The following is a 42,060-nucleotide window of genomic DNA, read 5'->3' on the forward strand; positions in this document are numbered from 1 at the left end:
GCATGGAGGACACTGGCTCCATGGCCTCCCGTCGTAGAACCTGCCCGGTGTGCCGTCGTGACATCGCCGTCGTCGCGGGACGCTTCGCGCGGCACGACCCGCCCGGCGCGCGCGAGAGCGGCGAACTCGTCTCGTGCGCCGGCTCCCGGCGACAGGCACAACTGGACGCGAGCCAGCCGGCGTTGGACGGGTACGCCGTACCGGACTTCCCCGGGCAGTTGCCCCTCTTCTGATGGATTCCGCTGGAGGACACCGACCGGTCCCCGCGAGGTCTGCGGGTCCTGCCGGTCAAAGGGTCCAACGGGCCGCGGGCGGCCTCAGTTCCCCGCCACCGACTTCACCGCGACCGACACCGGCGTCGACCCGCCGATCAGCTCCAGCGTCAGACCGGCCGTCGCCGGGCTCTCCACCAGCTCCGCGAGTACGGCGGCCACGTCGGCGCGCGGGACAGAGCCGCGCCCGGTGTGCGCCTCCAGACGTACCAGGCCGGTGCCCCGGTCGTCCGTCAGTCTGCCGGGGCGCAGGATCGTCCAGTCCAGTGCGTCCAGGCCGGCCACGTACGCGTCGGCCGCGCCCTTGGCGCGCAGGTACGCGTCGAAGACCTCGTCCCCCTCGTGCGCCGGGTCCGCGCCCATCGAGGAGACGATCAGGAAGCGACGCACGCCCGCCTGGACGGCCGCGCTCGCGAACAGCACCGCCGCGCCCTTGTCCACCGTCTCCTTGCGGGCCGCCCCGCTGCCCGGTCCTGCGCCCGCCGCGAAAACGGCGGCGTCCGCACCCCGCAACCGCTCCGCGACCTCCTCGACCGAGGCCGACTCCAGGTCGAGGACGACCGGTTCGGCACCGGCTTCTCGCAGATCGCCTTCCTGCTCGGCCTTGCGGATGATCCCCGCGACCTCGTCCCCGCGGGCCGAGAGGAGCCGCTCCAGCCGCAGCGCGATCTGACCATGACCACCTGCAATGACAATGCGCATGTTTCCGACCGTACGCCCGAAGGGCCGCATCCGCCGCATGAGTTCGGCCCCGTTCCCGCGCCGAGCACACAGCTCACTCCCGGCCCGGCGCGCACCCCCTGTCGGCCGCCGGTCTCCTCGCGGCGAGCGCCCCGCGCGCGAGCCCGTATCGCGCGCTCCCCTGCACCTCACTCCACCCCGTTTTCCGGCTCGCGCCCCCTCATGACACCTCGCCCCGGCCCTGGCGCGGCAGCCCCAGTTCCGCGGCGACCGCCGAGTCGCCGTACTCGCGAACCGCGCTGGTGCGGGCCACGACGCGCCCCCGGTGCACCACGATCCGGCTGTACCCGAGGGAGAGCGCGCCGGCCAGATGCTGACCGCGTACGGCGAGCAGTTCGGCGGGGAAGCCGGCCTCCACACGGACCTCGGGAAGGCCGAGGACGGCGCGGGCCGTGACGCTCACGGCGCCGTACGCCTCCTCCGGGCGCAGCCCATGGCCCGAGGCCAGCAGATAGGCGGCCTCCAGGGGGTCGCCGCGGCCGACCGGGTTGGACACGTCCCGCAGGGCACCGCTCCCGGCCGCCACCCGCACCCCGGCGGCACGCAGCAGCCGTACCGGAGCCGTACCCCGCCGCTCGACGCCGCCGCAGCCGCCCTGCGGCAGGCACACCACGGCCACCCCGGCCGCCGCCAGCCGGTCCGCGACGCGGGCGGCCGACTCGGCCGGCAGCCGGGACAGGCCACCGCACGGACCGAGGGTCACGCCCGGCCGCAACCCGCCCGCCATCGCCGCGAGCCGGGCGAGCCGGGCCGGGTCGGCGGCGTCCGTGTGCAGGTCGACGGGGCAGCCGTGCTCGGAGGCGACCTCCAGGACCGCTTCGACATAGCCCGTCGGATCGGGGTCCAGGTCGGGGCAGCCGCCCACCACACAAGCGCCCATCTTCAGCGCGTCGCGCAGGATCGCCAGCCCGTCGGCGCCGGCCGCCCCGGTCAGCAGCCGCGGCACGGCCACCGTGGTCAGTTCCGCGAGCCCGCGCAGTGAACGCCGCGCCTGAAGGACGGCGTCGAGAGGGCCGAGCCCCCGGACGTCGCCCACGCGCACGTGCGCGCGCATGGCCGTCGCCCCGTGTGCGAGGTGCAGCAGGGCGGCCTCCGTCGTGCGGCGCTGGACGTCCTCCGCGTCGTACGGGACGGGGCCGCCGCGGTCGGCGGAGAGCGCGGTGTCGGCGTGGGCGTGCGCCTCCGCAGGGGCCGGAAGGAGCAGATAGCCGCTGAGGTCGACGCGGGAACCGGAGCGGGCCGGCCCCGGTGCCAGGCTGCCGGCCGTGCCGACCGCCTCGATGCGCCCGCCGCCGAGCCGCACGTCCACGGTGCGGCCGTCGGTGAGCCGCGCCCCGCACAGCACGAGGGTCCCGTCGGACCGGCCCGGGGAGCCTTGGGGGTTCGACGACGGTGGGGGTGGCTGCGGCCGGCTGTCGGGCATCGGGGTCCAAGAGATGGGGGCTTGCGGCTCTTCGGGGCGTGGGGCTTGCGGGCGGGGCGCGCGGACCGAGGGGAACTCATGATCACGCAGAGTGAGTCGAGCCTAGGGTGGCGGGCCGCATAGGGCGGGGAGGAGCGCAATAGTCGTACCGGCGTGGCCCGTCCGGAGCGCTACGCGCGCGTGGTCCCGAGCGCCCCTGCTCGCCGCGCTGATCACCGCCGCCGTGGTGGTCCCGCTCTCCGCCGCCGCCCGACCGGCGGTCCCCGCACCGGTCCCTGCCTCGCGGCTGCCGTCCCTGCCTCGCGCCCGCCGTCCCCGCCTCGCTCGCCCCGCCGAAGGCGCGGACGCTGTCCGAGGCGTACGCGGCGAACCGGGCCGCCGCCGCGCAGGCCGCCCGCATGGCCGCCGCCCACGGCGACCACCGCCGCGCCGCCGCGGACCGCGCGATAGCCGCTCCCACCCGCCGGTTCCTCGCTTTCGACGGCCGCGGCTCCGGCCGGGCCACTGAGGTCTTCGGGGATCTCGCCCACGCCGACCGCGTGGCATGGAGGGGCGTCACCGCAACCGTCACGCGCGCGTGCACAGACCTTCAAACGCGCGTGCACAGACCTTCAAAGGGGCTCGCGAGGCCGCCGGGACACGGGGCGTCGACGCCTGGGCATGGGGTACGAAACGGATTTGGGTGAACGGCTGCCGAGCGTGTAATGTCTTCATCGCTCGCCCCAATAGCTCAGTCGGCAGAGCGTCTCCATGGTAAGGAGAAGGTCAACGGTTCGATTCCGTTTTGGGGCTCTGGTGTGAGAGGTTCCCGTCGTAAGGCGGGTCCCGATCTCATCAAAGCGGTGTAGCTCAGTCGGTAGAGCAAGCGGCTCATAATCGCTGTGTCACCGGTTCAAGTCCGGTCACCGCTACTGACAGTAGCCGATTGCGGGGTCGGTCCTTCGATCGGCTACTCTTTCTTGCGTTGAAACCAGTCCACCCGTTCGTCATAGGAGCACTCACGTGGCTGCCACCGACGTCCGCCCGAAGATCACGCTGGCCTGCGTGGAGTGCAAGGAGCGGAACTACATCACCAAGAAGAACCGGCGTAACAACCCGGACCGACTTGAGATGAAGAAGCACTGCCCGCGTTGCAACGCGCACACCGCGCACCGCGAGACGCGCTGATCATCAAGGCTCGTACGCGAGGCCGCCCCCGCAGTCAGGGGGCGGCCTCGCGTCGTTTCCACCGGCTGGAATCCAGCTACCTTGTGGACCATCACAGCTGACATCAGGAGGTGCCGGGCCATGCCGCTCGACCAGTCCTTCGTGGGGCGGAGCTACCCGCCCACCGAGCCCTACGAGGTGGGCCGGGAGAAGATCCGCGAGTTCGCCGAGGCGGTCGGGGACACCCATCCGGCGTACCGGGACCAGGAGGCCGCCAAGGCGCTCGGTCACCCCGATGTGATCGCGCCCCCGACCTTCGTCTTCTCGATCACCTTCCGGGCCGCGGGGCAGGTCATCGAGGACCCGCAGCTCGGCCTCGACTACAGCAGGGTGGTGCACGGCGACCAGAGGTTCGCGTACACGCGCCCGGTGCGCGCGGGCGACCGGCTCCAGGTCACCTCGACCATCGAGGCCGTCAAGTCGCTGGCCGGAAACGACATCCTGGACATCCGGGGTGAGGTCCACGACGAGGCGGGCGAGCACGTTGTGACGGCCTGGACCAAGCTGGTGGCGCGCGCGGCCGGGGAGGGCTGAGAGATGACGGCGAAGATCACTTACGACGACGTGGAGGTCGGCACCGAGCTGCCGGCGCAGACCTTTCCGGTGACCCGCGCCACGCTCGTGCGCTATGCGGGCGCCTCCGGGGACTTCAACCCGATCCACTGGAACGAGAAGTTCGCCAAGGAGGTGGGGCTGCCGGACGTCATCGCGCACGGCATGTTCACCATGGCCGAGGCGATCCGGGTGGTCACCGACTGGACCGGGGACCCGGGCGCGGTCGTCGAGTACGGCGTCCGCTTCACCAAGCCCGTCGTCGTCCCGAACGACGACGAGGGCGCCGTGATCGAGGTCGGCGGCAAGGTCGCGGCCAAGCTCGACGACAACACGGTGCGGGTGGACCTGACGGCCACGAGCGGCGGCCAGAAGGTGCTGGGCATGTCCCGGGCCCTCGTACGGCTGGCCTGAGCCCCGCACGGCCGGCCTCGGCGCGGTCGCACGGCCGGTCTCGACGGCCGACATCGGCGCGGCCGCACGGCCGGGCTCGGCGCGGCGGCGAGGCAAGGGGTGTCCTGCCGGGTCCTGACGGATCCCGACGGGGAGGGCGCCCCTCGGCTGCACCCTCGCCGAACACGGCGTCCAACCGCGGCACGACGCGCGCCGGCTTCGGTGCGCGCCTGTCCATGGCGCACGGGACCGCTTGACGTAGTTAGTGATTGAGTACTAACTTATCCGCATGGTCAGGATGAGCGCGGACGAGCGGCGTGAGGTCATCATTCGTGCGGCGATCGCGGAGTTTTCACAGAGGGGCTACTACGGCACCTCGACCGAGGCGATCGCCAAGCGGGTGGGGGTCTCGCAGCCGTATCTCTTCCGGCTCTTCCCGGGCAAGAAGGCCATCTTCGTCGCCGCATCGCTGCGCTGCGTCGACGACGTGCGCCGGGTCCTGGGGGAGGCGGGTGAGGGCTTCGAGGGCGAAGAGGCCGTCCACGCCATGGCCCGGGCGTATACGCGGCTGATCCAGGAGCAGCCCGAGCGGCTTCTGATGCAGATGCAGACCTACATCGCGGTCGCCGCCGCCGAGGCGGAGGGTGACCATGAGTTCGGCGAGGCCGTGCGGGCCGGCTGGATGCGGCTGTGGGAGACCGTGCATCTGCCGCTCGGGGCCGACGACGGCGAGACGATGGTCTTCCTGGCCTACGGAATGCTCATCAACACCCTTGCGGCCATGGGCTTTCCGCCCGGTCACCGGGTCTGGCAGGGGATGTATCCGTCCGCCCGGATCGGGGAGCCGTCGGACGAACAGGGAGGCTGAGGCGGGCCCGCACCGCCGCCTTCTCATGCCCGTGAAAGTTAGTAATCCATAACTAATCATCGATCATGCTCTGGGGGAGCGATGCCACAGCAGACCGCGCCGGGCACGGCACAGCGCGGGGGAGTCATATGGGCCCTCGTCATCACCAGCGTCGCCGGATTCATGGCGTCCCTGGACAACCTCGTAGTGACCACCGCCCTGCCCTCCATCCGCGAGGACCTGGGAGGGGCACTGGACGACCTGGAATGGACCGTCAGCGCCTACACGCTCACCTTCGCCGTCCTGCTGATGTTCGGCGCCGCGCTCGGCGACCGCTTCGGCCGGCGCCGGCTCTTCCTCGCCGGGCTCACGGTCTTCACCGGCGCCTCCGCCGCCGCGGCCATGGCGCCCGGCATCGATTCGCTGATCGCGGCCCGCGCGGTGCAGGGCCTCGGCGCGGCGGTGATGATGCCCCTGACGCTCACCTTGCTGACGGCGGCCGTGCCCGCCGCCAAGCGCGGCATGGCGTACGGGATCTGGGGCGCCGTCAACGGACTCGCGGTGGCCTCCGGGCCGCTCATCGGCGGCAGCCTCACCGAACACGTCTCCTGGCACTGGATCTTCTGGTTGAACGTCCCGCTCGGCCTCGTCCTGCTGCCGCTCGCCCGGCTCCGCCTCGCCGAGTCCCACGGCACCGGCGCCCCGCTGGACATCCCCGGCACCCTGCTCGCCAGCGGCGGACTCTTCGGGATCGTCTACGGGCTGGTCCGCGGCCCCGCCGACGGCTGGACCGACTCCGTCGTCCTCACCGGCCTGCTCGCGGGCGGCGCGCTGCTGATCGCCTTCGTCGTCCACGGCTCCCGCGCCCGCAACCCCATGCTCCCGATGCGGCTCTTCCGCTCCCGCGCCTTCGCCGGGATCAACGCGGCCAGCCTTCTCATGTTCCTCGGGATGTTCGGCTCGATCTTCCTGCTCAGCCAGTACATGCAGGGCGTGCTCGGCTACTCGCCGACCGAGGCGGGCGTCAGGATGCTGCCGTGGACCGGCATGCCGATGCTGGTCGCGCCGGTCGCCGGGATGCTCTCCGACCGCATCGGCGGCCGTCCGGTCGTCGCGGCCGGCCTGTTCCTCCAGGCCGCCGGGCTCGGCTATCTGGCCTCCGTGGTCACTGCCGACGTCTCGTACGCAGCGCAACTGCCCGGCCTGATCGTCAGCGGTATCGGCATGGCCCTGTACTTCGCCCCGGCCGCCAACCTGGTGATGTCCAGCGTCCGGGTGTCCGAGCAGGGCATCGCGTCCGGCGCCAACAACGCCCTGCGCGAGGTGGGCGGCGCGCTCGGCATCGCGGTCATGTCGTCGATCTTCGCGGCGCAGGGCGGCTACGAGTCCGCGCAGTCCTTCGTCGACGGCCTGCGGCCCGCCCTGGTGACCGGCGCCGCGACGGTGGCGCTCGCCGGGATCGCCGCCCTGCTGATCCCGGCCCGCCGCACCCCCGGCCCGCTCGTGACCCACGCCGAACCGGAGCCGGCACTGGAGGCCGCCGCCCGCTGAACGCCCGACCGGCACGCGCGCGTACGGCCCCGCCCTCCCCGGCTGGGCCGTACGCGCGCGTACCTGCCGGCCGACCGGGGATGTCGGTGCCGTCTCGTAGTCTTGGGCGCGTGCAGGAACTCCACGACGCCCCGCTCGCCCCGCTGACCACGTTCCGGCTGGGCGGACCCGCCGCCCGGCTGGTCACCGCCGCCACCGACGCCGAGGTCGTCGCCGCCGTCCGCGAGGCCGACGACAGCGGTGTCCCCCTGCTGCTGATCGGCGGCGGATCGAACCTGGTCATCGGCGACAAGGGCTTCGACGGCACCGCGCTGCGCATCGCCACCCGCGGGGTCGAACTGGACGGCACGCGCCTGGAACTGGCGGCCGGCGAAGTGTGGACCGACGCCGTCGCCCGTACCGTCGAGGCCGGACTCGCGGGCGTCGAGTGCCTTGCCGGCATCCCCGGCTCCGCGGGCGCGACACCCATCCAGAACGTCGGGGCGTACGGCCAGGAGGTCTCCTCCACCATCACCGAGGTGATCGCCTACGACCGCAGGGCCCGGGAGACGGTCACGCTCACCAACGCCGAGTGCGCGTTCTCGTACCGGCACAGCCGCTTCAAGGCCGATCCGGAGCGGTACGTCGTGCTGCGGGTCCGCTTCGCACTGGAGGACGCGGAGGGGCTGTCGGCACCCCTCAGATACGCCGAGACGGCCCGGGCGCTCGGCGTGCGGACCGGCGACCGGGTGCCGCTGGCCGCCGCGCGCGAAACCGTTCTGAAGCTGCGCGCGGGTAAGGGCATGGTGCTCGACCCCGAGGACCACGACACCTGGTCGGCGGGGTCCTTCTTCACCAACCCGGTCCTCACGGACGCGGAGTTCGCCGCGTTCCACGCGCGCGTACGGGAACGGCTCGGGGACGGTGCCGAGCCGCCCGCGTACCCCGCGGGCGAGGGCCGCACCAAGACCTCCGCGGCCTGGCTGATCGACAAGGCGGGCTTCACCAAGGGGTACGGCAGCGGGCCCGCGCGCATCTCCACCAAGCACACCCTCGCCCTCACCAACCGGGGTGGGGCCACCACGGAGGATCTGCTCGCGCTGGCCCGTGAGGTCGTGGCCGGGGTCCGCGCGGCCTTCGGGATCACCTTGGTCAATGAGCCGGTGACGGTCGGCGTCACCCTGTAGCTCCGCCCTTAGCTCCGCTGGTTTGGCCGGTTTGGTGGGTGGCCGGTGTTGGGGCGTTTGCGCAGTTCCCCGCGCCCCTGTGGGTGGGTTGGGGTTGTGGGTCGGGTGCGGGTGGGGTGGGGTTGTTCGCGCAGTTCCCCGCGCCCCCATGGGTGGGTTGGGGTTGTGGGTTGGGTGCGGGTGGGGTGGGGGTGTTTGCGCAGTTCCCCGCGCCCCTGTGGGGCGGTGGTGTGCTGGGGCTGGGCGCGTAGTTCCCCGCGCCCCTGTGGGGGGCTCCCCCGTCCCCAGCCTCAGGGGGTTGGGTGGGTGAGCCAGTCGTTGATTCCGGACAGCAGCTTCGCCCGTAGCTCCGGTGGTGCGGCCGATGCCCTGACCGACTGCCGGGCCAGCTCCGCCAGTTCCGCGTCCGTGAAGCCGTGGTGCTCCCGGGCCAGCCGGTACTGGGCGGCCAGGCGCGAGCCGAACAGCAGCGGATCGTCGGCTCCCAGCGCCATCGGCACCCCCGCCTCGAAGAACGTGCGCAGCGGGACGTCCTCCGGCTTCTCGTACACGCCAAGCGCCACGTTCGAGGCGGGGCACACCTCGCAGGTCACCTGCCGGTCCGCGAGCCGCTTGAGCAGGCGCGGGTCCTCCGCCGCGCGCACCCCGTGGCCGACCCGGTTCGCGTGCAGGTCGTCCAGGCAGTCGCGGACCGAGGACGGGCCGGTCAGCTCGCCGCCGTGCGGGGCCGACAGCAGGCCGCCCTCGCGCGCGATGTGGAACGCGCGGTCGAAGTCCCGTGCCATGCCCCGGCGTTCGTCGTTCGACAGGCCGAAGCCGACCACGCCACGGTCCGCGTAGCGCACCGCGAGCCGGGCCAGGGTGCGGGCGTCCAGCGGGTGCTTCATGCGGTTGGCGGCCACCAGCACGCGCATGCCAAGACCGGTCTCCCGCGAGGCCGTGTCCACCGCGTCCAGGATGATCTCCAGGGCCGGGATCAGACCGCCGAGGCGCGGTGCGTACGACGTCGGGTCGACCTGGATCTCCAGCCACCCGGAGCCGTCCTTCAGGTCCTCCTCCGCCGCCTCGCGGACCAGGCGCTGGATGTCCTCCGGTTCCCTCAGGCAGGAGCGTGCCGCGTCGTACAGCCGCTGGAAGCGGAACCAGCCCCGCTCGTCCGTGGCCCGCAACCGCGGCGGTTCCCCGCTGGTCAGGGCGTCGGTCAGCGCCTCCGGCAGGCGCACGCCGTGCTTGTCGGCCAGCTCCAGCAGGGTGCTGGGCCGCATCGAGCCGGTGAAGTGCAGGTGGAGATGGGCCTTCGGCAGGTCAGAGACATCACGTACACGCTCCATTGGAGGATCCTGCCGCACCTCGCCCGCGTCCCGGTAGCCGTTTCCCCGTTCGTGGTCTTGCCCGCACACAGAAGCGGGCCGCCTCCCGAAGGAGACGGCCCGCAGGCCCGCTCGCCGTGAGCGGGTTCAGTCCCTGGCCTCCGCCAGCAGCTTCTGGATCCGGCTCACGCCCTCGATCAGGTCCTCGTCACCGAGGGCGTAGGACAGCCGCAGATAGCCCGGGGTGCCGAACGCCTCACCCGGGACGACCGCGACCTCGGCCTCCTCCAGGATCAGCGCGGCCAGCTCCACGGAGCTCTGCGGGCGCCTGCCCCGGATCTCCTTGCCGATCAGCGCCTTCACCGACGGGTACGCGTAGAACGCGCCCTCCGGCTCCGGGCAGACCACGCCGTCGATCTCGTCCAGCATCCGCACGATCGTCCGGCGCCGCCGGTCGAACGCCTCGCGCATCTCCGCGACGGCCTTCAGGTCGCCGGAGACCGCGGCGAGGGCCGCGGCCTGCGCGACGTTCGACACGTTCGACGTGGCGTGCGACTGGAGGTTCGTGGCGGCCTTGACCACGTCCTTCGGGCCGATGAGCCAGCCCACGCGCCAGCCGGTCATCGCGTACGTCTTCGCGACGCCGTTGACGACGATGCACTTGTCACGCAGCTCCGGCAGGATCGCGGGCAGCGAGGTGAACGTCGCGTCGCCGTACACCAGGTGCTCGTAGATCTCGTCCGTCAGCACCCACAGGCCGTGCTCGACGGCCCAGCGGCCGATCGCCTCGGCCTCCGGCTCGCTGTAGACCGCGCCGGTCGGGTTGGAGGGCGAGACGAAGAGGACGACCTTCGTCCTGTCCGTGCGCGCCGCCTCCAGCTGCTCCACGCTCACCCGGTAGCCGGTGGTCTCGTCCGCCACGACCTCCACCGGGACACCGCCGGCGAGACGGATCGACTCCGGGTACGTCGTCCAGTACGGCGCCGGGACGATGACCTCGTCGCCCGGGTCGAGGATCGCGGCGAACGCCTCGTAGATGGCCTGCTTGCCGCCGTTGGTGACCAGGATCTGCGACGGGTCGACCTCGTAGTTCGAGTCGCGCAGCGTCTTCGCGGCGATCGCGGCCTTCAGCTCGGGCAGGCCGCCCGCCGGGGTGTACCGGTGGTACTTCGGGTTCTTGCATGCCTCGATCGCAGCTTCGACGATGTAGCCGGGCGTCGGGAAGTCGGGTTCGCCGGCGCCGAAGCCGATCACCGGACGCCCGGCGGCCTTGAGGGCCTTGGCCTTGGCGTCCACGGCGAGGGTGGCGGACTCGGAGATCGCGCCGACTCGGGCGGAGACCCGGCGCTCGGTGGGAGGGGTTGCAGCGCTCATGGAGCCATCGTTTCAGACCGGAAATGTCCCCGGCACGCGGGTTTCACAGACTGAACGGCAAGGGGCCGACCCGTGAACACGCGTCCGGATTCGGCCACCGGCCAGGACGATCTTGCGTCTTGCGGGCGCCGGCGGGTACTTACTGTTCGACGCCGGGCCCGGGACCACGTACACTCTCACCTCGTTGGCCTTCGGGGGCCGCCTTCGAGCCGGTGCACACCGAGCACTCGGTCGGATGCGGTACGTTGGGGGACATCAAAGGGTCGTAGCTCAATTGGTAGAGCACTGGTCTCCAAAACCAGCGGTTGGGGGTTCAAGTCCCTCCGGCCCTGCTACACACACCGCCAGGATGTGTGCGCATGTACGTACAGCATTGCACCGCCGTGCGGCTCAGAACCGGGCGCGGCACGGCCACGACCCGGGATCAGGTGAGGACGAATGACGGACGCCGTGGGCTCCATCGACACTCCTGATGCCCAGGACGAGGTACCGGAGTCCAAGAAGAAGACCCGTAAGGGTGGCAAGCGCGCCAAGAAGGGCCCGCTGAAGCGGCTGGCGACCTTCTACCGCCAGATCGTCGCGGAACTCCGTAAGGTCGTCTGGCCGACGCGTAACCAGCTGACCTCGTACACGACCGTGGTGATCTTCTTCGTCGCCATCATGATCGCGCTGGTGACCGTGATTGACTATGGGCTCAACCACGCGGCCAAGTACGTCTTCGGCTGAGCCAAGAGCGAAGGGCGCCGTGGTACCGGCGCCCGTTTTCGCATGTTCCACCTCTATGTATCCAGGAAGAAGCAGCCATCGTGTCTGACCCGAACCTGAACGACGCCATTGAGCCTCGCGGGAATGCCGCCGAGGCGGTGGACGACGAGCTCGACATCGTCGAGGGCGCGGACGAGCAGGACGAGTTCGAGGCTGCCGAGGCCGAGGCGGGGGAGCCGGCCGAGGAGGCCGCCCTGCAGGTCGTGAACGAAGACGAGGCCGCCGAGGCCGCCGAGGATGCCGAGGGCGAGGCCGCCGAGGAGGAGCCCGCGGAGCCCGTCGACCCCGTCGCGGCGCTGCGCGAGGAACTGCGCACCCTGCCCGGCGAGTGGTACGTCATCCACACCTACGCCGGCTACGAGAACCGCGTGAAGACCAACCTGGAGCAGCGCGCCGTCTCGCTGAACGTCGAGGACTACATCTTCCAGGCCGAGGTGCCGCAGGAGGAGGTCGTCCAGATCAAGAACGGCGACCGCAAGACGATCAAGCAGAACAAGCTGCCGGGTTATGTCCTGGTCCGCATGGACCTGACCAACGAGTCCTGGGGCGTCGTCCGCAACACGCCGGGTGTCACCGGCTTCGTCGGCAACGCCTACGACCCGTACCCGCTGACCCTGGACGAGATCGTCAAGATGCTCGCACCGGAGGCCGAGGAGAAGGCAGCCCGTGAGGCCGCCGAGGCCGAGGGCAAGCCCGCTCCGCAGCGCAAGGTCGAGGTCCAGGTGCTGGACTTCGAGGTCGGCGACTCGGTCACCGTCACCGACGGCCCGTTCGCCACGCTCCAGGCCACCATCAACGAGATCAACCCGGACTCGAAGAAGGTCAAGGGCCTGGTGGAGATCTTCGGCCGCGAGACGCCGGTCGAGCTGTCCTTCGACCAGATCCAGAAGAACTAGGTCAACGATCATCCGAAAGAGCCCCTGACCAGCGGTTTCCCGTTAGGCAGGGGCTCTCTCGCGTCCAGGGGGCCGTCACTGGGCCGTCGGTCGCCTCCGGGCCTTGTGGTAGACCGCATCCACGGCCTTCCGGGTCCGGGTCTCGCTGGTCGGCATCAGGTGCGTGTACGTCCGGAGGGTGAACCCAGGGTCGGCGTGGCCGAGGTAGGCGCTCACAGCCTTGATGCTCTCCCCGGCGTCCAAGAGGACCGAGGCATAGAAGTGCCTCAGGGCGTGCATGCCATCCTCGCGGGCTTCCTTGTACCGCTCACCAGGACCAGGAACCGGGATCACATCGGCCGCAGCCAGAGCGGGCTTCCAGACGTGGGCGTTGAAGTCGTTCCGGCGGAGCGCCGAGCCGTCCTGAGTGGTGAAGTACAGGAGCCTGGTCACCGGCGGGCCGTCCGAGCGCAGCCAGGGCAACGTGACCTCGATCGGCGGGACAGCCGTCATGTGCGTGGCGAGCACGGCCGACACCGAGTCCGGGAGAGGGACATCACGGAGCTTGTTGTTCTTGGGTGGCGCGAAGATCAGGTGACCGTTGACGAGCTTTACCTGTTGCGTGACGTGCAGCACACCGGCCAGCGGATCTACGTCATCCACAGCGAGCCCGAAGATCTCACCTTGGCGGAGGCCGCAGCCCGCGCCAACGTCGACCATGGCTCGAAGCCGATCAGGCATCCCGGCTCGGACCGCGAAGACGCGATCAGGCGACCAGGGCGTGACCCGTCCGGGGGACGGCTTGGGCGGCCGGACGGAGCCAGCACGGCACGGGTTACGGGCCAGGTATCCGTCATCCACGGCGGCCGACAGCACGGCCGAGACGTTCCCGAAGATCACACGCCGGTACGAGCTGGCGGACCCGGTGTCCTCCAGGAGCCGAGCCCAGGCCCGGATATGCGACGGCTGGAAGGAAGCCAGTGGCCGACTGCCAAGGTGCGGGAAGGCGTGAAGCCGTAGGCGACTCTCGACCGCGACGCGGGTTGCCGGGTCGGTCGTCTGTGAGGCCAACCAGTCTTCGGCGTACTTCCTGAACGTGATCTTTCCGGCCGTAGGGTCGATGTAGTGGCCGCGCGACATGTCGGCCTCGATGTTGGCAAGCCACCGCTCAGCCTCGCGCTTCTTCCGGTCGGGGAAACTCTTGGACTTCTCGGTACCGTCCGGCGCGACGTACCGCGCCCGGTAGCGCAGGCCGACGCCGTACCGGTCGGTCTTGACCTTGCGGGCCTTGCCGCCCGGCCCAGCCTCGGTCTTGTACCAGCGGTCTTGGATGTGCCCGGCCATCAGGCGGCCCCTTCCATCAGGGACTCAACCCAGGCGCGCACGTCCTCGGGGTCGAAGCGGAGGTGACGGCCGACACGGAAGCCGCGGGGCCCGGTGCCCTTGCGTCGCCACTGATACACCGTGTCGACGCTGGGCAGGCGCAGCAGGACCACGAGGTCTTCCGGCGTCAGGTACTGGGCAGGCAGGGGCCTCATGCGCACACCTCCCAGTCGTCCAGGTCGGCGAGGGCTTCGCGTGATGTCTCTCGGTTCAGTCGGATCTCCTTTGCGATGGCGGCGGCGAGCCAGGATTCGCCGGGGGTGTGGCCTTGTCCGGCGTAGGTCCAGTGGGCGAGCACGAGCGTGGAGCCCTCCGTGTCGTCGAGGTCTTCGGAGAGCCCGCGTTCGCGGCGTTCCTGCCGGGCGCGGTAGTCGGCGCGGACCTGTCGGAGGGTGCTGAGGGTGGTGGAGTACTGGCGGGACTTGGTGGAGAAGTGGCCCCGGAAGCCGAGCATGTGAGCCCACCGGGCCAGCAGCCGATCCGGGTAGGCGTCATCGAGGTCCCAGCAGGCTTCGATCAGGCGCCGGGTGTGGGCGGGCAACGGCAGCCGGTCCAGTTCGGACAGTTCCCCGATGCGGTGGTCTACGGTGCCGGTGGTCTCGGCTGCTTTGGTGGCGTACTTGGCGACGTAGGAGGCGACAGCCTGTTCGGTCAGTTCCTCGTGCCCGAGGACGCCGATGGGCTGCACGTCCACCTGGGAGCCCCAGCGCAGGACGCGGGCCGGGTGGTCACCGGAGGCGGGTACGGGTACCGAGACCCGGCCGGCGGCGGCACGGATCGAGTCGTCTAGGAGGGCGATGGTGGCCCACGCCGGCGGAGCCGTGTCCGGGCCGTCCGGACCATCGAGCCGCACTACGGCGTGGAAGTGGACGGAACCGCGCTTCTGGAATTCGGCGACCTTGCCGAAGGAGACCCGGCACACCTCCTTCAGAGCCGCTTGGGTCAGGCCCACGCGTGCTGCGATCTCACGGCGGAGGTAGATGGTGAAGCGCCGCCACAGGTCCCCGGCGTAGTTGTTGAACAGCACCGCGCCCGCGTAGTCGTACCGCTCGGGGTGGAGCGCCGTGCCCAGGGCCGGATCGTCTTCGGGGTGGGGGCTCCCGCAGCGGCAGCGGCCGGAGTCGGGCCTGTTGTGGACCGGGCCGAAGGACGGGGCGGTGAGGGTGGCGAAGACGCGGGGGTGATCCCGGACGACCGGTGAGACGCCCTTGTTGATGTCGCCGGTGATTCCGGCGCGGATCAGGTGGTAGGTGTCCCCGGCGTAGGTCCAGGCGCAGGCCGGGCAGCGGGAGGCACGGCGGTTGCCGCAGGCGACCCGGAGCATGCCGCCCGGCTCATGCTCGGTGCTGTAGGAGTACAGGACGTCACCGGTTGCGCGGTCCCGGGTGACGGTCTCGCCCCGCAGACGGATCGGGTTCGAGCAGCCGCCGGTACGGCGTACCTGTTCCTGCCAGCGGTCGAAGCCCGGCGCGTTCGCCACGCGCAGCAGGTCGGCGAGGGTGATCGGGTCGGTGCCCAGAGAGGCCGCAGCACCGGCCACGGCCTCAGGGGCGACGGGGAAGACCGTCACAGGTAGTCCTCCCTCGGGTAGCTGTGCCCGAGGGGCGGATAGGCGCCGAACAGCTTCGCCTCGTCCTCCGCGTAGTTCGCGTTGTCGACCACGACGAAGAACTCGGTGTAGGGCCGGACGTCGTGGCGGTCCAGCCATGCGGCGATCCGCTCGGAGCGCTCCTCGTCGGCGGCTTCCTGCGCGTGCAACGGGTCTTCGAAGTAGGTCACGCGGCACCGTCCTCGGGCTGGCACACCCAGCACGGGCCGTAGCCCTCCTCGTACCAGTCGGCCTCAGCGTCGATGACCCAGCGCGCCCACAGCTTCCCGGCGTCGTCGCACTTCGGGCACGGGCCGTCGATCACGGCCGGGATGTCTCGCGCGGTCGGCGCGACAGGGGCCCAGAAGTAGGAAGTCGATGCCATGGATTCCGCGAGCCTGAGACGCCGTGCGGAGGGGAACCGCTCGTCGTGACGACGGTCGATCTCCGGGGTTGTCATGTCGCGCAGCCACAGTTTCCGGTGACCGAGGAGGTAGGACGCGCGCCGACGGGTCTCCTTGCGGCCGAGGCGAGCGGCACCCTGAACGATCCAGCCCGTCACGTTCGAGTCGGCCGGACCCTGAAGGCGGTAGTCAGTCGGCATGTCCGAGACGTACAGCCCGACCGCGCGTTCCATGCCCGACAGCTCTTCGACTAACGCGGCGGGTGTGACATGCGGAGCAACCAGCGTTGCGGGCATGATGAGACTTCCCTTCACGGGGGCCAGGGGCGGCGGTTCTTCTTGGCGGTTGAGCGCCGCCCCTGGGCAGACGTAGTTAGTGCCGGTTCTCACCTGTCGAAGCGTGGTGGCACAGCTCTATAGTGTTTTAGAGCACCCGCACCGTCAAGAGGGTGTTCTAAAGTGCTCTAGAAGGGAGCTGTGCGCATGACCGGGAACTCGCCCGCGCTGCCGCCGTATCGGCGCATTGCGGTGCAGATCAAGGACCGGATTGAGCGCGGCGAGTTGCAGCCCGGAGACCGCATCCCGTCGGTTCGTGAGATCGTGCGCGACGAAGGCGTCTCAGTGGCCACCGCTACGCGAGTCGCGTCCGTTCTCCGAGCCGAGGGGTACGCAGAGACCATCCCTGGGATTGGAACGGTGGCGCGTATGCCCAGCAAGCTCACAACCGGACCAGACCGACTCCAGTTGCAGCGCACCACAGGGACCGGGTTCAGGCCCGGCGAACGCGTGGAGATCATCAGCGCCGAACTAGTGCCCGCCAGCGCCGAAGTAGCCGACGCGCTTGAGGTGGAGGTAGGAGCCCAAGTCGTCCAGCGGCGACGCCGGTACCTAGATGAGGATGGGGTAGTGGCCCTGTCTACGTCGTGGCTTCCGGGGGAACTGGCGCAGGCAGCACCAGAGCTGATCTCAACGGGGCCACTCCCGAAGATGACGTTCGGGCTGATCGAGGATCGAACCGGCCGACGGGCGGTCAAGCGCCGAGACTCCGTGTCGATCGAAGAACTGCCAGACGACGTTGCGCCGCTTCTGGAACTTGCCCCCGGCACCCCTGTACTCAGCATGGCCAATCACTACTGGGACCAGCACGGACAGATCACCGAATACGCCCGCGACTACATGGGGCCGGGTCGAGTTCTCGCAGCGGAGTACGACCTTTAGTAGGCAGCCCCACCCGCCGGGGTTGCTTCGCGGCCCCGGTTACAGGTTTCTCTACCTCATCAAGCCCCGGCTGCGCTCCGCTTCGCCGGGCGCGCTCCCGGTTCCGCTGCGGGCGCCGCTCCTGCCTGCGGCCCGCTCCGCCCGCGCTGCACCGACGCGCGCCCATGAGGGTGGCCGGGGCATGAGAGAGGCCCTGACGTGGCCGGTCGGCTCCAAGACTTTAGGCAGCCACCATGGGGCGAGCCTCGAAGATCATGGCCCCAACGTCGTGCTTTAACGGGCAGGTCCACAGACTGCCCGACTCGCCATCAGCTTACGGGGCCATGATCACTCGCCCCATGGCAGCTCCAGCCCAAAGTCTTGGAGCCGACCTCTCGTCGTCGTCGGCCTCTCGTAGGCCGATAGATCAGGAGGGCGAGTGAGAGGGCGCGGGGCCGTCTGTGGGCCGTGCGAGGTGAACCGACGTTGACAGATGATGACAACTAGTCACCGGATCTTCGCTGGTCAGAAGGCAGGCGACAGGGGAGCGGTGCACGTGGGAGACTTGGCCCGTCACTTCCAGAAGAACTGACGTCCTTACGGACGTAACGCCTCCGACCAGGTCGGGCGGACGCTCGGGCGGCCGTCTGACCTGCTCGGTTTTTGGCCGCGCACGTGTACCCGCTACCGTGGTGCGGTATGCCTCCGTCCGGATGATCCGGATCGGACGGCGGAACACTCTCACTAAGGACCCGGAGAGAGCACATGCCTCCCAAGAAGAAGAAGGTCACGGGGCTGATCAAGCTCCAGATCCAGGCCGGCGCCGCCAACCCGGCCCCGCCGGTCGGCCCCGCGCTGGGTCAGCACGGCGTCAACATCATGGAGTTCTGCAAGGCCTACAACGCCGCGACCGAGTCGCAGCGCGGCTGGGTCATCCCGGTGGAGATCACGGTCTACGAGGACCGTTCCTTCACCTTCGTGACCAAGACTCCGCCGGCCGCGAAGATGATCCTCAAGGCCGCGGGTGTCGAGAAGGGCTCCGGCGAGCCGCACAAGACCAAGGTCGCCAAGATCACCGAGGCGCAGGTCCGCGAGATCGCCCAGACCAAGATGCCCGACCTCAACGCCAACGACCTGGACGCCGCCGCGAAGATCATCGCCGGCACCGCGCGTTCCATGGGCGTCACGGTCGAGGGCTGAGTCCCACCTCGCAGAACCCATGCGGCGGTGCGACGCCGCACGTGGCAGGGCCTGCTCGGCCCGTACCACGACTCCTTTCCAGCACACCTCAGGAGCAGTTGTGAGCAAGCGCAGCAAGGCTCTCCGCGCTGCGGACGCCAAGGTCGACCGGGAGAAGCTGTACGCCCCGCTCGAAGCCGTCCGTCTCGCCAAGGAGACCTCCACGACCAAGTTCGACGGCACCGTCGAGGTCGCCTTCCGTCTGGGTGTCGACCCGCGCAAGGCCGACCAGATGGTCCGTGGCACCGTGAACCTTCCGCACGGCACCGGCAAGACCGCCCGGGTCCTGGTCTTCGCGACCGGTGACCGTGCCGAGGCCGCGCGTGCCGCGGGCGCCGACATCGTCGGCGCCGACGAACTGATCGACGAGGTGTCGAAGGGCCGTCTGGACTTCGACGCCGTCGTCGCCACCCCGGACCTCATGGGCAAGGTCGGCCGCCTCGGCCGTGTCCTCGGCCCGCGCGGTCTGATGCCGAACCCGAAGACCGGCACCGTCACCCCCGACGTGACCAAGGCCGTGGGCGACATCAAGGGCGGCAAGATCGAGTTCCGCGTCGACAAGCACTCGAACCTGCACTTCATCATCGGCAAGACGTCGTTCGACGACAGCAAGCTGGTGGAGAACTACGGCGCGGCGCTGGAGGAGATCCTGCGTCTGAAGCCGTCCGCCGCCAAGGGCCGCTACATCAAGAAGGCCGCCATCACCACCACGATGGGCCCCGGCATCCCGGTCGACCCGAACCGCACCCGCAACCTCCTCGTCGAGGAGGACCCGGCCGCCGTCTGAGCCCACGCTCATCCCCGGCCGCCGCGTCAGGTACGCGTCGCACAGGGCGGGCCCCGCACCCTTTCGAGGTGCGGGGCCCGTCCTTTTCTTTTGCGCGCTTCGCGTACGGCTGTCGGTGCGCTGCGTTAGCGTGCGCACACAGGACTCGCACAGGGGTGGGACGACATGAAGAGCACGAGCGCGCGCCGCATGACTCTCTCGACGGTGGTGGTGGCCGCGCTGGCGGCGGTGGCCGCCTGCGGCTCCCCGGGGCCCGCCGGCGATGGTTCCTCCGGCGACGGGTTATCGGGCGGCAACGCGGCGGAGCAGCACGCGACGCGGGTCAGTCCCGTCGCGGCCCTGCGCTCCGCCGAGAAGTCCACGGCCGGTGCCGAGTCGGCCAAGGTCCGCTCCACGACCAGCGTGGGCTCCGTGATGTCCATGACGGCGGACGGCTCCCTCGACTGGGCCGACGGCATCACCGGCACGCTCACCCTCACCTACACCGGCGGCACGGCGGCCGACACGATGCGGCGGCTCGGCTCCACCTCGATGCAGGCCCGCTATCTTCCCGACGCCTACTACGCCAGGATGAGCGACGCCTTCGCCCAGCAGACGGGCGGCAAGCACTGGATCAAGTACGCCTACGACGATCTGGCCGGCCTCCGCGGGAGTTCCGGTGTGTACCTCAAGGACCAGATGCGCAACTCCACGCCGGAGCAGTCAGTGAAGCTGCTGCTCGCCTCCGGGGACGTGCGGAAGGTCGGCGAGGAGAAGGTCTCCGGCCAGAACACCACGCACTACGCCGGGACGGTGGAGGTCGCCGACCTCGTCACCCGCGGCTCCCGCCTCGACGCGGGCCGGCTGGCCGACCTGAAGAAGCAGCTCGACCAGGCCGGCATCACCACCGAGACCGTCGACATCTGGGTCGACGACCGGGACCTGCTGGTCAAGAAGGTGGAGAAGGGCGACACGGCCAACGGCACGATGACCAACACCGCGTACTACAGCGACTACGGCGTACGCGTCTCGGTGAAGGAGCCTCCCGCGGCCGACACCGAGGACTTCAAGGCCCTCATCGCGCAGCCGGGCGGAAGCAGACCGACCTCCTGAGCCGGTGTCCGGTACACCGTTCGCCAAGTGAGCACCGGCAAACCGGCAAGACCCCGCGTGTGCCCGCCGGATACGATCGAGCCCGTATCTGTGCATCAGACATGTGTTCCATGTGTTCCACGTGTGACGTGGGGGGAGAGGGTTTGCTGTGTCCATGAGGTCTTCGGTGGGGGTCACCGGTATCGCTGTCCTGCTGCTCGCGGGAGGTGCGGTCGGCTGCGGCGCAAAGGACGGCGCGGCGAAGTCGCCCGCGATGGAGCCGGCCGCGGCCGTGGCCGAGGCCGCGAAGAACGCGGACGACATCACGTCGTTCCGCTACCGGCTGACCGGCAGCGTCCCGGGCGAGGGCAAGATCGACGGCGAGGCGGCGATGAGCGTCAAGCCGCTGGCCATGAGCATGAAGATGTCGGTCAAGGACAAGGCCACCGACGGACAGGTCGAGATCCGGCTCATCGACAAGGCGATGTACCTCGGCGGCAACGCCGAGATGACCAAGGAGATGGACGGCAAGAGCTGGATCAAGTTCGACATGTCCGCACTCGGCGAGGACAGCGGGCTCTCCATGGACCAGCTCGGCGCCGGCGAGGCCGGCAAGAACCCTGCCGCGGACTCCACCTTCCTCACCGGCTCCAAGGACGTGAAGAAGGTCGGCACCGAGACCGTCGACGGCGTGGAGACCACCCACTACACGGGCACGGTCAGCCTCGACGACCTGCGGACCACGCTCAAGGACAAGAACAAGGAGACTCGCGAGCAGCGCGAGAAGAGCATCGAGCAGTACGAGAAGATGGGCCTCGACTCGATGACCATGGACATGTGGATCGACGGCGAGCACCACACGAAGCAGTTCCGCATGCGCGGCGACGCCCAGAAGGGCCCGCTCGACATGACGATCACCTTCCTCGACTACAACAAGCCGGTGAAGGTCACCGCCCCGCCCGCCGAGGACACCGCCGACCTGGCCGAGATGATGAAGGGCGCCGAGCAGGGCTGAATCCGTACGGAAGCCCCCGTAGGGACGGATTTGCCTGACGGCGATCCGTTCCCTTACTCTCCTACAGAAGCCAAAGACCGCTGGTCGTTGCCGCGCGCTCGGACGAGTGCGCGGTGGCCGAAGGATCCGCTGAAAAGTGGGCGACCCGCGCAGGTGACAGAGGAAGAACTCCCGGAGTGCGCGCCCGTCGCGCGTGTACGACCGGTCGAGTCCGCCCCGTGCGCCTGCGCCGGGGCGTTTCGTTTCCCCAGTCCTCCTTCGGGTCCGCGCGGTCAGAATCACCCGGAAGGAGGCCGAGGCTCTATGGCGAGGCCCGACAAGGCTGCCGCGGTGGCCGAGTTGACGGAGCAGTTCCGCAACTCCAGCGCCGCCGTGCTGACCGAGTACCGCGGTCTCACCGTGGCGCAGCTCAAGACGCTGCGCCGGTCGCTCGGTGAGAACGCGCAGTACGCCGTGGTGAAGAACACGCTGACCAAGATTGCGGCCAACGAGGCCGGGATCACGACGCTGGACGACCTGTTCAACGGTCCGACGGCTGTCGCCTTCGTCACCGGTGACCCGGTGGAGTCGGCGAAGGGTCTGCGTGACTTCGCCAAGGACAACCCGAATCTCGTCATCAAGGGCGGTGTCCTTGACGGCAAGGCGCTGTCCGCCGACGAGATCAAGAAGCTTGCGGACCTTGAGTCCCGCGAGGTTCTGCTCGCCAAGCTGGCGGGCGCTCTGAAGGGCAAGCAGACCCAGGCTGCTCAGGTCTTCCAGGCGCTCCCGTCGAAGCTCGTCCGCACCGTGGACGCGCTGCGCGCCAAGCAGGCCGAGCAGGGCGGTGCCGAGTAATTCGGCTCGCGACATGACCGCCGCCGCCTGAGGCGGAGGTCGTAGCGGGCCGTACGTACGCCCGCCAGACATGTACATCCGGCACCAGCCGAATTAGTGGAAGGAAAGCCACCATGGCTCTCACCCAGGACGAACTGCTCGCCGAGTTCGAGTCGATGACCCTCATCCAGCTCTCCGAGTTCGTGAAGGCGTTCGAGGAGAAGTTCGACGTCACCGCCGCCGCCGCGGTTGCCGTCGCGGGCCCGGCCGGTCCGGCCGCCCCGGTCGAGGCCGCCGAGGAGAAGGACGAGTTCGACGTCATCCTCACCGGCGCCGGCGACAAGAAGATCCAGGTCATCAAGGTCGTGCGCGAGCTGACCTCGCTGGGTCTGAAGGAGGCCAAGGACCTGGTCGACGGTGCGCCGAAGCCGGTTCTGGAGAAGGTCAACAAGGAGGCCGCGGACAAGGCCAAGGAGTCCCTTGAGGGCGCCGGCGCCTCCGTCGAGGTCAAGTAAGACCTTCCGGGGTTCCGTGAACCCCGTCGCACGCCCCCTGCGGCCCCTGAGCGGGCTGTAACGCGAGCGCACCGAGGAGCGATCATCCATCCGGGTGGTCGCTCTTCGGCTTTCCCGGAGGTCCGACCGCGGCTGCCTTGCACCCGCGCGAGCGGGGGGTATGGTGATCTTCGTCGTGTCCCCGGAAGCCCGGGTTGGACTGGGGGGCCTTGACGAACCGCACGCAGCGCGCAATTCTCAGGACGCGTCGTCACAACGATCCAGGTTCCGAGGCATGGATCGACGGCGAAGAGGGCAGTATCAACGTGCGTTGAGGGCAGGCATGGCGCAGGCGTTGAGGACAACGAGGGTCTCAGAAAAGCGGGACTGGACATCAGTGTGCCAAGTGGCTACACTGACCCTTTGCGCTGCCTGTTAGCTGTCCCCTGCCCGTCACCAGGGGTCTGTCCTCACCCGAGCATCGATGACCGAACCCCCCTCGACCTGGGGTTTCCGTCTTCATGTATGGGAGAGGGGCCGGTACGCGCGTAGTGAGTCCGAGCCCTCGGAAGGACCCCCTCTTGGCCGCCTCGCGCAACGCCTCGACCGCGAATACGAACAACGGCGCCAGCACCGCCCCGCTGCGCATCTCCTTTGCAAAGATCAAGGAGCCTCTTGAGGTTCCGAACCTGCTCGCGCTGCAGACCGAGAGCTTCGACTGGCTGCTCGGCAACACCGCCTGGCAGAGTCGGGTCGAGGAGGCTCTTGAGAACGGTCAGGACGTCCCCACCAAGTCCGGTCTGGAGGAGATCTTCGAGGAGATCTCCCCGATCGAGGACTTCTCCGGGTCGATGTCGCTGACCTTCCGGGACCACCGCTTCGAGCCGCCGAAGAACTCGATCGACGAGTGCAAGGAGCGCGACTTCACGTACGCCGCCCCGCTCTTCGTCACGGCCGAGTTCACCAACAACGAGACCGGCGAGATCAAGTCCCAGACCGTCTTCATGGGCGACTTCCCGCTCATGACGAACAAGGGCACCTTCGTCATCAACGGCACCGAGCGTGTCGTGGTGTCCCAGCTGGTCCGTTCCCCCGGTGTCTACTTCGACTCCACCATCGACAAGACATCCGACAAGGACATCTTCTCCGCCAAGATCATCCCGTCCCGGGGTGCCTGGCTGGAGATGGAGATCGACAAGCGCGACATGGTCGGTGTCCGCATCGACCGCAAGCGCAAGCAGTCCGTCACCGTCCTCCTGAAGGCGCTCGGCTGGACGACCGAGCAGATCCTGGAGGAGTTCGGCGACTACGAGTCGATGCGCGCCACCCTGGAGAAGGACCACACCCAGGGCCAGGACGACGCGCTGCTCGACATCTACCGCAAGCTGCGCCCGGGCGAGCCCCCGACGCGCGAGGCCGCGCAGACGCTCCTTGAGAACCTCTACTTCAACCCGAAGCGCTACGACCTGGCGAAGGTCGGCCGCTACAAGGTCAACAAGAAGCTCGGCGCGGACGAGCCGCTGGACGCCGGGGTGCTCACCACCGACGACGTCATCGCCACCATCAAGTACCTGGTGAAGCTGCACGCCGGCGAGACCGAGACGATCGGCGAGTCCGGCCGCTCGATCATGGTCGAGACCGACGACATCGACCACTTCGGCAACCGTCGTATCCGCAGCGTCGGCGAGCTGATCCAGAACCAGGTCCGTACGGGTCTCGCCCGTATGGAGCGCGTCGTGCGCGAGCGCATGACCACCCAGGACGTCGAGGCGATCACGCCGCAGACCCTGATCAACATCCGGCCGGTCGTCGCCTCCATCAAGGAGTTCTTCGGCACCAGCCAGCTGTCCCAGTTCATGGACCAGAACAACCCGCTGTCGGGGCTGACGCACAAGCGGCGTCTGAACGCCCTCGGTCCGGGTGGTCTCTCCCGTGAGCGGGCCGGCTTCGAGGTCCGTGACGTGCACCCGTCGCACTACGGCCGCATGTGCCCGATCGAGACGCCGGAAGGCCCGAACATCGGTCTGATCGGCTCGCTCGCCTCGTACGGCCGGGTCAACGCGTTCGGTTTCATCGAGACGCCCTACCGCAAGGTCGTCGAGGGCCAGGTCACCGACGAGGTCGACTACCTGACCGCCGACGAGGAGGACCGCTTCGTCATCGCGCAGGCCAACGCGCCGCTGAACGAGGAGATGCGGTTCGCCGAGGCCCGCGTGCTGGTCCGCCGCCGTGGCGGCGAGGTCGACTACGTCGGCCCCGAGGACGTGGACTACATGGACGTCTCGCCGCGCCAGATGGTGTCGGTCGCGACCGCCATGATCCCCTTCCTGGAGCACGACGACGCCAACCGTGCCCTGATGGGCGCGAACATGATGCGCCAGGCCGTACCGCTCATCAAGTCCGAGGCTCCGCTCGTCGGCACCGGCATGGAGTACCGCTCCGCCGTCGACGCCGGCGACGTCGTCAAGGCCGAGAAGGCCGGTGTGGTCCAGGAGGTCTCCGCCGACTACATCACCACGGCCAACGACGACGGCACATACATCACCTACCGCCTCGCCAAGTTCGCCCGTTCCAACCAGGGCACCTCCGTCAACCAGAAGGTCATCGTCAACGAGGGCGACCGGGTCGTCGAGGGCCAGGTCCTCGCCGACGGTCCGGCCACCCAGAACGGTGAGATGGCGCTCGGCAAGAACCTGCTCGTGGCGTTCATGCCGTGGGAGGGTCACAACTACGAGGACGCGATCATCCTGTCGCAGCGCCTCGTGCAGGACGACGTCCTCTCCTCGATCCACATCGAGGAGCACGAGGTCGACGCCCGTGACACCAAGCTCGGCCCCGAGGAGATCACCCGGGACATCCCGAACGTCTCCGAGGAGGTCCTGGCCGACCTCGACGAGCGCGGCATCATCCGCATCGGCGCCGAGGTCATCGCCGGTGACATCCTCGTCGGCAAGGTGACCCCCAAGGGCGAGACCGAGCTGACCCCCGAGGAGCGCCTGCTGCGCGCGATCTTCGGTGAGAAGGCCCGTGAGGTCCGTGACACCTCGCTGAAGGTGCCGCACGGCGAGACCGGCAAGGTCATCGGCGTACGCGTCTTCGACCGCGAGGAGGGCGACGAGCTGCCGCCGGGCGTGAACCAGCTGGTCCGCGTCTACGTCGCGCAGAAGCGCAAGATCACCGACGGTGACAAGCTCGCCGGCCGGCACGGCAACAAGGGCGTCATCTCCAAGATCCTGCCGATCGAGGACATGCCGTTCCTGGAGGACGGCACCCCCGTCGACATCATCCTGAACCCGCTCGGTGTGCCGTCCCGAATGAACCCGGGACAGGTCCTGGAGATCCACCTCGGCTGGCTCGCCAGCCAGGGCTGGGACGTCTCCGGCCTCGCCGACGAGTGGGCGCAGCGCCTGCAGAACATCGGCGCCGACCAGGTCGACCCGCGCACCAACGTCGCCACCCCGGTGTTCGACGGTGCCCGCGAGGACGAGCTGGCGGGTCTGCTGGAGCACACCATCCCCAACCGCGACGGCGACCGCATGGTCCTCCCGTCCGGCAAGGCGCGGCTGTTCGACGGCCGCTCCGGTGAGCCCTTCCCGGACCCGATCTCGGTCGGCTACATGTACATCCTGAAGCTGCACCACCTGGTCGACGACAAGCTGCACGCCCGCTCGACCGGTCCGTACTCGATGATCACCCAGCAGCCGCTGGGTGGTAAGGCGCAGTTCGGTGGTCAGCGCTTCGGCGAGATGGAGGTGTGGGCGCTGGAGGCGTACGGCGCCGCCTACGCCCTCCAGGAGCTGCTGACCATCAAGTCCGACGACGTCACCGGCCGCGTGAAGGTCTACGAGGCCATCGTCAAGGGCGAGAACATCCCCGAGCCCGGCATCCCCGAGTCCTTCAAGGTGCTCATCAAGGAGATGCAGTCGCTCTGCCTGAACGTGGAGGTGCTGTCCAGCGACGGTATGTCCATCGAGATGCGTGACACCGACGAGGACGTCTTCCGCGCTGCGGAGGAGCTCGGCATCGACCTGTCCCGGCGCGAGCCGAGCAGCGTCGAAGAGGTCTGACGGGAGTCCGGCGGGCCCCCTGACCAGGAGGCCCGCCGACCCCCAGGCCCCCGTTTCAGACCACAGACTTACGACCCTGAGAGGGATTGACGCATAGTGCTCGACGTCAACTTCTTCGACGAGCTCCGGATCGGCCTGGCCACCGCTGACGACATTCGCCAGTGGAGCCACGGCGAGGTGAAGAAGCCCGAGACCATCAACTACCGCACCCTCAAGCCCGAGAAGGACGGACTCTTCTGCGAGAAGATCTTCGGCCCCACCCGGGACTGGGAGTGCTACTGCGGCAAGTACAAGCGCGTCCGCTTCAAGGGCATCATCTGCGAGCGCTGTGGCGTCGAGGTCACGCGCGCCAAGGTGCGCCGTGAGCGGATGGGCCACATCGAGCTGGCCGCGCCCGTCACGCACATCTGGTACTTCAAGGGCGTTCCGTCACGCCTCGGCTACCTGCTCGACCTCGCCCCGAAGGACCTGGAGAAGGTCATCTACTTCGCGGCGTACATGATCACGTACGTCGACGAGGAGCGCCGCACCCGCGACCTGCCCTCCCTGGAGGCGCATGTCTCCGTGGAGCGGCAGCAGGTCGAGAACCGCCGCGACGCCGACCTCGAAGCCCGCGCCAAGAAGCTGGAGGCGGACCTCGCCGAGCTGGAGGCCGAGGGCGCCAAGGCCGATGTGCGCCGCAAGGTGCGCGAGGGCGCCGAGCGCGAGATGAAGCAGCTGCGCGACCGTGCGCAGCGCGAGATCGACCGCCTCGACGAGGTGTGGACCCGGTTCAAGAACCTCAAGGTCCAGGACCTGGAGGGCGACGAGCTGCTCTACCGCGAGCTGCGTGACCGCTTCGGCACGTACTTCGACGGCTCGATGGGTGCCGCGGCGCTGCAGAAGCGCCTGGAGTCCTTCGACCTCGACGAGGAGGCCGAGAAGCTCCGCGAGATCATCCGCACCGGCAAGGGCCAGAAGAAGACCCGCGCCCTCAAGCGGCTGAAGGTCGTCTCCGCGTTCCTGCAGACGTCCAACAGCCCCAAGGGCATGGTCCTGGACTGCGTGCCGGTCATCCCGCCGGACCTGCGTCCGATGGTGCAGCTGGACGGTGGCCGCTTCGCGACCTCCGACCTGAACGACCTGTACCGCCGTGTCATCAACCGCAACAACCGGCTGAAGCGGCTTCTCGACCTCGGCGCGCCCGAGATCATCGTGAACAACGAGAAGCGCATGCTCCAGGAGGCCGTCGACGCGCTCTTCGACAACGGCCGCCGCGGTCGCCCCGTCACGGGCCCCGGCAACCGTCCGCTGAAGTCGCTGTCCGACATGCTCAAGGGCAAGCAGGGCCGCTTCCGTCAGAACCTGCTCGGCAAGCGAGTCGACTACTCGGCGCGTTCCGTCATCGTCGTCGGCCCGCAGCTCAAGCTGCACCAGTGCGGTCTGCCGAAGGCCATGGCGCTTGAGCTGTTCAAGCCGTTCGTGATGAAGCGCCTGGTCGACCTGAACCACGCGCAGAACATCAAGTCCGCCAAGCGCATGGTGGAGCGCGGCCGCACCGTCGTGTACGACGTCCTCGAAGAGGTCATCGCCGAGCACCCGGTGCTGCTGAACCGTGCTCCCACCCTGCACCGCCTCGGCATCCAGGCCTTCGAGCCGCAGCTGGTCGAGGGCAAGGCCATCCAGATCCACCCGCTCGTGTGCACCGCGTTCAACGCGGACTTCGACGGTGACCAGATGGCCGTGCACCTGCCGCTGTCCGCGGAGGCGCAGGCCGAGGCCCGCATCCTGATGCTGTCCTCGAACAACATCCTCAAGCCCGCCGACGGCCGTCCGGTGACGATGCCGACCCAGGACATGGTCCTCGGTCTGTTCTTCCTCACCACCGACTCCGAGATGCGGGACGTCAAGGGCGAGGGCCGGTCCTTCGGCTCGGCGGCCGAGGCGATCATGGCGTTCGACGCGGGCGAGCTGTCGCTCCAGGCGAAGGTCGACATCCGCTTCCCGGTGGGCACCATCCCGCCGCGCGGCTGGACCCCGCCGGCGCAGGAGGAGGGCGACGAGCTCGTCGGAGCGGCGGCGTGGCAGCAGGGCGACAGCTTCCGGCTGAGGACCACGCTGGGGCGTGCGCTCTTCAACGAGCTGCTGCCCGAGGACTACCCCTTCGTCGACTACGAGGTCGGCAAGAAGCAGCTCTCCGAGATCGTCAACGACCTCGCCGAGCGCTACCCGAAGGTCATCGTGGCGGCGACGCTCGACAACCTGAAGGCGGCCGGCTTCTACTGGGCGACCCGTTCCGGTGTCACCGTGGCCATCTCCGACGTCGTCGTCCCCGAGGCGAAGAAGGAGATCGTCCGCGGCTACGAGGCGCAGGACGAGAAGGTCCAGAAGCAGTACGAGCGCGGTCTGATCACCAAGGACGAGCGCACGCAGGAACTCATCGCGATCTGGACCAAGGCGACCAACGAGGTCGCCGAGGCGATGAACGACAACTTCCCGAAGACCAACCCGATCTTCATGATGGTGAACTCGGGTGCGCGCGGCAACATGATGCAGATGCGTCAGATCGCCGGCATGCGTGGTCTGGTGTCGAACGCGAAGAACGAGACGATCCCGCGGCCCATCAAGGCGTCCTTCCGTGAGGGCCTGTCCGTCCTTGAGTACTTCATCTCCACGCACGGTGCCCGTAAGGGTCTCGCGGACACCGCCCTGCGGACCGCCGACTCGGGTTACCTGACCCGTCGTCTGGTGGACGTCTCGCAGGACGTCATCATCCGCGAGGAGGACTGCGGCACCGACCGCGGCCTCAAGCTGCACATCGCCGAGCGCGGTGCCGACGGCGTGCTGCGCAAGGCGGAGAACGTCGAGACGTCCGTGTACGCGCGCTGCCTCGCCGAGGACATCGTGGTCGACGGCAAGGTGCTGGCCCCGGCCGGCACCGACCTGGGCGACGTGCTCATCGACGAGCTGATCCTCCAGGGCGTCGAGGAGGTCAAGACCCGCTCGGTCCTGACCTGCGAGTCCGCGGTCGGCACCTGCGCCATGTGCTACGGCCGCTCGCTCGCCACCGGCAAGCTGGTCGACATCGGTGAGGCGGTCGGCATCATCGCCGCCCAGTCCATCGGTGAGCCCGGCACCCAGCTGACGATGCGTACCTTCCACACCGGTGGTGTGGCCGGTGACGACATCACCCAGGGTCTGCCGCGTGTCGTCGAGCTGTTCGAGGCCCGTACCCCGAAGGGTGTCGCCCCGATCTCCGAGGCGTCCGGCCGGGTGCGGATCGAGGAGACCGAGAAGACCAAGAAGATCGTCATCACGCCGGACGACGGCAGCGACGAGACGTCCTACCCGATCTCGAAGCGCGCCCGACTCCTGGTCAGCGAGGGCGAGCACGTCGAGGTGGGCCAGAAGCTCACCGTGGGTGCCACCAACCCGCACGACGTGCTGCGCATCCTGGGCCAGCGTGCCGTCCAGGTCCACCTGGTCGGCGAGGTCCAGAAGGTGTACAACTCGCAGGGTGTGTCGATCCACGACAAGCACATCGAGATCATCATCCGGCAGATGCTGCGCCGCGTGACGATCATCGAGTCCGGCGACGCCGAGCTGCTGCCCGGCGAGCTGGTCGAGCGCTCGAAGTTCGAGCACGAGAACCGTCGTGTGGTCCAGGAGGGCGGTCACCCGGCCTCCGGTCGTCCGCAGCTCATGGGTATCACCAAGGCGTCGCTGGCGACCGAGTCGTGGCTGTCGGCCGCGTCCTTCCAGGAGACGACCAGGGTCCTCACGGACGCGGCGATCAACGCCAAGTCCGACTCCCTGATCGGCCTCAAGGAGAACGTCATCATCGGTAAGCTCATCCCGGCCGGTACGGGTCTGTCCCGCTACCGCAACATCCGGGTCGAGCCGACCGAGGAGGCCAAGGCCGCGATGTACTCGGCCGTCGGCTACGACGACATCGACTACTCGCCGTTCGGCACGGGCTCCGGCCAGGCCGTACCGCTGGAGGACTACGACTACGGTCCGTACAACCAGTAGCAGGCGATACTGAAGGGCGGTCACTCCTGAGGGGGTGGCCGCCCTTCGGCGTCTGTCAGCGCGCCGTCAGCTCCCAGGCCGCGACGAGGACCGTCGCGACCGCGGCCAGGGCGCCGATGCTGGCCAGCGGCCATCTCGACCGCTCCAGGGCGTCCAGGCGCCGCTCATGGTCGGCGAGCTGCTTGTCGCTCTGGTCGCTGCGCTGGACCAGCAGCGCGAGCGAGCCGTCGACCCGGGCGAAGCCGGCCTCGACGGTGCCGCGCAGCCGCTCCAGCTCGACGGCGACGGCGGTCGGGTCGGAGAGCGAGGGGGGTGGCGAGGGCTCGTTCACGCGTCCCCCCGTTCCGGGTCGTCCGCCGTGGCCAGGGGCGGCAGCCGGGCGTCGGTGGCCGGCCGGGCGTCCGTGCGCAGCCAGCCCGGCAGCAGCGCCTGCACGCCCGGTGCCGCCATCGCCCGGGTCAGGCCCGCGGCAACGGCCAGCGCTCCGGCCGCCCAGGGGATCGTCTCGGGCAGGCCGGCGGCGTCGACGGCCGTCGGCAGCAGGACGCACAGGCCGGCGGCGGTCTGCAGGACGGTACGGAGGGTTCGCTTGGCGGCCTCTGACATCGGTGGACCTCGTTTCTCTCAGGAGCTGTACGGGACCTTCAGCGCTGCCCAGGACGTGGCGCCCGGCCAGCCGTCGGCGGCGCTGCCGGTGTAGCCGAGCCTGCGCTGCCACTTGGCGTAGGAGAGCCGGTCGGCCTCGGTCCACTGCGGGCCGGGCCCGGCGGCGTACGCGGAGCAGCCGACGGCGACCAGCCGCTTGCCCATCGCGGTGACGATCGCCGACCTGGGCTTCGTCCTGAACCAGTCGGCGCCGGGGAAGGGCTGGTGGGCGGGCCTGCCCGGGGACGTGGGCGGCTTCGCCCGCAGCCGGGCCGCGACCCGGGCGCGGAAGTCGGCCATCGTGAACCCGCGCGGGTCGATCTTGGCGCTGGTCCACTCCTTGTGGCCGATCACCGACGGTGCGCCCCAGCCGTGCGTCCGGCACAGCGCGGCGGCGGCCCGGACCATGGCGTCCAGCTGGACTTCGGGCCAGGGGTCCTTGCCGTCGCCGAGGTTGACGCACTCGAAGCCGTAGAAGTGGACGTTGCCGTCGGTGTCGTTCGTGGTGGGCGCGGGCAGCGCGGTCTCGGCGATCACCGCCTTCAGTACGCCGCCGGCGCCGCTGCCGGCGTGGTTGGCGCGGCCGTTGCCGACCAGGTGGACCGTGCCGTCCTTGGCGATGACGCCGTGGCAGAGCGGGCCGGGCAGGTCGGCGTGGCCGTTGAAGCAGAGGTTGACCGAGGCGGCGGTGCCCGAGGTGACGGTGTGATGGATGACCACGCCGTGCACCGGGCCCCAACGTCCCTTGCTGTTGCGGTTGTTGGTGCGCCAGCCGGCGGTCTCGACGACGGTGACGCCCTCGGCCCGCAGGGCGGACACGAGGGCGTCGGCGGACAGGGGAGTGGCCATGGGCGGTGCCTTCCGGACAGGGACGGACAAGAGAGAACCCCGGCCGGCGGGGGCGGCACGGGGCTGCGGCTGCGGGTGCGGGTGGGGGAGCGCGGGACGTCAGAGGGCGCTGTCGGGGGCGGTGGACAGGCCGGAGCCGCTGTCCACCGGCGGGTCGGCCGGGTCGTCGGCGCCGCCCGGACCGCCGTCGGAGCCGTCGTCCGAGCCCCCGTCCCCGGTGCTCGTCCACCTGGCGCACAGGGCGGCGTGAGCAGCCACGTTCGCCTCGAAGTCGGCGAGCGCCGCGGCCACCGCCCGCTGGATCGCCGTCCGGTCGGGGACGACCTGGGCGGTGCCGACCGGCGGGACGGTGACCCGGCCGAGGCCGCGCAGCACGGCGCCGCCGGTCCCGGACTCGGTGAACTGTGCGGTGATGTTGACCGGCGAGTACGTGCCGGTGATCGAGTCGGGCGCGATGACGCTGTTGAAGCTGGTGTCGGAGACGTTGACGTAGACGGTGTGGCCGGCCTCGGTGAGGGTGGCCCGGCCGGCGAAGTCGATCGCGAGACCCCAGGGCTGGCTGGTGTCGATGTCCATTGGTGGTGGGTCCTTCCTTCAGGTCTGGCGGCCGTACATCAGTACGGGGTTGGCGTAGACCGTGCCGGACGCGCTGGTGACCATCGCCTGGACCTCGACCTTGAGCAGGGTGCCGTAGACCGAGGCGAAGTCGGAGCTGATCGCCGCCGAGTAGTCGAAGACCGAGCCGGCGGTGACGGCGCTGCCCCACGGGGAGCCGTTGACGAGCACCTGCACCGAGCCGGTGGCGCCGGAACTGGCCCGGGTGTTCACGAGCAGCCGCATCCTCGGCTGCCAGACCATGTTGTACGACATCGCGATCGTGGTGAAGGCGGTCGCCGTGGTCTGCGGCCAGCGGCTGACCGCCGTGTCCTGGGGCGGCAGCATGTTCAACCAGGGCTTGGCGATTCCGCCGGTGTCGATGTCGTCGGAGATGATCTCCCGTCCGGCGCTGTCGTAGATCCGCAGGGGCTGCTGCGAGGTGCTGGTGCCGTCGCCGTTGTACAGGGACAGGGCCAGCCTGCCGGTCTGGCGGCGGAGCGCCAGGCCGTACTCGTCGCCGCTCCACCGGCCGACCGCGAAGACGGCCGGGCCGCCGCCCGGCGGGCGGACTTCGAGAAAGCCGCCGCCGGTGATCTCCACGCCGCCGCCGGAGATCTTGTTGAGGGCGGGCCGGGTGTTGACCGCGGTGGACAGCTGCTGGATGTGGCGTTCCATCTGGGTCAGTCGGGCGATGATGTCTTCGGGCAGCTGCGGCATCAGACCTCCTCCAGGTAGAGCTCGGCGGTGTCCGGGCGGCCACGCTGAGCGGGGCTGACCTTCACGCCGATGATCCGGTAGCGGGCGTCCAGGCCCTCGGTGAACCACTCGTCGGTGATCCGGATGCGCGCGGTCCGGCCGAGCAGCGCGGTCGGCACCAGGTCGTCCAGCATGACGCTGATCTCCGGGATCACCACCGCCCCGCCGGCGGCGGCCAGTTCGGTGCGGGCGAGGGCGGTCAGGGTGCCCTCGTCGGTGATGTCGTTGTGGTCCGAGGTCAGGTCGATGCGCGGATAGCCGGCCCGCTCGATCAGTTCGGTGGCGACCGCGACCGTGGAGCACAGCGGCCGGGACTCGGAGGCCTGGTCGGCGTTGGTCGACGCGCCCCGGGCCCGGGCGGTGGTGCCGCCACGGGTGGCGTCGCGCGGGAAGGAGTACGACAGGATCGTGCCCGGCCGGTCCAGCACCAGGTCGGTGGTCCCGGTGGTGATCGTCGGGCTGCCCAGCCGCAGCCGGCGCACCCGGGCGCCGTTGGCTGGGTCGGTGTAGACGGAGATGTGGTGCTCGAAGCCGTGCTCCAGCGCCGCCAGCGCGTCCAGGGCGTCGAGGTAGGCCGTCTCGTCGCCGTCCCGGTAACTGACCGAGCGGGTCACGCCCGAGGTCTCGTCGCCGTAGCTGACGCCGATGTCGCCGCCGGGCAGCCCGGTTTGGAGGTCCTTCCACAGCGCTCGCGCGATGTCCAACTGGTCGCCTTGAGGGGCGAGCCGGTAGTCGGGGTCGTACGCGGGCGTGGCCGCCCGGATCAGGCGCCTGCCCGCGTACGACTCAAAGGTCGCCGCCTGGATGCCGAGGGTGAGGACGCCCTGCTCGTCGCTCCGCAGGGTGCTGGTCCAGACGATGCCGCCCCACCACAGGTCGGTGCCGCGCTGAAGGTAGACCGCGGTCCGGCCCTCCTCGATGCGGCGGACCCGGGCGGCGATCGCCGCGTTCGGCACCGGGACGGTCCCGGACAGGGAGCCGGCCTTGCCGATGTAGTCGTCCACCGTGACATCGCGCAGCGGCAGGATGTCGAGGGTGGTGTCGGTGCGCAGATCGCAGAAGATCGCGCGGTAGGGCGTGTTGAGGGGTGTCGTCATTCCGCGGCCTCGTAGGTGGCGGTGCCGCGGATGGCGAAGCCGCTGGTCCAGGTCCAGGGCAGCAGGGGGGGCACGGCGCCCTGCGTGGAGCTGGCGATCGCGACGGCGTCGGGGCGGCCCGAGGAGATCATCAGTGAGAAGGCGCCGGTCGTGGTGAGGTAGATCCGGCTGGTGGTGCGGGCGGTGTTGGACGCACCGAGTTCGGCGAAGCCGATGACGGAATGGACGGCCGACGCGGCCACGGGCAGGGAGAAACGCCAGACGTCCGAGTTACTGGGGCTGGTGCCGAAGGCCGTGGTGGAGCCGAATTGGAGGGAGAAGTTGAGATGCACGGTCGTGCCGTACTTCAGGTACCGGCAGTTGACGGTGGCGTTGCCGTACGACGGGGTGGCGTTGCCGGTGCTGGTCGTCCAGGCCGGGGTCCAGCTCTGCCAGGTCGGGAACGCCGGGTAGGCGGTCCAGGCGGTGCCGTTCCAGCGCTGGAGTCGGCCGTTCGCGTCCCGGTACTGGCCCGGGTAGGAGCCGGGGGAGGTGTCGTTGGTGACCGGCAGGATGCCGCCGATCCCGACGGTGGCGGTGCGCAGGTCGGTCAGGGCGCTGTTCCAGTCGATGGCCGTGGTGCCGGCGCTCGCGCCGGCCGGCACGACGACCTGGTACAGCGGAAGCGACAGCGGCGGGGTCGCGGGCGCTGTCGGGATCGCGGCCGCGGTGCCCTCCACGATCTCGACGACGGCCTCGCCGCGGCCGAGACCGTCGTAGGGGTCGTCGTAGACGCGCAGCACGACCAGGTCGATCCGGCCGTACTGGGCGCCGTCGGTGAAGGTCAGCGGCTGGTACTCGGTGAGGGCGACCGGGTAGGCGCCCTGGGCGTCGGTGCCCTGGATGACGGCGCGGCCGGGGCTGACGGTGGCGCTCATGGTGCCACGGGTGCCGGTCAGGGTGAAGCCGGAGATCCGCCACTGTCCGTCCGGCGAACCGGGCAGGATGCCGGAGCGGGTGGCCACGGGCGAGGTCGGGGTGAGGGGGCCGAGCGGGACCAGCCGGGTGTCCTCACGGGACTGGTCTTCGGACAGCCATCCGGAGCGCAGGGGCATGGTCGACTCCTTTGCTTGTCAGCGGAGTTGGGGTGGTCGGGCGATCGGGCCGAGGCACGGACGGAGTGGGCCGCCGCGCTCAGGAGGCGGACTCGTAGGTCCCGTGGATGGACAGCACGTCCCCGGACGCCCAGGCGAAGGGCAGCGACTTGTCCCAGAGGCCGGTGCTGGTCTTCATCGTGTCGCGCAGCGAGCGGACCACGCCGCCGTTCGCCGTCGCCAGCAGACCGGTGCCCTGGTGGAGCAGTTGCGTCGAGGAGTCGAACGCCTCGGCGCTCAGCACCCGTCCGTCCAGCTTCCACGCGGTGTTGACGGGGACGACCGGCAGCGAGAACGTCCAGTCGGCGTCGGTCGCCTGCGCGGACAGGTTGGTCGTCGACCCGATCTTCAGATAGATCCGGACCTGGACGACCGTGCCCGTCTTCACGTACGACCCGGCGAGCGTGCCGTTGCCGATCACGGGCGCCGTGCCGGACTCGACGCCCCACTTGGGCGTGTAGTCGGTCCAGGTCGGCACGGGCTGGTACGACACCCACGTCGTCCCGTTCCAGCGCTGGAGCAGCCCGGAGGACGAGTCCCGGTACTGGCCGGTGTAGCTGGCCGTGCCGACCGTCCCGGCCGGCGCGATACCGCCCAGCGCGCTGGGGTACGACACCCACGCCGACCCGTCCCAGCGCTGGAGGGCGCCGCCGGAGTCGCGGTACTGGCCCGGATAGGCGCCGTTGCCGGACTCGCCGTAGGCGGGCAGGATGCCGCCGATCGCGACCGTCGGCGTCCTCAGATCGGTGACGTCCGTGCTCCAGTTGATACCGCCCTTGCCGGAACTGATACCGGCGGCCACCCTGACCTGGTAGATCGACAGGCCGATGGCCGGGGCGGCGGGCGGCACCGGGGTGGCGGACGGGGCACCCTGGACGATCTCCAACGCGGCCTTGGTGACCCCGGAGTTGTCGTACAGCGCGTCGTAGATTTTCAGGACGACGAGGTCGATCCGGGGGTTCGCGGCGTCGCCGTCGGCGAAGGTGAGGGCGGTCGGTTCGGGCAGGGTGACCGGGTAGGCGCCCTGGGTGGCGCCCGCCTGGATGACGGCCCGGCCCTCGTGGACGACCGCCGTCATGGCGCCCGGGGCTCCTTCGAGCCGGAAGCCGGACAGGCGGTTCAGGCCGTCGTAGGACCCGGGCAGGATGCCGGAGCGTACCTCCAGGGGATTCGCCGGGGTGGTCGCGCCCAGCTGGGTCAGCCGGGTGTCCTCGCGCGTCTGGCCGGTCTCGGCCACCCATGCGCTGCGCAGGTTCATCTGCTGGTCTCCTGTGGTGTGGGGTGCGGTTGGCGGCGGGCGGGGCAGGTGCGCGGGCCGGCAGGTCTCACCACTCGGCCGAGCGCCAGCGGACGGTGAGCCGGGCGCCGGTGCCGTAGGCGTCGGGGCGGAACGCCAGCCGGGCGCGGCCCGGTTCGAAGGCGAACAGTTCCTCGGGGCTGCTGTCGGCGGCGGCGGTGTGGCGCCGCGCCGCGGTGCCGTTGAGGATGACCGTGCCGGCCGCCGTGTCCACGACCAGCTCGTCCACCGCCGCGAGCCCGATCTCGTAGCGCAGCCGGCGGCCGGTGGTGCGGTCCGTGACCGTCGGGTTGGTGCAGGGTCCGGTGAAGGTGAGGACCGGATGGGCGGGCGCCGAGCCGTGGTTGTCGGCGCTGACGTCACCGGTCGCCGCCGCCTCGCCCCAGTACAGCGGCCAGGTCAGCGGCCAGGTGAGGCCGCTCTCCGGCTGCGGGCCGCCGGTGACGGCCGCCTGCTCGTCCACGGCGTAGCGGCGCGGGTCGGTGGCGTACCACTGCACGGACGCCTTGGCGACGCCCTGCGTGGTGTACGTCCGGTCGGCGGTCAGCACCCGCTGGCTGACCCGCGCCCTGACGGCCAGGGTCTCGCCGTGCAGGCGCACCGCGAGCCAGCGCTCCGCGTCGCCGAGCAGCAGGGCCTGGCGCAGGGCGCGCATCGCGGCGAGGGAGGATGTGGTGTCGTCGGCCGCCGGTACGGTCCACACGGTGCCGCCGACCCTGCGCGGCTTGGCATAGCGGGCGCCCGGCCAGGCGCCGTGCGCGGTGGGGTGATCGGCGTCCGTGGTGTCGTACTCGGGCAGGTCCTCCCAGCCGGTGAGCCCGTCGCTGCCGATCTCGTACGGCGTGCCGGGGCCCAGCAGCAGTCCGGCCCACTGCATCTGCCCGTCGCGGGTGATGAGTGAGCCGGGGGGAACGTCGTCGGTGTATGCGGTTGTGGTCAGGTCGGCCATGGAGGCTTCACCTCACGTGACTGTCGTCATGGGCAGGCGTGGGCGGAGGCCAAGAAGAGCAGGTCCGACGCGGTGCCGTGGGCGCCCGCGGCGTGGCTCTCGTGAAACTCCTTGATGTGGTAGGGGCGTTGGGCCTTTACGCTCCGGTTCCTGTGGGCGAGGGCGGTGAGAGGCAGGACGCGGCCGGTACGAGGGGCGGCGCCGGGGACGGCGACACCGCCCTCCGCGAGCATCGGGATCTTGCTCAGGTGCACCCCGAACTTCTTGCCGAGGACGTTGAAGCTGAGCTTGTTCAGCCCGTCGATCACCCAGTTCGCGAAGGCGACGAGTCCCTGGAACGGGCCCTTGATCACCCCGGCGACGGTCTGCGCGCCGGTGGTGACGAACTGGCCCATGGCGTGCAGGGTGTTGGAGGTGGCGTCCTTGATGCGGGTGAACCCCTTGGGGATGTCCCTGGTGATCCAGTCCAGCACCGGCTTCACGGCGTACTTGAACCCGCTCCAGATCGCCGACACCTTGCCGCTGAGCGCGCGGGTGTCGCCGGTGGTGAGCGCCTTGAGGACGGCGAAGCCGGTGCCGATGAGGGCGCCGAGCGCGCTGAGGACACCTTTGATCAGGGTGAGGCAGCCGGTGACGTACGTGCTCACCACGCTCGCGATGGCCTTGAGGATCGGGGTGAGGAGGGCCAGGTGGCTCTGGACGTACTGGAGGATCAGCTTGGCGAGCTGGTCCATCAGCCGTTGTCCGGTCGCGGAGTTGAGGGCGATGTCGAGGAGCCAGCCGGCGACGGGGAGCAGGATGCCGGTGACGAAGCCGATGGGGTTGGCGCGGGTCAGGGCGTTGATGACGATCATCACGCCGGAGCCGATGGTCATGGCGGTGCCGAAGGAGTTCAGCAGGCCGCCTAGTGGACCCGCGAGATCGACCATGCTGAGGATCAGGGACATGATGCCCCCGAGTCCGGTGAGCAGCAGGCTCAGCTTCGATCCGGCACCCTTCGTACCGGACTTGAGGGACTTCACCTCGCCCGCCGCCGTGGTGGCGTTCCGTCCCGTCTGGGTGACGGAACGGGCGGTCGCCCGGGCGGTCTCCTTCGTCTTCCGTACGCAACCCACGGTCTGGTCGGCGGCCGAGGCGAGGCGATCGATGCCGCTGACGGCGTCCTTGAAGCGGCCGGTGACCGAGCGCAGGGCAGTGACACTCTGTTCGGCCCGAGTGCGCAAGGACCGCACAGTAGGGATGAAGTTGCCGACCGGATTCGCCGGTACGGCGCCGAGCGCGGCACTCATCCGCGAGCCTTCGCCAGGAACATCAGCGCGTCGGCGGTGCGCTGCGGGCTGCTGCTCTCGGCCGCGTAGTAGTGCTCGATGTGCAGCGCGCCGGCGTCGGAGCCGGGGGTCCCGGCATACGCCCGCCCGCGCGCGGCGGCTCGCTTCAGCAGCCGGTCCAGCTTGCTGAGCGGCAGCACAGCCTCCGCCTCACCGGCCTCGGCGAGCAGCGCCGGAACACCGCCCGAGCGGGGCATGACGACACCGCCGGTGGCCAGCGCGGGGATCCTCGGCAGGTGGACGCCAAAGGACTTGCCGCCGACCATCGGGACCCAGCCCGGGACCGAGACGTGGATGCCGTTGAGGGCGCCGATCGCGGAGTTGATGATCCCGATGACCGCGTTGATGGGGCCCCGGACCGCGCCCTTGATGCCGTCGAAGGCGCGGCTCGCGATGCCCCTGAGTCCGCCCCAGATGCTGGACAGCCTGTTCTTGACGGCCTGGAAGGCGTTCGGGATCGCGGACCTGACCCAGCTGACGACCGGAGAGATGACGGCCTTGATGCCCTTCCACACGTTGGAGACGACCGAGCGGATCGCGTTGAGCCCGCTGCTGATGATCGACTTCCACGCGTTGACGTAGGTCCGGATGACGGTGGCGACGGCCTTGACGATGTTGGTGATCGCCGTCTTGATGCCGTTCCAGACCGACTTGATCAGGCTGGCGGCGCTCTTCATGATCGGCCCGATGGCCTTCATGACATTGCTGATCACAGACTTGATGACTTCGAAGGCCCGCTTGAGGATCTTCTGCATGGTCTTCGACTGGGTCGCCATGTCGACGACCCTCTGGATGAGCGGCGCCAGGAGCTGCATGAGCATGCCGAAGAAGTTGCCCTTCATCGACTTGTTCATCTTGTCCTGGCCCTTGGCCGCCTTGCCCGCCCCGGACTCGTACTTGCCGAGGTTCTTCCCGGCACTGGAACCGGTCCTGCCGGCCTTCCCGATGGACTTCTCCGCCTTGTCGGAGGCGGACTTGAGGTCCTTCAGCTCTTTCCCGGAGTCCTGGGCGGCCGACTTGAGGCTCTTGAGCTGTCCGGCACCCTTCTGACCGGCACTGCCGACGTTCTTTGCTGCCGTACCCGCCCCGGCGGCCTTCTCCTTGAAGTCCTGGAGAGAGCTGGACGCTTTCTTCAGTGAACTGACGAGGCTCATGTGTTGTCTCCTCGACGTGGGTGTCAGCTCGCGGCCGTGCCGGCCAACGCACGCATTTCCGTGTTGAGCTCACGGATCGAGCCGGCGAGTGTGTCGACGGACTGGTGGTTCTTCGCCGCGCTTTCCAACCTCTTGGCCGCGGAGGCCATCTGGCGCATGGCACGGGGGGTGGCGAGACCGCGCACCTTGGAGCGATAGGTGTCGACTTCGGCGTTGAGGACGCCCATCGCGTCCTTTACGCGGTTGACCTCCTCCACCGAGGGGAGTCGTGGCTGTCGAGCATCAGTTTGCTCCTCCGGCTGAAGTCCCCAACTACCGTTCTCGGCACGCCCGAAGAAACTTCGAACTCGTTGGTTCTCCGGAATCACGTCCCCGATGATGCCGAACTGTCGCGTGCGTCCTGTGAATGCGAGTGTCAATTCCTTGATCTTCGCCACGATGCCGACGGCGAGCGCGATTGCAGCGCCAAAAGCGGTCACCAGGAGGGCAAGTTTGCCGAGGAAATCAGCACCATTGACGACCGCGAGAAACTCCTTGATGGGGGACATGTCCTTGAGGATGTCCTTGAAGTTCTTCTTCTCGGCGTCGTCGTCCTTATTCTTCCCGTTCTGAATCGCCTCCTTGAGGTCTTTGATCTTGCTGTCGAAATGTCCGATCTTCACAGTGGTCTTGGAAATGCTGTCGAGATTCTGCTCGACGTCGGTCAGCTTGTCGTACACCTCATCCGTGGTGTGCTGTGCCATGCGTTGACTTCCTCTCGATGGTCGCGTGTGCCAGAAAAACGGCTAATGCCCCAAAAAATCTCTCCTCAAGTGACGGCACCGCCGAGAGAATCCGTCTTGCCCGAGTTCTGTTCCTCCGCTAGTCTTTGACGGGATCATTGAGATGTGGGGGGGGAATGAGAGTCTGGTACTTCTTCATCGCTGTAGGGCTCTTGGTGATTTCGGGGATTTCTTTCTTTGTTTCTTTCTCGGCTTGGGAGAGCGCTCGAAGAGTATCGGAAATCCCGTCGAGGCCAAAGTTTGTCGCTGCATCGGCTGGAGCAGGTGTGGTGTTCCTGGGTCTCTCTGTATTCCTTCTCACGCTCTGAGCACAGGGGCCGTGATGGTGGCGCAGTCCTGCTATCGCTAACGGCCCGCTTGCTTCATGGGCTCGTGAGTCAGGCATCGGCAACTATAAAAACGGGGGGCGGGTGATGAGTACTGCCCTGACCGTAATCGGATTTACCCTGATTTTTCTCGCTGTCCTGGCCTGCTTTGCGAATTCGGGGGGTCTCGTCAAGTTCCTGAAGTTGCGAAATCTGGAATGCCATGGTGTCGAGGGGGCATTCCTTGGGCTCACTTTTAAGGCGAGTTGGAGGAGGGGAAGATGACGCTTTGGAGAAGACACCCCTGCGGCACACAGAGGTGATCGACCCCGGTGTTGCCCTGGCGATCAGCCAGGCCGCAATGGCCAATCCGATGGACCCGAGGCACGCTGCGAAGATTTCAGTTGCCCTCAGCCGGCCTGGTAGCAGGGAGGGGAGGGTGAAACTGGCCGGTGATGCCGGGTCGTAGAGGATCTCGGTCCGATCGCCCTCCGTCGAATCGAGCCTCCGGACCCTGCCGTTCGGCAGGGTCAGCGCCATCATCACGTAGTACCGCGGATCGCCGTCATCCCCTGTCTTCACGCGAAAGCCGAGGAATTCACCGGTCGATGGCGCCAGCCACTAG

40 protein-coding genes, 3 tRNA genes and 1 pseudogene are annotated in these 42,060 nt (G+C 69.1%); 22 read left to right on the forward strand and 22 right to left on the reverse strand.

Features of this window, described 5'->3' with window-relative positions:
• The first annotated feature begins 20 nt into the window (after positions 1-20).
• Positions 21-233, forward strand: a complete 213-nt coding sequence (locus tag AC27LF_RS21695) for a hypothetical protein (RefSeq protein ID WP_479661772.1) — start codon at positions 21-23, stop codon at positions 231-233.
• A gap of 84 nt (positions 234-317) precedes the next feature.
• Here AC27LF_RS21695 and AC27LF_RS21700 read toward each other — a convergent pair whose 3' ends face one another.
• A complete protein-coding gene (locus AC27LF_RS21700) occupies positions 318-974 on the reverse strand; it encodes an SDR family oxidoreductase (protein WP_479661773.1) in 657 nt (218 codons plus the stop codon).
• 199 nt (positions 975-1,173) lie between these two features.
• Positions 1,174-2,436 (reverse strand): amidohydrolase family protein, encoded by a 1,263-nt coding sequence (locus tag AC27LF_RS21705; RefSeq protein ID WP_479661774.1) that lies wholly within the window; start codon positions 2,434-2,436, stop codon positions 1,174-1,176.
• A 139-nt stretch (positions 2,437-2,575) separates the two neighbouring features.
• Between AC27LF_RS21705 and AC27LF_RS21710 the strand changes: the two are divergent.
• The 9 genes and pseudogenes from AC27LF_RS21710 to AC27LF_RS21750 all read left to right on the forward strand — a co-directional run.
• Positions 2,576-2,981, forward strand: a pseudogene (locus AC27LF_RS21710) (hypothetical protein); the annotation flags it as partial.
• A gap of 174 nt (positions 2,982-3,155) precedes the next feature.
• Positions 3,156-3,228, forward strand: a tRNA-Thr gene (locus AC27LF_RS21715).
• Positions 3,229-3,274: 46 nt separating this feature from the next.
• Positions 3,275-3,347, forward strand: a tRNA-Met gene (locus AC27LF_RS21720).
• A gap of 91 nt (positions 3,348-3,438) precedes the next feature.
• Positions 3,439-3,603 carry a 50S ribosomal protein L33 gene (rpmG, locus tag AC27LF_RS21725; RefSeq protein ID WP_003948671.1) on the forward strand — a complete coding sequence of 55 codons (165 nt, stop codon included), beginning with the start codon at positions 3,439-3,441 and terminating at the stop codon, positions 3,601-3,603.
• A gap of 120 nt (positions 3,604-3,723) precedes the next feature.
• Positions 3,724-4,176: an FAS1-like dehydratase domain-containing protein gene (locus AC27LF_RS21730; RefSeq protein ID WP_479661775.1), complete on the forward strand. Its 453-nt coding sequence runs from the start codon at positions 3,724-3,726 to the stop codon at positions 4,174-4,176.
• A 3-nt stretch (positions 4,177-4,179) separates the two neighbouring features.
• Positions 4,180-4,608 carry a MaoC family dehydratase gene (locus tag AC27LF_RS21735; protein ID WP_404029300.1) on the forward strand — a complete coding sequence of 143 codons (429 nt, stop codon included), beginning with the start codon at positions 4,180-4,182 and terminating at the stop codon, positions 4,606-4,608.
• A gap of 268 nt (positions 4,609-4,876) precedes the next feature.
• On the forward strand, positions 4,877-5,455 hold the full coding sequence (locus AC27LF_RS21740; protein WP_479661776.1) for a TetR/AcrR family transcriptional regulator: 579 nt from the start codon (positions 4,877-4,879) through the stop codon (positions 5,453-5,455).
• An 81-nt stretch (positions 5,456-5,536) separates the two neighbouring features.
• Positions 5,537-6,985 carry a DHA2 family efflux MFS transporter permease subunit gene (locus tag AC27LF_RS21745; protein WP_479661777.1) on the forward strand — a complete coding sequence of 483 codons (1,449 nt, stop codon included), beginning with the start codon at positions 5,537-5,539 and terminating at the stop codon, positions 6,983-6,985.
• A gap of 110 nt (positions 6,986-7,095) precedes the next feature.
• A complete protein-coding gene (locus tag AC27LF_RS21750) occupies positions 7,096-8,151 on the forward strand; it encodes a UDP-N-acetylmuramate dehydrogenase (protein ID WP_479661778.1) in 1,056 nt (351 codons plus the stop codon).
• Between the two features lie 290 nt (positions 8,152-8,441).
• On the opposite strand, the gene AC27LF_RS21755 is transcribed toward AC27LF_RS21750, so the two are convergent.
• Together AC27LF_RS21755 and AC27LF_RS21760 are read right to left on the reverse strand one after the other, a co-directional pair.
• Complete coding sequence (locus AC27LF_RS21755; RefSeq protein ID WP_479661779.1) at positions 8,442-9,482, reverse strand: adenosine deaminase; 1,041 nt, start codon at positions 9,480-9,482, stop codon at positions 8,442-8,444.
• Between the two features lie 126 nt (positions 9,483-9,608).
• The gene (locus AC27LF_RS21760; RefSeq protein ID WP_479661780.1) at positions 9,609-10,835 is read right to left on the reverse strand and encodes a pyridoxal phosphate-dependent aminotransferase; all 1,227 of its coding nucleotides are present in this window, start codon (positions 10,833-10,835) and stop codon (positions 9,609-9,611) included.
• A gap of 259 nt (positions 10,836-11,094) precedes the next feature.
• Between AC27LF_RS21760 and AC27LF_RS21765 the strand changes: the two genes are divergently transcribed.
• The 3 genes from AC27LF_RS21765 (at position 11,095) to nusG (ending at position 12,496) form a co-directional block, all read left to right on the forward strand.
• Positions 11,095-11,167 (forward strand) — tRNA-Trp (locus tag AC27LF_RS21765).
• Positions 11,168-11,273: 106 nt separating this feature from the next.
• Entirely contained in the window at positions 11,274-11,561 is a 288-nt protein-coding gene (gene secE, locus AC27LF_RS21770; protein ID WP_479661781.1) for a preprotein translocase subunit SecE, read from the forward strand.
• Between the two features lie 80 nt (positions 11,562-11,641).
• On the forward strand, positions 11,642-12,496 hold the full coding sequence (gene nusG, locus AC27LF_RS21775; protein ID WP_479661782.1) for a transcription termination/antitermination protein NusG: 855 nt from the start codon (positions 11,642-11,644) through the stop codon (positions 12,494-12,496).
• Between the two features lie 75 nt (positions 12,497-12,571).
• Here the strand turns inward: nusG and AC27LF_RS21780 are convergent, their stop codons facing one another.
• Genes AC27LF_RS21780 through AC27LF_RS21800 form a run of 5 tightly spaced genes read right to left on the reverse strand, consistent with a single transcriptional unit; the run spans position 12,572 to position 16,146 of the window.
• Positions 12,572-13,819: a tyrosine-type recombinase/integrase gene (locus tag AC27LF_RS21780; RefSeq protein ID WP_479661783.1), complete on the reverse strand. Its 1,248-nt coding sequence runs from the start codon at positions 13,817-13,819 to the stop codon at positions 12,572-12,574.
• On the reverse strand, positions 13,819-14,013 hold the full coding sequence (locus AC27LF_RS21785; RefSeq protein WP_479661784.1) for a helix-turn-helix transcriptional regulator: 195 nt from the start codon (positions 14,011-14,013) through the stop codon (positions 13,819-13,821). Before AC27LF_RS21785 ends, AC27LF_RS21780 begins: the two co-directional genes overlap by 1 nt.
• Positions 14,010-15,428: a replication initiator protein RepSA gene (repSA, locus tag AC27LF_RS21790; protein ID WP_479661785.1), complete on the reverse strand. Its 1,419-nt coding sequence runs from the start codon at positions 15,426-15,428 to the stop codon at positions 14,010-14,012. Before repSA ends, AC27LF_RS21785 begins: the two co-directional genes overlap by 4 nt.
• Positions 15,425-15,637, reverse strand: a complete 213-nt coding sequence (locus tag AC27LF_RS21795) for a hypothetical protein (protein WP_479661786.1) — start codon at positions 15,635-15,637, stop codon at positions 15,425-15,427. The genes repSA and AC27LF_RS21795 overlap by 4 nt, the downstream gene beginning before the upstream one ends.
• Positions 15,634-16,146, reverse strand: coding sequence for a hypothetical protein (locus AC27LF_RS21800; protein ID WP_479661787.1), 513 nt, complete (start codon positions 16,144-16,146; stop codon positions 15,634-15,636). Before AC27LF_RS21800 ends, AC27LF_RS21795 begins: the two co-directional genes overlap by 4 nt.
• A 186-nt stretch (positions 16,147-16,332) precedes the next feature.
• Here AC27LF_RS21800 and AC27LF_RS21805 point away from each other — a divergent pair, with 186 nt between their 5' ends.
• From AC27LF_RS21805 to AC27LF_RS21845, 9 genes are all read left to right on the forward strand, one after another.
• Positions 16,333-17,067, forward strand: coding sequence for a GntR family transcriptional regulator (locus AC27LF_RS21805; protein WP_479661788.1), 735 nt, complete (start codon positions 16,333-16,335; stop codon positions 17,065-17,067).
• Between the two features lie 744 nt (positions 17,068-17,811).
• Positions 17,812-18,246, forward strand: a complete 435-nt coding sequence (rplK, locus tag AC27LF_RS21810; protein ID WP_030747472.1) for a 50S ribosomal protein L11 — start codon at positions 17,812-17,814, stop codon at positions 18,244-18,246.
• Positions 18,247-18,346: 100 nt separating this feature from the next.
• Complete coding sequence (gene rplA / locus AC27LF_RS21815) at positions 18,347-19,072, forward strand: 50S ribosomal protein L1 (RefSeq protein ID WP_479661789.1); 726 nt, start codon at positions 18,347-18,349, stop codon at positions 19,070-19,072.
• 165 nt (positions 19,073-19,237) lie between these two features.
• Positions 19,238-20,164 (forward strand): SCO4651 family lipoprotein, encoded by a 927-nt coding sequence (locus AC27LF_RS21820; RefSeq protein WP_479661790.1) that lies wholly within the window; start codon positions 19,238-19,240, stop codon positions 20,162-20,164.
• 154 nt (positions 20,165-20,318) lie between these two features.
• Complete coding sequence (locus tag AC27LF_RS21825; protein ID WP_479661791.1) at positions 20,319-21,158, forward strand: SCO4651 family lipoprotein; 840 nt, start codon at positions 20,319-20,321, stop codon at positions 21,156-21,158.
• A 303-nt stretch (positions 21,159-21,461) separates the two neighbouring features.
• Positions 21,462-21,992, forward strand: coding sequence for a 50S ribosomal protein L10 (rplJ, locus tag AC27LF_RS21830; RefSeq protein ID WP_388702719.1), 531 nt, complete (start codon positions 21,462-21,464; stop codon positions 21,990-21,992).
• Between the two features lie 113 nt (positions 21,993-22,105).
• Complete coding sequence (gene rplL / locus AC27LF_RS21835) at positions 22,106-22,486, forward strand: 50S ribosomal protein L7/L12 (RefSeq protein WP_404029281.1); 381 nt, start codon at positions 22,106-22,108, stop codon at positions 22,484-22,486.
• Between the two features lie 560 nt (positions 22,487-23,046).
• Positions 23,047-26,532, forward strand: a complete 3,486-nt coding sequence (gene rpoB / locus AC27LF_RS21840) for a DNA-directed RNA polymerase subunit beta (protein WP_479661792.1) — start codon at positions 23,047-23,049, stop codon at positions 26,530-26,532.
• Between the two features lie 96 nt (positions 26,533-26,628).
• On the forward strand, positions 26,629-30,543 hold the full coding sequence (locus tag AC27LF_RS21845) for a DNA-directed RNA polymerase subunit beta' (RefSeq protein ID WP_479661793.1): 3,915 nt from the start codon (positions 26,629-26,631) through the stop codon (positions 30,541-30,543).
• Between the two features lie 55 nt (positions 30,544-30,598).
• Here AC27LF_RS21845 and AC27LF_RS21850 read toward each other — a convergent pair whose 3' ends face one another.
• The 13 genes from AC27LF_RS21850 to AC27LF_RS21910 all read right to left on the reverse strand — a co-directional run bounded on the left by AC27LF_RS21850 (position 30,599) and on the right by AC27LF_RS21910 (position 41,975).
• A complete protein-coding gene (locus tag AC27LF_RS21850) occupies positions 30,599-30,874 on the reverse strand; it encodes a hypothetical protein (RefSeq protein WP_479661794.1) in 276 nt (91 codons plus the stop codon).
• The gene (locus AC27LF_RS21855) at positions 30,871-31,149 is read right to left on the reverse strand and encodes a hypothetical protein (RefSeq protein ID WP_479661795.1); all 279 of its coding nucleotides are present in this window, start codon (positions 31,147-31,149) and stop codon (positions 30,871-30,873) included. Before AC27LF_RS21855 ends, AC27LF_RS21850 begins: the two co-directional genes overlap by 4 nt.
• Before the next feature lie 18 nt (positions 31,150-31,167).
• Entirely contained in the window at positions 31,168-32,037 is an 870-nt protein-coding gene (locus AC27LF_RS21860; RefSeq protein ID WP_479661796.1) for a peptidoglycan-binding protein, read from the reverse strand.
• Between the two features lie 99 nt (positions 32,038-32,136).
• Positions 32,137-32,613, reverse strand: coding sequence for an ATP-binding protein (locus AC27LF_RS21865; protein WP_479661797.1), 477 nt, complete (start codon positions 32,611-32,613; stop codon positions 32,137-32,139).
• Positions 32,614-32,631: 18 nt separating this feature from the next.
• Positions 32,632-33,351, reverse strand: a complete 720-nt coding sequence (locus tag AC27LF_RS21870; protein ID WP_479661798.1) for a hypothetical protein — start codon at positions 33,349-33,351, stop codon at positions 32,632-32,634.
• Positions 33,351-34,487 (reverse strand): hypothetical protein, encoded by a 1,137-nt coding sequence (locus AC27LF_RS21875; RefSeq protein ID WP_479661799.1) that lies wholly within the window; start codon positions 34,485-34,487, stop codon positions 33,351-33,353. Before AC27LF_RS21875 ends, AC27LF_RS21870 begins: the two co-directional genes overlap by 1 nt.
• Positions 34,484-35,581 carry a hypothetical protein gene (locus AC27LF_RS21880; protein WP_479661800.1) on the reverse strand — a complete coding sequence of 366 codons (1,098 nt, stop codon included), beginning with the start codon at positions 35,579-35,581 and terminating at the stop codon, positions 34,484-34,486. The genes AC27LF_RS21875 and AC27LF_RS21880 overlap by 4 nt, the downstream gene beginning before the upstream one ends.
• 79 nt (positions 35,582-35,660) lie before the next feature.
• Complete coding sequence (locus tag AC27LF_RS21885; protein ID WP_479661801.1) at positions 35,661-36,878, reverse strand: hypothetical protein; 1,218 nt, start codon at positions 36,876-36,878, stop codon at positions 35,661-35,663.
• Positions 36,879-36,945: 67 nt separating this feature from the next.
• On the reverse strand, positions 36,946-37,866 hold the full coding sequence (locus AC27LF_RS21890) for a phage distal tail protein (protein ID WP_479661802.1): 921 nt from the start codon (positions 37,864-37,866) through the stop codon (positions 36,946-36,948).
• 26 nt (positions 37,867-37,892) lie between these two features.
• Positions 37,893-39,089 carry a phage tail family protein gene (locus tag AC27LF_RS21895; RefSeq protein ID WP_479661803.1) on the reverse strand — a complete coding sequence of 399 codons (1,197 nt, stop codon included), beginning with the start codon at positions 39,087-39,089 and terminating at the stop codon, positions 37,893-37,895.
• A 62-nt stretch (positions 39,090-39,151) separates the two neighbouring features.
• The gene (locus AC27LF_RS21900; RefSeq protein ID WP_479661804.1) at positions 39,152-40,348 is read right to left on the reverse strand and encodes a phage tail protein; all 1,197 of its coding nucleotides are present in this window, start codon (positions 40,346-40,348) and stop codon (positions 39,152-39,154) included.
• 23 nt (positions 40,349-40,371) lie between these two features.
• Entirely contained in the window at positions 40,372-41,091 is a 720-nt protein-coding gene (locus tag AC27LF_RS21905; protein WP_479661805.1) for a hypothetical protein, read from the reverse strand.
• Positions 41,092-41,507: 416 nt separating this feature from the next.
• Positions 41,508-41,975, reverse strand: coding sequence for a hypothetical protein (locus AC27LF_RS21910; RefSeq protein ID WP_479661806.1), 468 nt, complete (start codon positions 41,973-41,975; stop codon positions 41,508-41,510).
• Between the last annotated feature and the right edge of the window lie 85 nt (positions 41,976-42,060).

It is taken from the genome of Streptomyces diversicolor (genome assembly GCF_057537855.1).

What these genes read in the sequence shown, in the direction of transcription:
- AC27LF_RS21760 (WP_479661780.1), bottom strand. Translation starts at nt 10,835, where the DNA reads ATGAGCGCTGCAACCCCTCCCACCGAGCGCCGGGTCTCCGCCCGAGTC.
- secE (WP_479661781.1), top strand. Translation starts at nt 11,274, where the DNA reads ATGACGGACGCCGTGGGCTCCATCGACACTCCTGATGCCCAGGACGAG.
- AC27LF_RS21880 (WP_479661800.1), bottom strand. Translation starts at nt 35,581, where the DNA reads ATGCCCCTGCGCTCCGGATGGCTGTCCGAAGACCAGTCCCGTGAGGAC.
- AC27LF_RS21730 (WP_479661775.1), top strand. Translation starts at nt 3,724, where the DNA reads ATGCCGCTCGACCAGTCCTTCGTGGGGCGGAGCTACCCGCCCACCGAG.
- AC27LF_RS21735 (WP_404029300.1), top strand. Translation starts at nt 4,180, where the DNA reads ATGACGGCGAAGATCACTTACGACGACGTGGAGGTCGGCACCGAGCTG.
- AC27LF_RS21900 (WP_479661804.1), bottom strand. Translation starts at nt 40,348, where the DNA reads ATGAGCCTCGTCAGTTCACTGAAGAAAGCGTCCAGCTCTCTCCAGGAC.
- rplK (WP_030747472.1), top strand. Translation starts at nt 17,812, where the DNA reads ATGCCTCCCAAGAAGAAGAAGGTCACGGGGCTGATCAAGCTCCAGATC.
- AC27LF_RS21805 (WP_479661788.1), top strand. Translation starts at nt 16,333, where the DNA reads ATGACCGGGAACTCGCCCGCGCTGCCGCCGTATCGGCGCATTGCGGTG.
- AC27LF_RS21700 (WP_479661773.1), bottom strand. Translation starts at nt 974, where the DNA reads ATGCGCATTGTCATTGCAGGTGGTCATGGTCAGATCGCGCTGCGGCTG.
- AC27LF_RS21740 (WP_479661776.1), top strand. Translation starts at nt 4,877, where the DNA reads ATGGTCAGGATGAGCGCGGACGAGCGGCGTGAGGTCATCATTCGTGCG.
- AC27LF_RS21860 (WP_479661796.1), bottom strand. Translation starts at nt 32,037, where the DNA reads ATGGCCACTCCCCTGTCCGCCGACGCCCTCGTGTCCGCCCTGCGGGCC.
- AC27LF_RS21905 (WP_479661805.1), bottom strand. Translation starts at nt 41,091, where the DNA reads ATGGCACAGCACACCACGGATGAGGTGTACGACAAGCTGACCGACGTC.
- AC27LF_RS21820 (WP_479661790.1), top strand. Translation starts at nt 19,238, where the DNA reads ATGAAGAGCACGAGCGCGCGCCGCATGACTCTCTCGACGGTGGTGGTG.
- AC27LF_RS21755 (WP_479661779.1), bottom strand. Translation starts at nt 9,482, where the DNA reads ATGGAGCGTGTACGTGATGTCTCTGACCTGCCGAAGGCCCATCTCCAC.
- AC27LF_RS21910 (WP_479661806.1), bottom strand. Translation starts at nt 41,975, where the DNA reads ATGGCGCTGACCCTGCCGAACGGCAGGGTCCGGAGGCTCGATTCGACG.
- AC27LF_RS21780 (WP_479661783.1), bottom strand. Translation starts at nt 13,819, where the DNA reads ATGGCCGGGCACATCCAAGACCGCTGGTACAAGACCGAGGCTGGGCCG.
- AC27LF_RS21745 (WP_479661777.1), top strand. Translation starts at nt 5,537, where the DNA reads ATGCCACAGCAGACCGCGCCGGGCACGGCACAGCGCGGGGGAGTCATA.
- AC27LF_RS21885 (WP_479661801.1), bottom strand. Translation starts at nt 36,878, where the DNA reads ATGAACCTGCGCAGCGCATGGGTGGCCGAGACCGGCCAGACGCGCGAG.
- AC27LF_RS21695 (WP_479661772.1), top strand. Translation starts at nt 21, where the DNA reads ATGGCCTCCCGTCGTAGAACCTGCCCGGTGTGCCGTCGTGACATCGCC.
- AC27LF_RS21825 (WP_479661791.1), top strand. Translation starts at nt 20,319, where the DNA reads ATGAGGTCTTCGGTGGGGGTCACCGGTATCGCTGTCCTGCTGCTCGCG.
- AC27LF_RS21705 (WP_479661774.1), bottom strand. Translation starts at nt 2,436, where the DNA reads ATGCCCGACAGCCGGCCGCAGCCACCCCCACCGTCGTCGAACCCCCAA.
- AC27LF_RS21865 (WP_479661797.1), bottom strand. Translation starts at nt 32,613, where the DNA reads ATGGACATCGACACCAGCCAGCCCTGGGGTCTCGCGATCGACTTCGCC.
- rplJ (WP_388702719.1), top strand. Translation starts at nt 21,462, where the DNA reads ATGGCGAGGCCCGACAAGGCTGCCGCGGTGGCCGAGTTGACGGAGCAG.
- AC27LF_RS21875 (WP_479661799.1), bottom strand. Translation starts at nt 34,487, where the DNA reads ATGACGACACCCCTCAACACGCCCTACCGCGCGATCTTCTGCGATCTG.
- AC27LF_RS21785 (WP_479661784.1), bottom strand. Translation starts at nt 14,013, where the DNA reads ATGAGGCCCCTGCCTGCCCAGTACCTGACGCCGGAAGACCTCGTGGTC.
- AC27LF_RS21800 (WP_479661787.1), bottom strand. Translation starts at nt 16,146, where the DNA reads ATGCCCGCAACGCTGGTTGCTCCGCATGTCACACCCGCCGCGTTAGTC.
- AC27LF_RS21890 (WP_479661802.1), bottom strand. Translation starts at nt 37,866, where the DNA reads ATGGCCGACCTGACCACAACCGCATACACCGACGACGTTCCCCCCGGC.
- AC27LF_RS21870 (WP_479661798.1), bottom strand. Translation starts at nt 33,351, where the DNA reads ATGCCGCAGCTGCCCGAAGACATCATCGCCCGACTGACCCAGATGGAA.
- rplL (WP_404029281.1), top strand. Translation starts at nt 22,106, where the DNA reads ATGGCTCTCACCCAGGACGAACTGCTCGCCGAGTTCGAGTCGATGACC.
- AC27LF_RS21855 (WP_479661795.1), bottom strand. Translation starts at nt 31,149, where the DNA reads ATGTCAGAGGCCGCCAAGCGAACCCTCCGTACCGTCCTGCAGACCGCC.